Consider the following 57160-nt stretch of genomic DNA (forward strand, 5'->3'; position numbering starts at 1 on the left):
GCGGCAATCGTTGCCCTGCGTCCCAAGCTGCGCTAAGCGCTGCCCCTAGCCAACCGCGCCGAGAGCACAGATGATACCGAAACTCATACTCGCTTCCTCCAGTCCCTTCCGTCGCATGCTGATGGAAAATGCCGGCCTGTCCTTCGAGGCTCATCCGGCGAAGGTCGATGAGCGGGCGATCGAAGCACCGCTCGAACGAGATGGCGCAACGCCTGATGCGATCGCGCTGGTCCTCGCCAAGGCCAAAGCCAGGGAGGTGAGCGATCGCTCGCCGGGCGCAATCGTGATCGGTTCAGATCAAACCATGTCGCTGGGGCAGCGCACATTTCATAAGCCGAAGAGCATGGAAGATGCGGCCGCCCATCTTGCCGCGCTGTCCGCGCAGACCCATCGGCTGAACAGCGCGGTCGCGCTCGCCTATAACGGCGACATCATCTGGGAGCATGTCTCGCGCGCCGAGCTGACGATGCGTCTACTGACTAAAGATTTCATCGAACGGCACCTGAAGCGGGTCGGCGAGCGCGCCTTGAGCAGCGTAGGCGCCTATCAGCTCGAAGGGGAGGGACTGCAGCTCTTCTCGAAAATCGATGGCGACTACTTCACCATTTTGGGGCTGCCGATGCTGCCGCTCCTGGAAAAACTGAGAGAATTGGGTGCCATCGATGGATGATTCACGTGAAACAATCGGCCCGCGCGCCTTCGTCACCGGCTTTCCCGTCAAGCACTCGCGCTCGCCGATCATCCATGGATATTGGCTGAAGTCGCTGTCCCTCGACGGAAGCTACCGTACCCATGAAGTCGCGCCGGACGATTTTCCAGCTTTCATCCAATCCTTGAAATCAGCCGCCTCTGGTTTTGTCGGCGGCAACGTCACGATCCCTCACAAGGAGATGGCATTCAAGCTGGCTGATGAGCCGGATGATCTCTCGCGCGAACTTGGTGCGTCCAACACGCTCTGGCTCGAGGACGGCAAGCTGAAGGCCACGAACACCGACGGCCGTGGCTTCACCGCAAATCTGGATGAGCGCCATCCCCGCTGGGACAAGGTGCGATCGGCAGTCATCCTGGGCGCCGGTGGCGCCAGCCGTGCCGTCATCCAGGCCGTTCGCGATCGCGGCATCAAGGAGATCCACCTCGTCAACCGTACCGTCGCCCGCGCGGTCGAGCTCGCGGATCGCTTTGGAGCAGCCGTGCACCCGAATCCGATGACGGCTCTTTCCGAAGTGATGAAAGGCGCAGGCCTCTTTATCAATACAACGTCGCTCGGCATGGAAGGGGAGATCGCACCCAATATCGATTTCTCTTCGTTGCAGTCCGACGCCGTTGTCACCGACATCGTCTACGTACCGCTGAAGACGCCCATTCTCGCGCAGGCTGAGGAGCAGGGTTTCGCGACGGTCGATGGTCTGGGTATGTTGCTTCACCAGGCGGTACCCGGTTTCGAGAAATGGTTCGGCAAGCGGCCCATCGTCGATGAGACGCTTCGCGCCTTGATCATCGCGGATATGGAAAAGCATTGATGCTGAAAATCGGACTGACCGGCTCGATCGGGATGGGCAAGTCGACCACGGCAAAGCTGTTTGCCGATGCCGGTCTGCCGGTCAATGATGCCGACGCCGTCGTCCATGATCTTTATGCGGGTGCCGCGGCGCCCCTGATCGAGGCGACTTTTCCAGGCTCGGTGAAAAATGGAACGGTCGATCGCCAGGAGTTGGGCCGGCAGCTTGCGTTGCGCCCCGAAGGTTTCAAGCAGCTGGAGCAGATCGTTCATCCTCTTGTCCGCGAGCGCGAGGCGATGTTCCTCGAAGAGCAACGCGAGCAGGGCACACCGATGGTCCTTCTCGACATACCGCTGCTTTTCGAGAGCGGCGGTGCGGATCGCGTCGATGTCGTCGTCGTTGTCAGCTGTGATCCACAGATTCAGCGTGAGCGGGTACTTGCGCGTCCGAACATGACGGAAGAGAAATTCAATATGATTCTCTCGCGCCAGACCCCCGATGCGGAAAAGCGCCGGCGCGCAGATTACGTGGTCGATACCGGTCACGGCATCGATCAGGCGAGGGAGCAGGTCGGTGTTATTATCGCGGACCTGAAACAGCGGATAGCGAACGGAGATTTCCCGAATGCGTGAAATCATTTTCGATACGGAAACCACCGGGCTTGATAACCGCACCGATCGCATCATCGAAATTGGCGGCATCGAACTCTTCAATCACTTCCCGACGGGAAAGACGCTGCACATCTACATCAATCCCGGTGACCAGAAGGTCCATCCGGACGCGCTTGCCGTTCACGGGATCACCGACGAGTTCCTGAAGGACAAGCAGCCCTTTGCGGCGGTGGCGCAGGAGATTCTCGATTTCTTCGGCGAAGGCAAGTGGATCGCCCACAACGCCACCTTCGACATGGGCTTCATCAATGCCGAGTTGGCGCGGCTTGCCTTGCCGCCGATCTCTCCCGAAAATGTGATCGATACATTGTCGATGGCCCGGCGCAAGAATCCGATGGGCCCGAACTCGCTCGATGCGCTCTGCCGTCGCTACGGGATTGATAATTCTCATCGCGCCAAGCACGGCGCCTTGCTCGACTCCGAACTGCTTGCCGAAGTCTATATCGAGATGATCGGCGGTCGCCAGACAGCACTTGGGCTCGGTGTCGCGCAAAACAACGGCGCCTCGGAACGCAACGACAGCGATGACGATATTGTCCTGGTCGCGCTGGAGCGACCGCGACCGCTGGCACCGCGCCTCAGCGAAACCGAAGCCGAGCACCATGATGCGCTGATTGCCAAGCTCGGCCAGAAGGGCATCTGGGCCAAATACGATCGCCCAAACTAAAATGCCCGGGCACTGTCCCGGGCATCTCGGCGATCATTTGATCAGCAATTAGTTCGCCTGAACCTTTGCGCGGGCCTGCTCTTCGGCAACGCGCTGGGCAAACATCTGCGAGAAATCGATCGGGTCGATCATCAGCGGCGGGAAGCCACCGTTGCGGGTCACGTCCGCGATGATCTGGCGCGCGAACGGGAAGAGCATGCGCGGGCACTCGATGAAGAGAACCGGCAGCATGTGTTCCTGCGGGAAGCCAGCGATCCGGAAAACGCCGCCATAGACGAGCTCCGTGTGGAATACCGTCTTGTCGCCTTCCTTGGCTTCGGCGTTCAACGAGAGAACGACGTCGAAGTCCGTGTCGGAAAGCGGGTTGGCGTTGACGTTGACATTGATGTTGATGGCAGGTGCCTTGTCGCGGGCCTGCAGCGAACGCGGTGCACCAGGATTCTCGAAGGAAAGGTCCTTGGTGTACTGTGCTAGAATGGTAAGGCTCGGGCTCGTTGCGCCGTTATTGCTGTTTTCGCTGTCCATTGGCTTTTCCTCGAGGGCATTGGATTTCGCCGCATCTATCATTTCGACGATGTCGTTACAACCCTAGGCCAGCCGGCGCTTCTGTAGCAAGGGCCTCATTCGCCTAGGCTTTTGCCGGACCATGGCGACTTGCCGTTCGGGTCGCGCTGATAATCGTCCGCGTCGAGATCGACGACGGTTGCATTGTTATCCCGATAAGGGGAGTGCGCCGATGTGCGGGACGGTCCGGAAGCACCCACCACCACGAAACGGCGGCTCACATAATTCCACGCGAGATCCCGAACGGCGGGGATGAAGATGAGCAGCGCGACGATATCGCTGATGAAGCCGGGAATGATCAGGAGCAGCGCGGCGATGACGAACATTGCCGGGCGCAGCAGCTCGCGGCCCGGCACGGCGCCGGCGCGACCTTCCATCGACATGCGTTGCAGGATGCCGATACCCTGGCGGCGCAACAACATCATGCCGGCCACGAAACTCAGCATAACCAGTCCGAGCGTCGCCCAAAGACCGACCGCCTTGCCGACAATCACGAAGCCCGCGATCTCGACCAAAGGCATGAGCAGCAGAAAACCAGGCAGCATTGTAAGGCGCATTATTTCTCTCCGGCTCTCACCGGTCTCCATTGAAATCGGCCCAACGTACCGGACCCATTTGAATCATCTGTATATGCAGACTATATGGGTATACAAATTCTAGATGTTAACAGATTGCGGCGGGATATGGGTTCAAACGACTTCATCACTTTGTTTTTTCTCGTGGCGGCGGTGCTGATATTTTTGCAGCTGCGCAATGTCCTTGGTCGACGCACGGGAAATGAGAAGCCGCCACGCGATCTCTACACGCCGCGCGATGCTGCCGGCCCCGAGACGCCGGATGCCGGAAAGGTCGTAACCTTGCCGCGCCGCGATGCGGCAGGCGAGGAAGAGGACCGCTTCGCGGTAATCGACGCCTTCGCCCCGGCCGGCACGCCGCTCAATGAATCGCTGCGGGAGATGAACAAGGCCGATCCTTCCTTCAACCCGAAGGAATTCGTCAACGGCGCCCGCATGGCTTATGAAATGATCGTGATGGCCTTTGCCGATGGCGATCGCAAGACGCTTAAGAATCTGCTGTCCAAGGAAGTCTACGAAGGCTTCGACGCAGCAATCGCCGATCGCGAAAGCAAGGGCGAGAAGGTCAAGTCCACCTTCGTCGGCATCGATAAGGCCGAAATCAAGAATGTCGAGGTCAATGGCAGCGAAGCGCAGATCACCTTGCGCATCATCAGCCAGATGATTTCTGCGACCTACGACAAGGCCGATGTCCTTGTTGACGGTGACGCGGAAACCGTTGCCGAGATCAACGATCTCTGGACATTCGCACGCGACACCCGCTCGCGTGATCCGAACTGGAAACTCGTGGCCACCGAATCGGAACATGAGTGATGATGAGCGAGGCTTTGCCCTCGAGGCGATAGGCTTTGACGATCTGGAAGGCTGGCGGGATGATGATCCCTCCAGCCTTTTCGAGGCTATGGAAGCCTGTCGTCAACATATCGAACAGACCAAGCCCTACCGCACCGGATCGCTGGGCCTGACCAGCGCCGATCTTCTGGACCTGCTGCAGGCCGCGCGCGATGCCAGACCGACATCGGCAAGCGAGGCAAGAGCCTTGTTTGAAGCGCACTGTCGACCTTTCCTGATCAAGCGGACAGACGGCCAACCCGGTTTCGTAACTGCCTTCTACGAGCCCGAGATAGCCGTCTCGGCCAAGCCCGACGACGAATACCGCTTCCCATTCTACCGCCGCCCTGACGATCTGATCGACCTCGACGATCAGAACCGCCCAGCCGCGATGGATCCAAGCTACATGTTCGGCCGCCTGCATGAGGGATCGATCGAGCCATATCTCGACCGCGCCGCCATCGACAAAGGCGCGCTGGAAGGGCAGGGGCTGGAAATTTGCTGGGCAAAATCCAAGGTCGAGGTCTTCTTCGTGCATGTCCAGGGCGCCGCACGCCTGCGCTATCCAGATGGGCGCACGGGGCGCATCACCTATGCGGCAAAGGCCGGCCATCCGTTCTCGGCGATCGGCAAACTGCTGATCGATCTCGACGAGATCGACCGATCAAACATCTCCATGCAATCGATCCGGCATTGGCTGGCCATCAACCCCGACCGTGTCGATGACATCCTCGCGCACAATCGCTCCTACATTTTCTTTCGCGAGGTCGAGATCGACAACGAGCATGCCGGCCCGATCGCGGCTGCCAAGGTGCCGTTGATTGCAGGACGGTCGCTTGCCGTCGATCGTCTGATCCACACCTTCGGCTTTCCGTTTTACATCCACTCGCAAGGTCTGCTTCATCTGCAGGGTGGAAAGCCTTTTCAGCGCCTGATGTTGGCGCTCGACACCGGCTCGGCCATCGTTGGCCCGGCGCGAGGCGATATCTTTACGGGCTCCGGCGACGCGGCCGGCGAGCTTGCCGGCACCGTGCGCCATGGCGCCGATTTCGCGATCCTGATCCCGAACAAAGCCGCCGCGAGGTTTGCGTGATGGCGAAGGATCGCAAGCTCAGCGCCGATGAACGCATTTTGTGGGGCAAGGTTGCCCGCAGCACGCGCCCCATGCCGGGCAACGCCGGGGCAATGAACGAGCTCGATGCTTTCCTGGTGGAGGCCGAAAAGGAAGCGGATGTCGCCAACCTGAAAGCCGCCGCCGCACCAAAATCGGTCGCAGGCGCTAGCGGGCAACCTGAACCGTCAGCGGCACCGAAGCCTGCGGGTGGCATCCACCACCCACTGGAGCGCCCGGTGAAGCGCAAGATCGCCAAGGGCCGCCTCGCGCTCGAGGCGCGCATCGATCTCCATGGCCTCGTTCAAAGCGAAGCCCACATCATGCTGCTCGAATTCCTGATGCGGGCCCATGATCGCGGCATGCGCCATGTCCTCGTCATCACCGGCAAGGGCAGTTCGCTCGGCAGCGATGGCGCGTTGAAGCGTGCCGTGCCGATGTGGTTTTCCAAGCCCGAATTTCGCTATCTCATCTCGTCTTACGAGGCCGCGGCGCAGCACCATGGCGGCGAGGGCGCACTCTACATCCGCCTCTCTCGTCGTGTGGGCGATCGGCTATGACGCCATTCGGGGAAGCGATCCGCAAGCTGAGGGAGCGCAAGGGGGTGTCGCAGAAGCAGATGGCCGAAGCGTTGAACGTCTCTCCGGCCTATCTCTCGGCACTTGAGCATGGAAAGCGCGGCGTCCCGACGTTCGATCTTCTGCAGCGGATCGCCGGCTACTTCAACATCATCTGGGACGAAGCCGACGATCTGTTCCTGATCGCGCGCTTTTCCGATCCGCGAATTGTCATCGATACCTCGGGTTTGGCGGCCGAATACACGACCTTCGCCAACCGTTTGGCGGGGTCTATTCGCCATCTGGATGAGGCGACCCTGGCAAAACTGTCGGAGGTTCTCGAAAATGCGGAAAACGCTGACGGAAAACGGTCATAATCCCCTGTTTTATGCGCTCTTGGCGACCGCTGGCATTGGGAACTTCATGCAAAAACCCTATATTCAACGTGATTAAGGCCGGTGATTCGCCCGCGTGTCACCACGGCATCGACAACAGGGAATTCTCGACAATATGACCGATACACCCGCGACGGAAAACGGCGTTAGCACCGAGTATGGCGCAGACTCGATCAAGGTCCTGAAAGGTCTTGACGCCGTGCGCAAGCGCCCCGGCATGTATATCGGTGATACCGATGACGGCTCCGGTCTGCATCACATGGTCTACGAAGTCGTCGACAACGCCATCGACGAAGCCCTGGCCGGTCATGCCGACATCGTCACCGTAACGCTCAATGCCGATGGTTCGGTCACCGTCACCGACAATGGTCGCGGCATCCCGACGGACATTCACAGCGGCGAAGGCATTTCGGCTGCCGAAGTGATCATGACCCAGCTGCATGCCGGCGGTAAGTTCGACCAGAATTCCTACAAGGTCTCCGGCGGTCTGCACGGCGTCGGCGTTTCCGTCGTCAACGCGCTGTCGGTTTGGCTGAAGCTTAAGATCCGCCGCCAGGGCAAGATCCACGAGATGAGCTTCACGCATGGCGTATCGGATGCCCCGCTCAAGGAAACCGGCGATTCCGGTGGCCTGACCGGCACCGAAGTCAGCTTCATGCCGAGCTCCGAAACCTTCACGATGATCGAGTTCGATTTCAACACGCTCGAACATCGCCTGCGCGAACTTGCCTTCCTCAATTCCGGCGTCCGCATTCTTCTGACCGACAAGCGCCATTCCGACGTGCGCCAGGAAGAGCTGCTTTATGATGGCGGTCTCGAAGCCTTCGTGTCCTACCTCGATCGCGCCAAGAAGCCGCTGGTCGAGCGCCCGGTCGCTATTCGTGGTGACAAGGATGGGATCACCGTCGAAGTCGCGATGTGGTGGAACGATAGCTACCACGAGAACGTGCTCTGCTTCACCAACAACATCCCGCAGCGTGACGGCGGCACCCATATGGCCGGCTTCCGCGCCGCGCTGACCCGCCAGATCACCTCCTATGCCGATACCTCGGGCATCACCAAGAAGGAGAAGGTTTCTCTGACGGGTGACGATTGCCGCGAAGGCCTGACGGCTGTTCTGTCGGTCAAGGTGCCGGATCCCAAGTTCTCGTCGCAGACCAAGGATAAGCTCGTTTCATCCGAAGTTCGTCCGGTCGTTGAAAATCTCGTCAGCGAGGCGCTGAGCACCTGGCTGGAAGAACATCCGGCTGACGCCAAGATCCTCGTCGGCAAGGTGGTTGAAGCCGCTGCCGCTCGCGAAGCCGCCCGCAAGGCGCGCGAACTGACGCGTCGCAAGGGTGCGCTCGACATCGCCTCGCTTCCCGGCAAGCTCGCCGATTGCTCCGAGCGCGATCCGTCCAAGTCCGAAGTCTTCCTCGTCGAGGGTGACTCCGCGGGCGGTTCGGCCAAGCAGGGTCGCTCGCGCGAAAACCAGGCCATCCTGCCGCTGCGCGGTAAGATCTTGAACGTCGAGCGTGCGCGCTTCGACAAGATGCTGTCGAGCCAGGAAATTGGCACGCTGATCACGGCGCTTGGCGCCGGTATTGGCAAGGACGAGTTCAATCCAGACAAGCTGCGCTACCACAAGATCATCATCATGACGGACGCCGACGTCGACGGCGCCCACATCAGAACGCTGCTCTTGACTTTCTTCTTCCGCCAGATGCCGGAATTGATCGAGCGCGGCCACATCTACATCGCCCAGCCGCCGCTCTATAAGGTGTCGCGCGGCAAGTCGATCCAGTATCTGAAGGACGAAAAGGCGCTTGAGGAATATCTCATCGCCCAGGGTCTGGATGACGCTGCCCTGGCGCTCGGCAGCGGCGAAGTTCGCGTCGGACAGGATCTGCGCGAAGTCATCGTCGATGCGCTGCGCCTGCGCGCGCTGCTCGACAATCTGCATTCGCGCTACAATCGAGCGGTCGTCGAACAGGCAGCTATTGCCGGCGCGCTGAACGCGGAAGCAATCAGCGATGGCGCCCGCGCCCAGGAACTGGTGGCCGAAGTGGCACGTCGCCTCGACGTTATCGCCGAGGAAACTGAGCGTGGCTGGGAAGGCGGCCTGACGAGTGAGGGCGGCCTGCGTCTCGAGCGAATGGTTCGCGGCGTCAAGGAAGTCGTGGTTCTCGACATGGCGCTCATCGGTTCGCAGGATGCCCGCCTGATCGACCAGATGTCGGCTCGCCTGAAGGAGATCTACCAGACGCCGCCGAAGCTGACGCGTCGCGACGGTAACCTGGAACTGTCAGGTGCGCGCGAACTGCTGGAAGCCGTTTTCGCAAGCGGCCGCAAGGGCTTGACCATGCAGCGATACAAGGGCCTTGGTGAGATGAACGCCGAGCAGCTCTGGGAAACCACGCTCGATCCGAACGTCCGCTCGCTGCTGCAGGTGCGCGTCAGCGACGCCACGGATGCCGACGGTCTTTTCGCCCGCCTCATGGGCGACGAGGTCGAGCCGCGCCGCGAATTTATCCAGGAAAACGCGCTCAACGTCGCCAATCTCGACATCTGATCGCTGGCATTTATCGAAATAACGGCCCTGCAGCTCCAGCTGCGGGGCCGTTTTTTATTGCACCATTATCCGGCTACGAATTTACCCTTGAAGGCGACTTCGGCGAGCGGCTTGCGCTGGCTGGGGAATTCGCGTTCCTGGTTGCGCTCCGAAAGCACGCTCTTGTCGGCAAGGCGCCCGAAGGCGATGCCCGCCTCCACGCGGTAGCCTTCCGGAATGGCGAATGTATCGCGGATCTCATCATGCTTGATGCCACCCATCCCATGGGCATAGAAGCCGGAAAGCTTGGCTTGCAGCGCAAGATAGCCCCAGGCGGTGCCGGCATCGAAGGAGTGCGTGTAGCTCTTGCGCCCCTCGGAAAAGTCGCCGCTAAAGCCCTTCGACACGACGAAGATCAGTGCGGACGCATTCTTCGCCCATTCCTGATTTGACTCGACCAGCAGCGATACGAATTTGTCCCAGTCGTCGGAGCCCTTCAACGTGTAGATGAAGCGCCACGGCTGCTGGTTGGCCGAGGAGGGTGCCCAATGCGCGGCGTCCAGCACGGTCAGCAGCTCGGCTTCGTCGATGATCTCGCCGGTAAAGGCGCGGGGCGACCAGCGGTCGAGAAAGATCGGCTCGATCGGGTATTGGGATTCGCGGCTGTTGCTCTTTGTCATGATCTTTCCGATGGTTGGTGGCGCGGTGCCGGGGTCTCCTCGGCAAACGCAGTCTTGTCACTCTTATGCGTCCGTCAAGATATTTGGGCACCACGCGCCGGAAAGACAGTGGCCCGTTGCCCGGATTCTCGCTGGACTTTTGAACGAGCGTACCGCTCGCACGAAAAGCCGTAATGACACCGGTGAATAATTCGTTCATAGGTGATGGAAACATGGCTCACGCTGAGGAGGATATTCGATGAAGCTCATGCGCGTTGGAGAGATCGGCCAGGAAAAGCCGGCAATGCTGGATGCGGACGGCAAGATCAGGGATCTGTCCGGTCATGTATCCGATATCGCGGGCGCGTCGATCTCGCCTGAGGGCTTGGCCAAGCTGGCGGCGATCGACCCGAAAACCCTTCCCGAGCTTCAGCCAGGTCGCATCGGCGCCTGCGTTGCTGGCACCGGCAAGTTCATCTGCATCGGCCTCAACTTCTCCGACCACGCCGCCGAGACCGGCGCCGCTGTGCCGCCCGAGCCCGTCATCTTCATGAAGGCTACCTCGGCCATCATCGGCCCGAACGACAACGTTCTCATCCCGCGCGGCTCCGAGAAGACCGATTGGGAAGTCGAGCTTGGCGTCGTCATCGGCAAGACCGCGAAATATGTCAGCGAAGCCGACGCGCTCGATTACGTGGCGGGCTACTGCGTCTCGCACGACGTCTCCGAGCGCGCCTTCCAGACGGAGCGGGCCGGACAGTGGACCAAGGGCAAGTCCTGCGACACCTTCGGTCCGATCGGCCCATGGCTGGTGACCAAGGACGAGATCGCCGATCCGCAGAACCTCGGCATGTGGCTGAAGGTCAACGGCGAAACCATGCAGAACGGCTCGTCGAAGACCATGGTCTATGGCGTTGCCTTCGTCGTTTCCTATCTCAGCCAGTTCATGTCGCTGCATCCGGGCGACGTCATCTCGACCGGCACCCCTCCTGGCGTCGGCATGGGCATGAAGCCACCGCGTTTCCTGCGCGCCGGCGACGTTGTCCAGCTCGGCATCGAAGGTCTCGGCACGCAGAAGCAGACGTTTCAGGCCGATTTCTAGGCGTTTGACGAGTATTAAGCATTTGAGCGCAGCATCATGCCGGGGAGAGAATCCCCGGCATTTCTTTATTGCGGTGCGGATCGCTCATGTTGCTGTGCAACAAAAACCTGTTACTGTGCGTTGAGATGCCAGCACATCGTTGGAAAGAGTCCGATGCCTTTCAGCAGGCGTCATCTTCCAGATGAAAGAAAGGTGATGCATCTCATGTTTTACCAGCTTTATGAATTGAATCATGCCGCGATGGCGCCTTACCGCGCCGTGGCCGATATCATGCGGCTTGCCTATGCCAACCCGCTCAATCCGTTGTCCCAAACCCCCTGGGGCCGGACGATGGCCGCGGCACTCGAAATGTTCGAGCGCACGACGCGCCGCTACGGCAAGCCGTCCTTCGATCTGCCCGAGACCGTCATCGGCGACAAGAAGGTCGCGGTTCGAGAAGAGGTTGTCTGGGCACGACCCTTCTGCAATCTGCTGCATTTCTCGCGCAACCTGCCGGCTGCCCACGCTCCCGACCCGCGCATCCTGATCGTCGCCCCCATGTCCGGGCACTATGCGACGCTTCTGCGCGGCACGGTCGAGGCACTGCTGCCGAGCGCGGATATCTACATCACCGATTGGATCGACGCCCGCATGGTGCCGATGACCGACGGGACCTTCGATTTCAATGATTATGTCGATTACGTCATCGAGATGCTGCACTTCCTCGGGCCGGACACCCACGTGATCGCGGTCTGTCAGCCCTCCGTGCCGGTGCTTGCTGCCGCAGCCGTCATGGAAGAAGCCAACGATCCGCTGGCGCCGGCGTCGATGACGCTGATGGGTGGCCCGATCGATACCCGCATCAATCCGACCGCCGTCAACCAGCTGGCCAAGGACAAGCCGCTGGAATGGTTCGCCGAAAACGTGATCATGAACGTTCCCTGGCCGCAGCCAGGCTTCATGCGGCCGGTCTATCCTGGCTTCCTGCAGCTCTCCGGCTTCATGTCGATGAACCTCGACCGGCATCTTGTCGCCCACAAGGAGTTCTTCATGCATCTGGTGAAGAACGATGGCGAGCCGGCCGAAAAGCATCGCGACTTCTACGACGAATATCTCGCCGTCATGGATCTCACCGCCGAGTTCTACCTGCAGACCGTCGATCAGGTCTTCATCAGACACGCGCTTCCGAAGGGTGAACTCGAGCATCGCGGCAAGCTGGTCGACCCCACGGCGATCCGCAACGTGGCGCTTTTGACCGTCGAGGGCGAGAACGACGACATCTCCGGCGTCGGCCAGACCAAGGCCGCCCAGACCATTTGTACCAACATCCCCGACCACATGCGAATGCATTACCTGCAACCGGATGTCGGCCACTACGGCGTCTTCAACGGCTCGCGTTTCCGCCGCGAGATCGCGCCACGCATTATCAACTTCGTCCGCGAGCATGGCCGCGCCGGAAAACCGGCGGTCAAGCGCGTGATCAAGGGCGGCAAATCAACCTGATTTAGCATCGTCTGAATTAGCATTGCGCTTTCAAGGCCTTGTCCGATTTGAGTGGAGATCATCTTGAAGCGGTGTCAAACGGTAACCACATCGATTTCCAGCGTTCGGCATTTCGCCGGGCGCGAAAATGCGAGGATACCGCACGATGAACCAGTCAGCATTGCTTCGCCCGGATTGGACTCCGGCTACCATTGCCCTGATGATCCTCGGCTTCGTGGTTTTCTGGCCTCTGGGTCTCGCCATGCTCGCCTACATCATCTTCGGGGAGCGTCTGCGCGGCTTCAAGCGCGACGCCAATAGTGCCGCCGATGGATTCTTCGCCGGCTGCCGACGTTCGCATGGCCGCTATCGCCCGCAATTCTCAACGGGCAATGTCGCCTTCGACGATTGGCGCAAGGCCGAGCTCGACAGGCTCGAGGAAGAACGCCGCAAGCTCGATGAAATGCGCGAGGACTTCGAAACCTATGTGCGCGAGCTCCGCCGCGCCAAGGATCAGGACGAGTTCGACCGCTATATGCGCGATCGCAAGAACACCAGGCGTGATGATAACGGCCCGGTTGCCGAATATCAGGCGCCGTAACCGCGATCGACATCAAAACATCAGCCGGCACCATTAGGTGCCGGTTTTTCTTTGACCGGAATTGCGACGAATCATATAGAAAATGCCGATGTTCCCGCTCTTGTCCAAGCCACGACGCAGTGTCCGCAAACCGGCTCCGCCGGAGACGCGCACGCTCGACGTTGCCGGACGGCTGATGCCGCTGACGATCAAGCAGCACGAGCGCGCAACCCGCATCACGCTGCGCATCGAGCCCGGTGGCCGCGCCCTCAAGATGACGATCCCGAGCGGCCTGGCGCGACGCGATGTCGACGCCTTCCTCGACCGGCACCAGGGCTGGCTCATGACCAAGCTCGCGAAATTCTCGACCGATACCGGCCTTCACGATGGCGGTACGATCCTGTTTCGCGGCGTGTCCCATCGCATTCAGCACACGGGCAGCCTGCGCGGGCTGACCGAAGTGACGGTCGTCGATGGCAAGCCGGTGCTGCGGGTGAGTGGCATGCCGGAGCATCTCGGCCGCCGCATCGCGACGTTTCTCAAGAAGGAAGCGCGGGCCGATCTCGAGCGGCTCGCAAAATTCCATGCGCATTCGATCCGGGCGCCGATCAAGTCGATCTCGATGAAGGATACGCGCAGCCGCTGGGGCTCCTGTTCAGCCGAGGGAAATCTCAGCTTCTCCTGGCGCATCATCATGGCGCCGCCCGCAGTCGTCGATTATCTCGCCGCCCACGAAGTCGCCCATCTCAAGGAGATGAACCACGGTCCCCACTTCTGGGCGCTGTGCAAGAAGCTGTGCCCTGGGATGGAAGATGCAAAATCCTGGCTGAAGCGGCACGGCAGCCTGCTGCATGCGATCGACTTCGACTGATCAGCCCCCGCCAATAAACCATCGTCCAAAATATCGCAGCACTCGGAATTGGCTCGACTCACGGCCTTTTTCGTGTCACTTCGCTGCCATGAAACCGGATATCAAAATCTGCGGCCTGAAAACGGCCGAAGCGATCGATCGCGCGGTGACGCGCGGCGCGACCCATATCGGCTTCATCTTCTTCGAAAAGAGCCCGCGCTACATCGAGCCCGATGATGCCGCCAAACTGGCTGACCGGGTGCGCGGCCGCGCCAAGATCGTTGCCGTGGTGGTCAATCCGACCAATGATGATCTCGACGAGATTGTCGCCACGTTAAGGCCGGATATTCTCCAGCTTCATGGCGACGAAAGCCCCGAGCGCGTTTTGACCATAAAGGCCGTTTACGCTTTGCCGGTTATGAAGGCGTTTTCGATCCGCACCGCCGATGATCTGAAGCGCGTCGAGGCCTATATTGGTATCGCCGATCGTTTCCTCTTCGACGCCAAGCCGCCGAAGGGATCGGAATTGCCCGGCGGCAATGGCGTGTCCTTCGACTGGACGCTGCTCAGCTGGCTTGACGGCACCGTGGATTACATGCTTTCCGGTGGCCTGAACAAGGACAACATCGCCGAAGCCCTTGCCATTACCAAGGCCCCGGGGCTCGATGCGTCCTCGGGTCTGGAAAGCGCGCCCGGCGTGAAAAGCGTCGCACTGATTGATGAGTTTTTCGATGCGGTCGAGCAGGCTTGCCGGCCTGAAATGGCCTCAGGGAGTTGATAGTGAACGAGACCCCAAAACCCAATTCATTCCGCTCCGGTCCCGATGAGGATGGCCGTTTCGGCATTTACGGCGGCCGCTTTGTCGCCGAAACGCTGATGCCGTTGATCCTGGAACTGCAGGACGAGTGGGACAAGGCCAAGACCGACCCGGAATTCCAGGCGGAGTTGAAGCATCTCGGCGCGCATTATATCGGCCGCCCGAGCCCGCTCTATTTCGCCGAGCGCCTGACCGCCGAACTCGGTGGCGCCAAGATCTACTTCAAGCGCGAAGAGCTCAATCACACCGGTTCGCACAAGATCAACAACTGCATCGGCCAGATCCTGCTGGCCAAGCGGATGGGCAAGACCCGCATCATCGCCGAAACCGGTGCCGGCCAGCACGGCGTTGCCTCGGCAACCGTTGCCGCCCGTTTCGGTCTTCCCTGCGTCGTCTACATGGGCGCGACCGATGTCGAGCGCCAGGCGCCGAACGTGTTCCGCATGAAGCTCCTGGGCGCCGAAGTGAAGCCGGTCACCGCCGGCCATGGCACGCTCAAGGACGCCATGAACGAGGCGCTGCGCGACTGGGTCACCAATGTCGACGACACCTATTATCTGATCGGCACGGCCGCTGGCCCGCATCCCTATCCCGAAATGGTCCGCGATTTCCAGGCCGTGATCGGCGCCGAAGCCAAGGAGCAGATGCTCGAAGCTGAAGGCCGTCTGCCGGATCTCGTGGTCGCGGCCGTCGGTGGCGGCTCGAATGCGATCGGTATCTTCCATTCGTTCCTGGATGACGCCAGCGTCAAGATCGTCGGCGTCGAAGCCGGCGGCAAGGGCCTGCAGGGCGACGAGCATTGCGCTTCGATCACCGCGGGCTCGCCCGGCGTTCTCCATGGCAACCGCACCTATCTGCTGCAGGATGGCGACGGCCAGATCAAGGAAGGTCACTCGATTTCGGCCGGTCTCGATTATCCCGGCATCGGCCCTGAGCACTCCTATTTGAACGATATCGGCCGCGTCGAATACGTGCCGATCATGGACCACGAAGCGCTCGAAGCCTTCCAGACGCTGACGCGCCTCGAGGGCATCATCCCGGCGCTCGAGCCCTCGCACGCGCTGGCTGAAGTCATCAAGCGCGCGCCGAAGATGGGCAAGGACGAGATCATCCTGATGAACCTGTCCGGTCGCGGCGACAAGGACATCTTCACCGTCGGCAAGATTCTGGGAATGGGTGCATAAGTCATGACCGCACGTATGGACAAACGCTTTGCCGCTCTGAAGGCAGAAGGCCGCCCGGCGCTGGTCACCTATTTCATGGGCGGTGATCCCGATTACGACACGTCGCTCGGCATCATGAAGGCGCTGCCGGAAGCGGGCTCTGATATCATCGAGCTCGGCATGCCCTTCTCCGATCCGATGGCCGATGGCCCGGCGATCCAGATGGCCGGCCAGCGTGCGCTGAAGGCCGGCCAGACGCTGAAGAAGACGCTGCAGCTCGCAGCCGACTTCCGCAAGACCGACAACGACACGCCGATCGTTCTGATGGGCTACTACAACCCGATCTACGTCCACGGCGTCGAGCAGTTTCTCGACGATGCACTGGAAGCGGGCATCGATGGCCTGATCGTCGTCGACCTGCCGCCGGAGATGGATGACGAGCTCTGCATCCCGGCACTGCGCAAGGGTATCAACTTCATTCGGCTCGCCACCCCGACCACCGATGAAAAGCGCCTGCCGGTCGTTCTGAAGAACACCTCCGGCTTCGTCTATTATGTCTCGATGAACGGCATCACCGGCTCGGCGCTGCCGGATCCGACGCTGGTCGCCGGCGCCGTCAAGCGCATCAAGAACCACACCGATCTGCCTGTCTGCGTCGGCTTCGGCGTCAAGACGGCCGACCATGCGAAGGTCATCGGCGCCTCCGCCGATGGCGTCGTCGTCGGCACGGCAATCGTCAATCAGGTAGCCCTCAGCCTGACCAAGGACGGCAAGGCGACAGCCGATACCGTACAGGCTGTCGCAACGCTCGTTCGCGGGCTGTCATCGGGAACACGTTCGGCGCGCCTTGTTGCTGCCGAATAGTTTTCCCACATTGGCAAGAGTTAATCAGGAGTTTTCGACTTGAACTGGATCACCAACTACGTTCGCCCCCGCATCAATTCCATGCTGGGCCGCCGCGAAGTGCCGGAGAACCTCTGGATCAAGTGCCCGGAAACGGGCGAAATGGTCTTCCATAAGGATCTCGAAGACAACAAGTGGGTCATCCCTGCTTCCGGCTATCACATGAAGATGCCGGCCAAGGCTCGTCTCACCGATCTCTTCGACGACGGCGCCTATGAAGCGCTGATCCAGCCGAAGGTCGCCCAGGATCCGCTGAAGTTCCGCGATTCCAAGAAGTACACGGACCGCCTGCGCGATAGCCGCATCAAGACCGACCAGGAAGACACGATCGTTGCCGGCGTCGGCAAGGTTCGCGGCCTGAAGCTCGTCGCCGTCGTGCACGAGTTCAACTTCATGGGTGGCTCGCTCGGCATCGCCGCCGGCGAAGCGATCGTCAAGGCCTTCGAGCGTGCCATCGCCGAGAAGTGCCCGCTCGTCATGTTCCCGGCATCGGGCGGCGCCCGCATGCAGGAAGGCATTCTGTCGCTGATGCAGCTGCCGCGCACCACCGTTGCCGTTGACATGCTGAAGGAAGCCGGCCAGCCATACATCGTCGTGCTGACAAACCCGACGACCGGCGGCGTCACCGCCTCCTACGCCATGCTCGGCGATATCCACATGGCTGAGCCCGGCGCCGAAATCTGCTTTGCAGGCAAGCGCGTCATCGAGCAGACCATTCGCGAAAAGCTGCCGGAAGGCTTCCAGACGTCGGAATACCTGCTCGAGCACGGCATGGTCGACATGGTCGTCAAGCGCCATGACATTCCCGATACGCTCGCGCGTGTCCTGAAGATCCTGACGAAGAAGCCGGCTGCCGTTGCCAACGAAAACACCGGCACGCTTGCGATCGCCGCAAGCGCCTGACCGCAAACATCACAGGCGGGTTGAGCGATGATACCCAGAGGTCAGACCGCGGTGAGCGAAGCAGCACAGGAAATCGACAAGCTCATGGGGTTGCACCCCAAGGGCTTCGATCTGTCACTGGATCGCATTACCCGCCTGCTTGCCGTTCTCGGCGATCCGCAAAAGAAGCTGCCGCCGGTCATCCATGTGGCGGGCACCAACGGCAAGGGCTCCGTCACCGCCTTCTGCCGCGCGCTTCTGGAAGCGGGCGGCTATAGCGCCCACGTCCACACCTCGCCGCATCTCGTCAATTGGCACGAGCGCTACCGCATCGGCGTCGAAGGCGGCCGCGGAAAGCTCGTCGATGACGCGGTCTTTGCCGATGCGCTGCGCCGTGTCGCTGCCGCCAATGCGGGCCAGAAGATCACCGTCTTCGAAATCCTGACGGCGGTCACCTTCATCCTGTTCTCCGAGCATCCGGCCGACGCGGCCATCATCGAGGTCGGCCTTGGCGGCCGTTTCGATGCCACCAACGTCATTTCCGATCCCGCCGTCTCGGTCATCATGCCGATCTCGCTCGATCATCAGCCCTATCTTGGCGACAGCGTCGAACTGATCGCCGCCGAAAAGGCCGGCATCATGAAGCGCAAGCGCCCAGTCGTTATCGGCAAGCAGGAATATGATGCGGCACTCGACGTGCTGATCTCCACCGCCGAGCGTCTCGGTTGCCCGACCGCAGCATTTGGCCAGGATTTCATGGCGCATGAGGAATACGGCCGGCTTGTCTATCAGGACGAATTCGGCCTCGCCGACCTGCCGCTGCCCCGGCTCCCCGGCCGCCACCAATATGCCAACGCTGCCGCAGCCATCCGCGCCGTCAAGGCCGCGGGCTTCACTGTCACCGAAGCGATGATGGAGAAGGCGATGGCCACGGTCGAATGGCCCGGCCGCCTGCAGAAGCTCAGCGATGGCAATCTGATGGCAAGCGCCCCCTCGGGTGCCGAAATCTGGGTCGATGGCGGCCATAATCCCGGTGCCGGCGAAGTCATCGCCGAAGCCATGGCCAATTTCGAGGAAAAGCAGCCGCGTCCGCTCTTCCTCATCATCGGCATGATCAACACCAAGGACCCGATCGGCTATTTCAATGCCTTCAAGGGTCTTGCGGAAAAGGTCTATTGTGTGCCCATTCGCGGCAGCGACGCGATGATCGACCCCGTCATCCTCGCCAACGCCGCCTATGACGCCGGTCTCGTCGCCGAGCCGATGTCCACGGTCGGCGAAGCGCTAGAAGCGATCCGCGACACCGCCTTCGAGCGCGAACAGCCACCACGCATCCTGATCGGCGGATCGCTCTATCTGGTCGGCGACGTGCTTGCTGACAACGGCACCCCCCCCAAATAAAAAAGCCCGGCATCGACCGGGCTTTTTTCATTCTATTGTCCTGAAAAATCAGGCCGCGCTGGAGATCCAGCTCGAAAGAGCGGTCTTCGGAGCAGCGCCAACCTTGATGTCGGCCACTTCGCCGGCCTTGAACATGGCAAGCGTCGGGATCGAGCGCACGCCGAACTGGGCGGCCAGCTCAGGATTTTCGTCGATGTTGAGCTTGGCGACCTTCACCTTGCCCTGGAACTCGACTGCGAGTTCTTCGAGGCTCGGAGCAATCATCTTGCACGGGCCGCACCATTCAGCCCAGAAATCGACAACGACGGGTTCTGCGGATTCCAGAACTTCAGCCTGGAAATTATTGATATCGACTTTCACGGTAGCCATAAGGCCGCTCCTTTAAAGGATTCCTGTTGAAGCACATGTGATGGTGCGCCGGCGGGATTTCAATGACCGGTATTTCACTTTGTTTTGAGCTGTGCAAGCGCCAATGCCATGGCCTCGGGCGTCAGCGTGTGCACGGAGCCGTTCTCGGTATAGACGAGCACGCAGTCGATCCGCTTGCCGGGATAGAGCGGCGCCATGATCGTCTGGTAGATGGCAAGCTGCGCCCGATGCGCGAAGGGAATGGCCGCAGCCGTCTCCGGCGGGACGCGATTGGTCTTGTAATCGAGGATGACCACACGGTCGTCGAGCACCGCCAACCGGTCGACACGCCCCGAGACAGCGTAATCGCGCCCGTCGAGCGTGAGCGTCCCCATGATCGAGACTTCGGCCTGAGCGTGGGCCTCGAATACCGGCTGCAGATCCGGCACGTCCAATAGTTTCAGAACCGAATCGATCAGCCTGTCGCGCTCGTCCTGCGGCCAGAAGCGGGCGGCGCGCTCGGCATAGCGCCTGGCCGCGTCCGCGCGCTCCGCCAGCGGTATCTCGGGCAAGGTCTGCAGCATCCGGTGCAGAAGCCGGCCTTTTTGCAGCGCCCGGTCGGATTTCGGCTTGTCGGTAAACAGCGGCGAGGCCACCAGAAGATTGTCGGCCTCCTCGTCGATGATCGTTCCGGCCCCGGAAGGGCTGAGGGGTCGAGGGAGCTTCTTCTGCGGCGGCAGCGGACGATTGAGGTCGAACGGTAGGGCGTCGCGGGCGGCGGTCTGCTCGACGTGGTCGGCGCGCTCGAACATCCGCTCCATCGTCGGCACGCGCCATTCAACGCCCTGCCAGTCGCCATCCGGCCCGGAGAAAGTGGCGGCTTCGACATGCGGATGGCTGTCGTCCATCGCAGCCGTTATCATCGCATGCCAGGTGTCGGTGTTGAGCCGAGCGCCCCTGTAGCCGCAGACGATCAGCTGGTCGGCCGCGCGCGTCATCGCCACATAGAGAAGCCGGCGATATTCCTCTTCCGCCAGCACCTGAATGCGCGCGGCGTCGGCCTGCGTCAGCGAATTGCTGAGATCGCCGAGCGGTACCCAGACCGGCAGCGGCGGCCGCTCGCCGCTCTGCTCCAGCAGCCGCAGCTTCGGCATGTGAGAATGGGTAAACGCCTTGGAGCCGCCATCGACCAGAAACACGATCGGCGCCTCAAGCCCCTTCGAGGCGTGCACGGTCATGATCCGGACTTCGTTGCGGCCCTTGTCCTGCTCGCGCTTGACGACGGGCGCCTCAAGCTCAAGCGTCGAGATGAAGGATTGCAGGCCGGGCAGGGCGGCCGTCTCGTGGTCGAGCGTGAAAGTCAGAAACTCGTCCAGAATGTCGCTCGCCTCGGTGCCCAGCCGCGCGAGGAATTGCCGTCTCCCGCCATGAACACCAAGCACCCGGGCGTAAAAGTCGTGAACCGGAAGGCTCTTCGATTCCTCAAGAAACAGCTGGAGCCGAGTAACGACAGCGCCAAGACGCTCATTGCTATCCGCCGCGTAGGCCTGCAGATGCGCCCATACGCTTTGGCCATCGCCACGGAGTGCCGCCACCGCGAAGATGTCGTCTTCGCCGAGATCAAAGAGCGGGCTCTTCATCAGGGCCGCCAGCGAAAGGTCGTCTTCCGGCAGAAGCAGGAAGCGGCCGAGCGCGACTAGGTCCTGGATCGCGATATGGCTGGTGAGCCGCAACCGGTCGGCACCGGCAACCGGAATATTGCCGCGCCGCTTCAAAGCGCGCGTGAGTGCATTGACGAAGGCATCGCGCTTGCGCACGAGGACAAGAATGTCGCCGGCCTCGATCAGCCGCTCCTTGCCCTTCTCGATGATCGTCTTCTTGCCGACCATCATGTCGATCGTGTGCGCCATGCGTCGCGCCAGAATGGCGGCGGGGGCGCTTTCCGGCGTCGCATCGAACGGTGCCGTCCAATCCTCGTCCTTGATCGCGACCTCAGGCGCGATGATCTCCCAGAGGTCGACGGCGCCGGGATGGCCGATACGGTTGGAGCGATGCACAACCGGCTCGCCACCGGCGCTCAGTCCGCGCGCATTGTCTGGCGGCGTGAAGATGTGGTCGACGGCAGCAAGCACGTCGGAGGTCGATCGGAAAGAGAGCGGCAGTCGAACCGAGGAGAAATCCCGGCCGCTCTGCGACACACGTTGCCGCGTACGTCGGCTTTCTTCCGAGAAACGTTCGGGCCGCGCACCCTGAAACGAATAGATCGACTGCTTCTCGTCGCCCACCGCAAACAGCGTGCGCACCACATCGCGCGCGCTTTCGCCGGAGAAGAAATCCTCCGCCAGCGATTGGATCACGCTCCACTGGATCGGGCTGGTATCTTGCGCCTCGTCGACGAGAATATGGTCGATACCCTGATCCAGCTTGTAGTGGATCCACGGCCCGACATCGCTCTTGTTCAGAAGATCGGCGGTGCGGGTGATCAGATCCTCGAAGTCGAGCTGGCTTCGCTGCTTCTTGAGATCGTCGTAGTCTCGATTGAGCCTGTCGGCGAGCACAAGGGCGGCGCGCGTGGCATCGAACATCCGCACGATCTTCAGCCGGTCCCGGCACGAGACCACATGCGCACGCGCCGCGGCAATGGCATCAGCAAGCTCCGGCGCCTGTGCGAGCATCGCCTTCACGGTGAACTGCCCATCCGCTTTCGGTTCGCCCTTGGCGGTGAGAAAGATCTTTTCCAGCGTCGGAATCCGGCGAAGGATATCCGTTTCCCGCACCACGCTCTTCAGCGCGGAAGCCACGTCCTGCGCCTTTGCACCGCCCTTGCTATCCGCGAGCTCCAGATAAAGACTGAGCGTGCCGCCGGCCAAACGGGGCAGCGGCCAGTATTGCCCGGCAATCGCAAGCTCGGTGTCACCTTCGGAAAGGCCGAGCTCCGCTCGCAAGACATTGTCGAGGCCGCCATTCTGATCAGCGGCCTGGGTGAAAGCCTTGATCGCATTACGGTTGGCAACGATCTCGCCAAGCAGCGTTTCCAGCCCGGATTCGTCGCCAAGGTTGAGGACATAGGAGAAAGCATCCGCCAGCGCCTTGTCTTCCTCGGGCGTCGTCGCCGTCAGCAGCGAGCGCCGCGCGTCGGCAAGCAGCGTCGCGGCTGCCCGGTCGTCGAGCACCGAAAAGTGCCCTGCCACGTTTGCCTCCAGCGGAAACTGATGCAGCAGCGCTTCGCAGAAGGCGTGGATGGTCTGGATCTTCAACCCGCCGGGCGTCTCCAGCGCCTTGGCGAAAAGCCTGCGTGCCTCCGCGAGCTTCAGAAAATCAGGTGGCGTTCCCTCGATCTGGGCAATGCGCTTGCGGAGCTCCTCGTCCGAGAGCACAGCCCATTCGGCCAGCCGATCGAACACACGGTTCGACATTTCGGAGGCAGCCGCCTTCGTATAGGTCAGGCACAGGATGGCCGAGGGCCGGGCGCCTGACAGCAGCAGCCGGATGACGCGCTGCGTCAGAACGTGCGTCTTGCCCGATCCGGCATTGGCCGAAACCCAGGCCGATCGGCGCGGGTCGGATGCGATCGACTGCTGCACCGTCGTCCAGCTGGTCCAGTCGTGCGGGTCGTCGCCCTCGGGCAGTGCCGTTTCGTCACTCATCATTGCTGGCCTCATCGCTTTCGGCCGTCGACCACTCCGAGACGCGGGCAAGGTGATCGTAATCGCCGCCGAACTCGAATTGCTGGGCGGGAATAAGCCGCGAGGTGAAACCCTTCTCGCCGGATTGCAGCAGCGCCACGAATTTCACCAGCTGATCGATCGAATCGCCCGCAAGCTCGATCGCCGATTTCGCCTTGTCGCTGCGCGCCGAGAATTCGTTATTGACGGTGTCGACCTGGAACCGGCTCCCCGGCCGCAGCCTGACATAGAGTAGGTCCTGCGGTACCAGCTTGCCGGCATCCGTGAACCCGCCGGCTTTCAGCACTTCGGCCTCCAGCGCCAGCTGCGGATCAAGCAACGCGCGCGCCTGCGCAGGCGAGGGGTTATAGCCCGTCTTGTAGTCGATCAGATCGGCGGAGTGCGGCCCGGTAATATCGATCCTGTCGGCAACGCCGCTAAGCCGGATATCGACCTGCTCGAGCTGCATGGCGCCGCGCACTTCGGTGAGCGTCCGCTGAAGCCCCGGCCGCCGCTCTGCTTCCCAGGTGAGGAACGAGCGCGCCACCTCGCGGAAACGCGGTCGCCAGACGGCATCGATATGCGCCGGCAGCTGCTCCATGTCGAACAGCTCGGTAAGGATGCGCTCCATCGCTGCCGTTCCATCCGGCGTGCCTGCGATGTTGCCCTCGCGGATGAACCGGTCGATGATCTTGTGATAGAGCGTCCCGCGCTCCGCAGCCCCGGGGTCGCGGTTGAAGGCATCGACGGCGTCGAGCTTCAAAACACGGCGCGCATAGATCGCATAGGGATCGCGCCGCAGCCGGCCGACCTCGCTGAACGAGTAGGATTTCGGCTGCACCTCGCGCGGCGGCGTCGGGCTCGGTCGTTGCGCCGGCGCTTGCCGCTGGCCCTCGTCGAGCAGGCTGGCCCAATGCACGAACTGCTCACCCCGATCCTTCAGCGTGGCTTCGAAATTCTTTCCGCAAAAGGCCATCAGCCGCTGCAGCCAGCGGGAGGCGACTGTGGGCGTCGAGCCCTTGCGCAGTGCGCGCGTATAGACGAGATGCCGCGTCCCGTTGGCCATCTCGAAGTCGTGCGCCAGCTGGCCGATACGGCGCTCCGGCGGCTCGAGGCCGATCTCTGTCTTCATCGATCGCGAGATGAAGGGATTGTTGGCCGTCTGGCCCGGCCATGATCCCTCGTTCAAGCCACCGAGGATCAGCGTATCGACGCTCTGCAGGCGCGCTTCCAGCGTACCGAAGATGAACAGCCGCGGATGGCTGAGCGCTTGCGGCTTCACCGCCTGTCCGGCCGAGAGCGCCGCCATGATATCGATCCACTGCGCCCCGTCCGCCTCGATCTGGCCCTCGGTGCCAATCACCTCGCCAAGCAAGGTTGCCAGCGTGTCGCCCGCCTCGCCGGACCACAGCCCGGAGAGATCGCCCTTCTCGTCACGCGCGACTGCCTCGATGGCGCGTCCGGTGCGATCGGCCCAGTCGGAGAGCGTGAAGCGTGTGGTCAGGCCACGACCAGCGGTTTCGTGGCGCACGAGAGCAGAAGCGAGCGGTTCTGTTGCCTCGCCGACCCGGCGGGCGAGATCGCGCGCCAGATCGATCGCGTGAACGGGAAGCGCCTTGCGCCAATGTGGCGCATGCCGGTCGAGCGCCTGCTCTGAAAGCTGGTGTTCGAGCAGCGGCCCAAGCGCGCTGATATCGACCTCCGCCACACCGCCGCGCAAGGCCAGCAATTCGAGCGCAGCCACCGCCTCTGAAAGCGCGCCGCGCTCCAGCCCGAAGCGCGCCAGAGGGTGCTTCAGAAGGCTGACGATCGCCACCGGATCGCCCGGTCGCAGCGCTGCTTCGAGCAACAGCTGCAGCAAGGTCCCCTGCGGCATCGCTGCAAGCGGCGTACCGGCCGAATCGTCGGCAACGATGCCGAAGCGCGACAGCTCCGCCATCACGCGGCGGGCGAGGTTGCGGTCCGGCGTAATCAGCGCCGCACGGCTTTCGCCGTCCTTGCCCGGTTGCTCCAATGCCAGCCGAAGCGCGATGGCTATCGCCGTCGCCTCTTCGCGCTCATTGCCCGCTTCGATCAGCGAGACGTCGGCAAAGGCGGCCGCAATATCGCTCTCCGGAAGCGCCGTCTTCCACCGGCTCCAGTCGCTGGTCGCCTCCGATGGAGACAGTGCATGCGAGAGGATTTGTGCGCGGACGGCAAGCGCGTCGGGCGCGCTCGCAAGTGTCGAAACATCGTCGCGCGTCAGGCGCAGGCGCTTCAGCAGCTGCGCCAAGCCATATTGCGAATGGCTGCGTCGCGCGGCATCGGCCATATCGGGGGCGACCATCTGCCAGTGCGCGTCCGGCATGCCGACATCGAGGCCGGGCAGCACGATGACGCCTTCACGCCGCGCTGCCACGGCCGCGATCAGATCGGCCGTTGCCGGCACCGAACCGGTCGAGCCGGCGATGATGATCGGGCCGCTTTCCGGCATCGTCGCGATACGGTTGGCTTCAGCTCTCAGGATTGCGTTGCGGTGCCGCGCCGGCGAGGATTTGCCAAGCTCGTTCAGGCGTTCCGGCCAGAAGGCGCTGGCGATCTGCAGAAACTCCGCCGTCAGCTGCCACCACAGCGCATGATCCCTCGCGCTCAGCGTCGCAAGTTCGCTCCAGTCGCGATCCTCGGTCTCGATGGAATCGATCAGCTCCGCCAGGTTTCTCGCAAGCCAGATCGCGTCCGCCGGGCTAGCGGGTGCGACGAGCGGCGAATCCGAGTGGATGCTGCGCACGATGTCAGGCAGCCTGTTGCGCCACGCAAGAATTAGCCGGGCCAGTTCCAGGAGGCGTGCGGTGTTGGAAAGTGGTTGCGCAAGATCGAGCGTTGCCGGCAGCGCTTCGTCGAAATAGCCGCTGTCATCGTCCGTCTCGCCAAGCGGCCTGATGATCGGCAGGATCGCGGAGCGTCCGCCGAGCAGATCGACGAACTCCGAGCGCAGCACGCGCACCGCGCGCCGCGTTGGCAGATAGATGGTCACCTTGGAGAGCGACAACGGATCGGCGGGGTCATGGCGAAACAGCGGCGTCAGCCGTCCGTCGCAGAGCGTCTCGGCCAGGGTCGCGAGAAAGGGCAGCCCCGCCGGTATTGTCAGAACCCTGGGCTGGTGCCGCTCGCTCATGGCCTATGCCAACGCCCGGTAACGCCGGATCGTGTCTTCCGCGTCGCCGATCGCCTCGGGCGTGCCGACGGTCAGCCAATGACCCTCGAGCATCATGCCGTAAAGTCGGCCGCGCGCGATCGCCTTGTCGAAATAGATGTTGAGATTGAAGGCGTCGACAGGCGCGTCGTCGAGAAACGCGGTCTGCATGGCAATCGCCCCGGCATAGACCACCGGGTCGGGACCATCGGCGCGAACGCGGCTCAGTCGGCCGGCCTCATCCCGGTTGAAGTCGTTCTTGCCGTTATGCCCGGTCGTGTCTTCGAGATTGACGCACAGCATCGCCATGTCCATCCGGTCCGCATCGAAGAATCCGGCTAAGCGCTTCAGATTGCTCGGCCGGTCCGGCCGCTCGCCGATCCAGAAGAGATCGGCATTGGTGACGAATACAGGACCGCGATCGAGCAGCTTCAGGCCCTTCGCCAGGCCGCCACCATTGTTCATCAAGCCGGCGCGCTCGTCGGAGATGATGATCTCAAGCGCCTTGTAGCGGCTGAGATGGTCGAGCATCTGGTCGGCGTGATGGTGCACATTGACCACCGCCTTCTCGACGCCCGCTTCGGCCAGCGAATCCAGCGCATAGTCGATCATCGCCTTGCCGTCGATTTTCACCAGCGGCTTGGGGATCGTATCGGTAATCGGGCGCATGCGGGTGCCGAGACCGGCAGCCAGCACCATGGCTTGTTTAATGGTCATATCGTCCGAAACTTATGATTCGCTGGTGACTATTCCAGTCCTTACGCACCACTCGCGCAAGGGGGCAAGCGTTTCATGCTGAAGCGCCACGCTCAAGTAGGAGAGCGTGCGCGGCATGTGCTTCATGTAGCCAGGTTTCCCGTCGCGCCGCATCAACCGAACCCATAGCCCGGCCAGCTTGCAATTGCGCTGCGCCGACATGATCGCCCAGCTTTTCAGGAAGCCTGCCTCGTCGAATCCACCCTGCGCGCGGCGCAGCGATAGATAGTGCTCCATCAGCCGGTCGAAGAGATCGGGCTCGATCGTCACGCGCGCATCCTGGGCGATCGAGGCGAGATCGTAGGCCGTCGGCCCGATCATCGCGTCTTGAAAATCGATCAGGCCGACCCGTTTTACGCCGGTCTCGGCTTCCCGCCAGATGATATTGGGTGAATGAAAATCGCGTAGCAGCAGGTTTTTCTCGGTCGCATCAAGCTGGTCGATCAGCGCGTCCCAGATCGCCAGGTATTCGTCGCGCTCCGCATCGGTCACCGGCGCCCCATCGCGTTTCCACGGCAGATGCCAGTCGAGCACCAGACGCACTTCCATCTTCATGGCGGTACGGTCGAAATCCGGAATGTGGTGCACGTGGCCGTCGGTGACGCGGATATCCTGCGGGATCGCCTGCGCATGCAGGGCCGCAAGGCACGCGACGCTCTCGAGGTAGCGCTCTGCGATCGGCTGGCCGTTCTCGTCGAGAACCCCATCGCTGCCGAGATCTTCGATCAGCAGGATTCCCTGCTCGTAGTCGACGTCATGGATCAGCGGCGTCGCGAAGCCGCGCTCGCGCAACACGTCCGCGATGGCGACAAAGGGATAAGCGTTCTCGGCAATATGCGCCACCTTCGGATAGGGCTTGCCATCAAGCACCGGCGGCCCTTCCGGCAGCGGCGGCCAGTCCATCAGGATGCGGCGCACACCATCGTCGGGATAGATCGCCTCGTAGGCCCGGAGCGATGCATCGCCAGTGAGAAACCGGCGCTTGGCAAGCGGGTAACCGGCCTCTGCCAGAAAGGCGCGAATGGCGAGCACGCGATTGATCCGCGCGGCGTGCTTCTCCGGCGCGGCGATCGTCGCCCGGCGTCCCGCGCCCTCATGCGTCAGCGTCACCACGATCCGGTCATCCGGCAGCTCGCTCTCGGCCATCTCCGGCCATTCGACCAGACAGATCCCACTCTGCAGCGCCTCGTCAAAGCCGAGCTCGGTCAGTTCCGCGGCATCGCCGAGCCGGTAGAGATCGAAATGCGCGACGGGAATGCGCAGATCGTAGGATTGCACGAGCGTGAAGGTTGGGCTCGGCACTTCGAGCTCCGCGTCGTCGGCAATCGCGCGGATCAGCGCTCGCGACAGCGAGGACTTGCCAGCGCCGAGATCACCCGATAGCGCTAGGCAATCGCCCGGCTTCAGCGCCAGCGCCAGATCCTCGCCGAGACGGTCGGTCGCTGCCTCGTCTTCCAGGAAAAGCGAGATGACAGGCGCGCTTGTCGTCATTCGGCGGCGGCGTAGGAGGGGAGGTTGGCCGAAGGAATCCGGCAAATGACCGTCGTGCCCTTGCCCGGCTGGCTATCGATGACGACCTGGCCGTTGTGAAGGTTGACGAAGCTGTCGACGATCGAAAGGCCGAGGCCTGCACCACCGCGCTTGCCGCTTTTTGCGCCCGTCGCGAAGCGGTCGAAGACAGTCGAGATCATCTCTTGCGAGATGCCCGGGCCTTGATCGGTCACGCTGAAGACGAAGTCCGTTCCCTCGCGCTGGCAGGCCAGCGATATCGAAGCGCCCTCCGGCGAGAAATTCGCGGCGTTGGAGAGAAGCTTGACCAGAATCTGCTTCAGGCGCTGCGGATCGGCGATGATCGATCCGAGCCGCGCCGGCGCCGTGATCTCCAGCGTCACGCCGCTTTCCTGCAGGCGGTCGGCAATCTGGATCGAGACGTCGTCGAGCAGGTCGCCGAGGTCGATCTCCGAATAGTTCAGCCGCATGATGCCGGCATCGACGGTCGCAAGATCAAGAATGTCGTTCACCAGTGTCAGCAGGACCGACGAGGAGGTGGAGATATGGTCGATATACTCCGCCTGCCGCTCATTCAGATCGCCAAGCCCCGGCGTGCGCAACAGGTCGGTGAAGCCGATGATGTTGGTCAGCGGCGAGCGCAGCTCGTAGGAGACGTGCTGGACGAAGTCGTTCTTCAGCTCGTCTGCCTTGCGCAGCGCGTCGTTCTTTTCCGTCAGTGCCCGTTCGGCGCGAACGCTATCCGTCATGTTGACGAAGGTCAGCATCGTCTGCGCGTTCGGCAGCGGTATGACCGCGTAGTCGAGCACCAGACCGGAGAACAGCTCCAGCGTTCCCTGGCTCGAGCGACGCTCGTCGTCGAAGCTGGTAATCAACTCGGCGAAGGTCTTCCAGCCGTCGGGCTTGTCGTAGGAGGGCGCGCAGGCATCGCCCAGCGCACGGATATGCGTAGCCGGCTTTGCTTCCGCTTCGGTAATGCCCCAGAGCGCCCGGAATGCGGGGTTCGACAGCTGAATACGCCCATCGGGGCCGAACACGGCCACGCCTTCGGACAGATGGTCGATCGTCTCGCCCTGAACCTTCACCAGCGTGTTGTAACGCGTCTCCAGATCGACCTGTTCGGTCAGGTTCTCGAACACCCAGGTGGCGCCGCCCTGCGGATGCGCGGTCGCAAAGACGCGCAGCGTCTGGCCGTTCGGCAGGTGCCAGAGGTCGGATTGCGTATCGAGCGCCCGGTAGACCGAAAGTGCGGTCTCTTTCCAGGTCTTCCAGTTCAGCTGGTCCGGCAGCTTCTTGGCGGCGCGCAGGCGCTCCAGAAGCTCGGCATTGTCAGGCTTGCTCTCGAGGAATGCGATATCGAGCTGCCACAGCGTGACAAAAGCCTGGTTATAGAACTGCAGGCGCTGGTCGCCGTCGAAGATCGCGACCGGTGTCGCCAGATGGTCGAGCGTCTCGGCGTGGCTCTTCAGCGTCCGCTCCAGCTCGGCACGAACGGTCTCGACGCCGGAGACATCGACCGCGATGCCGGCCGAACCGCTCGGAACCTTCACATCGACAACGTCGAGGAAGGTGCGGTTGCCGTGAATGACGGTCGAAATCTTGTCGTGGAACGGCGATTCCGGCGTGGCGACGGCGCGGATGCGCTCGCGCGCGATGGTCGTCAGGATCTCACGGCCCTCGGAGATCGCCTCGTCGGGTGATGCGGCGTCGACGGCCGCACCATAGGCGTGGTTCACCCAGGTCAGTCGGCCCTCGGTGTCGCGCTGCCAGGCCGGCAGGTCGATGGAGTCAAGCAGGCCCTGAAACGCCGAGATCGACGACATCAGCCGGTCGCGCTCGATCTTCAGTTCGGCAAGCTCGGCGCGCAGATTGTTCAGCGCCACGAAGCGAACGAAGGCGCGGCCGCCGGAAACCCGGCCCTGCGCCTCCAGAACCTCTTCGCGGTGGGTCTCGACGACGATGTCGAAGCTCTTTGCGGATTGCCGCAAGCCGTCGATGGCGCGGTCGAGTTCCGATGCCGAGCGCGGCTTCAGCCAGAGCCCGAAGGCCAGAAATTCATTGTCCTGCGGTGCACCGGTCTCGGCCGGCAGCTGTCCCAACAGTTCGGGGCGCTCATCGCCGTCCCAGATCACGATGCGCCGGTTCTTGTCGGCGATCAGCGCCTGGTATTGCGAAATGCGCTGCTGCGCGTCCGATAACGCGGAGCGGATCTCGCGGCCTTCGCTCTCGAGATTGCCGCGCTGGCGCACGACCCAGAGCGTCGAAAGAAGGGCTGCCGAGATGACGCCGATCACGACGGAGAAGCCGACGACCTGCGTGGATGTGAAAAGATGCGGAGACGCGGCAGCCTCTGCCGCCGCCTGTGCGAAAACCGGCTGGGCGATCGACGCCATTGCAGTCCCCGCGGCAAAGATCCTTGCCACCTGAGCCAACAAGCCTGATCCCTGCGTCGAAGCCTTTGGGGCATCGACCGGTTTTCCATTGCCCGGGTGACCAGTGCAGCAAGACGGGTAAACGCCGTCTTCTGCCTGTTTGACCAGGCGGTGCATCATTTCCGACATGCGCGGTATGTCTCCGTCCTTTTGTGCCGCATTACGACAAGACATCCCATTTTCGAAGCAAACGGACGCGTCCGTCTCCACGAATCGAGTGTTAAAACAATACTTCGGATAGGATTCGTCGGGAAGATGTGTGCCAAAAAATAAGGGTGCGGCATTTGTCAATGCCGCACCCTCTAGATGTTGTGGATATCAGATCCGCTGTTAGTATCTGTAGTGGTCAGCCTTGAACGGACCCTGCGGCGTGACGCCGATGTAGGATGCCTGTTCTTCCGAAAGCTGCGTCAGCTTGACGCCGAGCTTGGCGAGATGCAGGCGCGCGACCTTCTCGTCGAGGTGCTTCGGCAGGATGTAGACCTGGTTCTGGTACTGGCCGGGCTTGGTGAAGAGCTCGATCTGCGCCAGCGTCTGGTTCGTGAACGAAGCCGACATGACGAAGGACGGATGGCCCGTCGCGTTGCCGAGGTTCAGCAGGCGGCCTTCCGAGAGCAGGATGATGCGGTTGCCCTTCGGGAATTCGATCAGGTCGACCTGCGGCTTGATATTGGTCCACTTCAGGTTACGCAGCGCGGCAACTTCGATTTCGTTGTCGAAGTGGCCGATGTTGCCGACGATCGCCATGTCCTTCATCGCGCGCATGTGGTCGATGCGGATGACGTCCTTGTTGCCGGTTGTGGTGATGAAGATGTCGGCGGTGGAGACGACGTCTTCGAGCGTGACGACTTCGAAGCCGTCCATGGCGGCCTGGAGCGCGCAGATCGGGTCGACTTCCGTGACCTTGACGCGTGCGCCGGCGCCGAGCAGCGAAGCAGCCGAACCCTTGCCGACGTCGCCGTAACCGCAGACGACGGCAACCTTGCCGGCCATCATCACGTCGGTGCCGCGGCGGATGCCGTCAACCAGCGATTCCTTGCAGCCATACTTGTTGTCGAACTTCGACTTGGTGACGCTATCGTTGACGTTGATGGCAGGGAAGGGCAGCAGGCCCTTCTGGGAGAGCTGGTACAGGCGGTTGACACCCGTGGTGGTTTCTTCGGTCACACCCTTGATCGCGTCCCGCTGCTTGGTGAACCAGCCAGGCGAAGCGGCGAGGCGCTTCTTGATCTGTGCGAAGAGGATCTCTTCTTCTTCAGAATGCGGGCTCGACAGCACGTCTTCGCCGGCTTCGGCGCGGGCGCCGAGCAGGATGTACATGGTGGCGTCGCCGCCGTCATCGAGGATCATGTTGGAGAGGCCGCCGTCAGCCCACTGGAAGATCTGGTCGGTGTAGACCCAGTAGTCATGCAGGGATTCGCCCTTGACGGCGAAGACGGGAACGCCCGAAGCGGCGATCGCGGCAGCGGCGTGGTCCTGCGTCGAGAAGATGTTGCACGATGCCCAACGCACTTCGGCGCCGAGAGCGACCAGCGTCTCGATGAGCACGGCCGTCTGGATCGTCATGTGCAGCGAGCCGGTGATGCGCGCGCCCTTGAGCGGCTTCGATGCGCCGAACTCTTCGCGGCAGGACATCAGGCCCGGCATTTCGGTTTCAGCGATCGTGATTTCCTTGCGGCCGAAGTCTGCGAGGCCGATATCGGCGACGACGTAATCTTTTTCAGTGCTCATTGGGTTCTCCATGCTGAAAGCGTCTCAGATGCGAAGGCGCGAAACGAGGTCGCGCGACGAAAAGCTCCGCGCAGGCGCGGTCATGCCAGCCGTTTAGCAGGCTTCTATGACGAAGGCAATAATGATATAAAGAAGTCTTTATATGTTTATATGGACCGGCGGACCGTTACATATCTTCGCCGAACTTGTTCTGGATTAGCTGGTCCAGCGCGTCGAGCGCCTGTTCGGCCTGGTTGCCGCTGGCAGAGACCAAGACGCTTGAGCCCGGGCTTGCGGCCAGCATCATCAATCCCATGATCGAGTTGCCGCCAACGGTCATCCCATCCTTCGAAACGGTGATCGAAGCGTCGAAGGTTTCGACCGTCTGCACGAATTTCGCCGAAGCGCGCGCATGCAGGCCACGCTTGTTGATGATGAGAATTTCGCGGGAGAGCTGGACGGTCATCTGGGGCTCTTTACTTGCCGCTCAAGACGCGGCTGGCGACATTGATGTACTTGCGGCCGGCTTCGGATGCCTCGGCGAGCGCCTTTTCCATATTGTCTTCGCCGCGCACGCCGGCAAGCTTGATCAGCATTGGAAGGTTCATGCCGGCAATCACTTCGGTATGTCCGCTGCTCATCACGGAGATCGCCAGATTGGAAGGGGTACCACCGAACATGTCGGTCAGGATGACCACGCCATGGCCGTCATCGGCGTTTGCAACAGCGCCCAGAATATCCTGGCGTCGCTGATCCATGTCGTCTTCGGGGCCGATACAGACCGTCTCGATGAATTTCTGAGGACCGACAACATGTTCGACCGCATGACGAAACTCTTCAGCCAGCTTGCCGTGAGTGACAAGCACAAGTCCGATCATGATACTACTGCTCCCAATGGCGTATGCAAACGGTAGGCCCAATATCGCAATGCAGCAATCGCGTCCACCGTGGGGGCACATCTTGGCTATGAAAAGCCGAATGGCAAGACAAAAATGCACGGTTTCGCGCGCCAGCTGCCGGTTTCGTGGGCATTAGCGCCCTATTTCGGGTGCTTTGGCCATCAATACCGCCAGTGGAAGCGGCACATTAGCCAGCAACCGAATGACGGGCAGTGTGATACCTGTTGAAACCGCGGTCGTCTCGCCCTCCGGCGGCACCCGGTCTTCCCCCGTAACGTGCCCGGGAAGAACCGCATAATGCATGGGCGCTTCCTGGATAAAGGAGAGGCGGACGATGCCGGTTCCGCGCAGCTCGATCATCCCTTGTATGGAGGACGGGCAGGCCGCGATGACCGCGTTATCCCGAGCCGAGATCATCACCTGATCGTCTGCGACCAGCGCGGCATCGACCCCGATCCGCTGGGCCTCGGTAAGACACGCAAAGGCGAGCATCGACTTGCCCCAGCCCGATGGCCCCATGAAGAGAAGCCCGGTCTTACCGACGACGATCGCCGTCGCGTGAATATTGACCGGGGCCGTGGTCATGCGTTGGGATCTGCTGGAAGCGCAAGCGTGAAGCGGGCGCCGACCACTTCTTCAGTCTCGGCGTCGATGATGTTTTCGGCCCGCAGCGAGCCGCCATGCGCTTCGGCGATCTGGCGGCTGATCGACAGGCCGAGGCCGGAATTCTGCCCAAAACCTTCGGATTCCGGCCGGTCGGTATAGAAGCGTTCGAAGATGCGGTCGATATTCTCCGCCTGAATGCCGGGGCCGTTATCCTCGATATAGACGATGCAGCGCGAACGCGTGCGCACCAGACGAACGGTGATTTTCCCGTCTTGGTCGGAGACGAAGGAGCGCGCGTTCTCGATCAGGTTGGTGACGATCTGGCCGATGCGCAGGTCGTGCCCATTGACGAGGAAGCGGGTCTTCACGCCGGGCTTGCGCTCGATCGCGAATTCGATCTGCACTTCCTTCTTGCGGTTGCGGATCTGCCGCGAGATTTCCACGAGGTCACGAAGCAGAACTTCGAGATCCACCGATCCGGCATCGACGCGCGCAAGCTCGGCATCGAGGCGTGAAGCATCGGAGATATCGCTGATCAGGCGGTCGAGGCGGCGCACGTCGTGTTGAATGACATCCATCAGCCGCTTCTTGGAATCGTCCGATTTCGCCAGCGGCAGCGTCTCGACGGCGCTACGCAGCGAGGTCAGCGGGTTTTTCAACTCGTGGCTGACGTCGGCCGCGAAACTCTCGATCGCATCGATCCGGTCGTAGAGCGCGGTCGTCATGTCGCGCAACGCGATCGACAGGTTGCCGATCTCGTCCTGGCGAACCGAGAAGTCGGGGATTTCCTCGCGCTCCTTGGAGCCGCGACGCACGCGGATCGCCGCAGCCGAAAGGCGGCGCAGCGGATTGGCGATCGTCGACGAAAGCACCAGCGACAGGAGCACGTTGACCAGTGTCGCGACGCCGAAGACGCGCATGATGCCGAGACGCTCGGCATGAACGATGTTGTCGATATCGCCGGCCTGCGTCGATAGCAGCAACACGCCGAGCACGGCACGAAAACGCTGGATCGGTACGGCGACGGAGACGATCAGTTCGCCCTTCTCCGTGGTGCGCACCACAGCGCCGCGCACACCGGTCAGCGCGTTCATGACTTCAGGATAGATCGAGCCGTCGCCACCCGGCGCTTCCTTGTAAAGCGGCAGGTTGCCCGGCTGCAAAACCTTGTTGAAGATCGTCGTGAACCACTCGCCCCAGGTCTGCTCCTCATCGGCAACCGGCGGCAGGTCGAAGCGCAGCACCTGGCCACGCGAGTAGAGATGGCGCGAATCGAGCAACAGGTTCGCATCGGCATCGAAGATGCGGGCGCGCGTGCGGGTCGGAGAGATCAGGCGGCGCAGTACCGGGGCGACCTTTTCCGGATCGATCGGGAATTCCAGGTCCTCGTCATTCGGAACCGGGGTGATGCTCTGGCCAGCCTGCAGCTCAAGCAACTTTTCGGGATCGATGGTGATCGAGTTGGTATCGACCGAGGCCGAAGCCGAGACGGCGCCGGCGATGATCTCGCCCTGCGTCAAAAGGCTCTCGACGCGGGCGTCGATCAGCCCCTCGCGAAACTGGTTGAGATAGAGAATGCCGCCGACGAGAACGACGAGTGCCGCGAGATTGAAGAAGAGGATGCGGCGCGTCAGGCTGGAAAAGACGGCGTTGCCGAAGATACGGCGAATGATCGTGAAGGGATGCGACCAGCGTCGTCCCCTGACGCGTCGGCCTACGCCGTCTGCGTCATCCAGATCCTTCTCCTGCACCAACTGTGCCAACGACAGCCCTTTCGAAGAGCGGGCCGCGTCCGCGGCGCCGGCTCTCATATACTCTTATCCGCCGCGCCCTTAGGCGTCAGGCTGCTTCGCGGAAGCGGTATCCCACTCCGTAGAGCGTTTCAATCATATCAAAGTCGTTGTCGACCATCTTGAATTTCTTGCGCAGCCGCTTGATGTGGCTGTCGATGGTGCGGTCGTCGACATAGACCTGCTCGTCATAGGCCGCATCCATCAGCGCGTCACGGCTTTTCACGACGCCGGGGCGCTGCGCCAGCGAATGCAGAATCAGGAATTCGGTCACCGTCAGCGTCACCGGCTCGCTCTTCCAGGTGCAGGTGTGGCGTTCCTGGTCCATGACAAGCTGGCCACGCTCGAGCGAACGCGCAAGCTGTGCGGCACCGGGCTTTGGTGCTGCACCGGTCGCGGCCGCTGCCGCGGCTTCGCGTCCGGCGGCGCGGCGCAGGACGGCGCGCACGCGTTCCACCAGCAGTCGCTGCGAGAACGGCTTGGTGATGAAGTCGTCGGCGCCCATCTTCAGGCCGAAGAGTTCGTCGATCTCTTCATCCTTGGAGGTGAGGAAAATCACCGGCATGTCGGATTTCTGGCGCAGACGGCGCAGCAGTTCCATTCCGTCCATGCGCGGCATCTTGATATCGAAGATCGCCAGATGCGGCGGGCGGGCGAGAAGACCGTCAAGGGCCGAGGCGCCATCCGTATAGGTCTCGACCTTGTATCCTTCGGCCTCAAGCGCGATCGACACCGAGGTCAGGATGTTACGGTCGTCATCAACGAGCGCGATTGTCGGCATTGTATTCGTCTCCGTCATCTAATGCGCGTCTCCAGGTTTTTTGAAGGTCCCCAGGCGGCCATATGAACCGGATGCGCTTATGGGGATAAAGGTGGAACAAATTGTGGCAAAGATAAAGGGTGGGGCGATCGGTAATTTTTGAAGACAACCGAAAGTCGTGCGGTGAAATCGACTACGCCAAGTCAGTTCAAACGATTTAAAATAAACGTCAGAAATTTAAATCGATTAAATAACTGATATCATTAAATAATATCGATTTATGCCACTTGCGCTTTAAAAATCCTGTCCGTAGGTTCGCGCCTAGTTCTTAACGGCGTTGAGCCCCAAGGGAAGGAAATGACCATGGAGCAGTTCGGTACACACAACCCAGCGATAGAGCTGGCGACGGCAGGTTTTGCAGGCGCGAAGAGCGTCCGTTATAACTTCACCGCCGCCTCCCTCTATGAAGAGTCGATTCGCCGGGGAGAAGCCGAACTCACCGCTCACGGCGCCTTGCGGGCATTGACCGGCCAGCACACTGGCCGCTCGCCCAAGGACAAGTTCGTCGTCCGCGACGCGAATACCGATGGCCAGATCTGGTGGGACAATAACAAGCCCATGTCGCCGGAGCATTTCGCGCTGTTGAAGCAGGACATGCTGGCGCATGCCGCCGGCAAGGAGCTCTTCGTGCAGGACCTGATCGGCGGTGCCGATGAGGCGAATGCGCTGCCGACCCGCGTCGTTACCGAGCTTGCCTGGCACTCGCTGTTCATCCGCAACCTGCTGATCCGGCCGGAGCGTTCCACGCTGGAAAGCTTTGGGCCGAAGCTCACGATCATCGACCTGCCGACCTTCAAGGCCGATCCGGAGCGCTACGGCTGCCGCACCGAAACCGTCATCGCCTGCGACCTGACCAACGGCGAAATCCTGATCGCCGGCACCTTCTACGCCGGTGAAATGAAGAAGTCGGTCTTCACCGCGCTGAACTATCTGCTGCCGGCCAAGGGCGTCATGCCCATGCACTGCTCGGCCAATGTCGGCCCAGATGGCGATGCCGCGGTCTTCTTCGGCCTGTCGGGCACCGGCAAGACGACGCTTTCGGCCGATCCGGCCCGCACGCTGATCGGCGACGACGAGCACGGCTGGGGCGAGGACGGCATCTTCAATTTCGAGGGTGGCTGCTACGCCAAGACCATCCGCCTCTCGGCCGAAGCCGAGCCGGAAATCTACGCCACGACGCAGCGTTTCGGCACCGTGCTTGAAAACGTCGTGCTCGATGAAAACCGCATTCCTGACTTCAACGATGGTTCGCTCACGGAAAACACCCGCTGCGCCTATCCGCTTGATTTCATCCCGAACGCCTCGGAAACCGGCCGCGCCGGCCATCCGAAGACGATCATCATGCTGACGGCCGATGCTTTCGGTGTCATGCCGCCGATCGCCAAGCTGACGCCGGATCAGGCCATGTACCACTTCCTGTCCGGCTACACCGCCAAGGTGGCCGGCACGGAACGCGGCGTGACCGAGCCGGAAGCCACCTTCTCGACCTGCTTCGGCGCCCCGTTCATGCCCCGTCACCCGTCGGAATACGGCAATCTGCTGAAGGAGCTGATCGGCCGCCACGGCGTCGAATGCTGGCTCGTCAACACCGGCTGGACCGGCGGCGCTTATGGCACCGGTAAGCGCATGCCGATCAAGGCGACGCGCGCGCTGCTCGCAGCCGCCCTCTCGGGCGAACTCAGCAAGGCCGATTTCCGCGCCGATCCGAACTTCGGCTTCGCCGTTCCGGTTGCGGTTGCGGGCGTTGAAAGCGGCATTCTCGATCCGCGCTCGACCTGGGCCGACGCTGCCGCCTATGACGCGCAGGCGAACAAGCTGGTGACGATGTTCATCGACAATTTCGCCAAGTTCGAAGGTCACGTCGACGGCGGAGTGCGCGATGCGGCCCCGGGTTTTCGGGTGGCCGCTGAGTAAATCAGCGACAACTGATTGATGATTCACGTGAAACCCGGCCCGGAAAGGTCGGGTTTTGCGCGTTTTGAAGCGCCTTTCCAAGCGGGAGACGATGTGAGATAGACATCACATGGCCAGCGACCCGCTCTATATCAACGACAGGATCACCATCGCGGGATGGGAACTGACGGAACAGTTCGTTCTGGCGGGCGGTCCCGGCGGGCAGAACGTCAACAAGGTCTCGACATCAGTCCAGCTGTTCTTCAACATCCAGAATTCCCCGGCGCTGAACGAGCGGGTCAAGATCAACGCCGTGAAACTGGCGGGCCGTCGCATGTCCAAGGAAGGCGTGCTGATGATCGAGGCGAGCCGTTTCCGCAGCCAGGAACGCAACCGCGAGGATGCGCGCGAGCGGTTGAAAGAACTGATCCTCGAGGCCGCCAAGCCACCGCCGCCGCCGCGCAAGAAGACCAAGCCGACCAAGGGCTCCGTCGAACGCCGGCTGAAGGCCAAATCCGGCCGCTCCGACGTCAAGAAGATGCGCAGCCGCCCGAGCGGCGAGTAGTCAGGGGAGGGCATTGATGCTGCAGCTGCCGAACGGCATTCGCCACAGCCCTGATTATCTGAGTCGCCCCCGCCAGGAAGCGCTGGTTGAGATCATTCGCAGCATCGTCACGCAGGCGCCGCTCTACACACCAGTGATGCCCGGCACCGGCAAGCCCATGTCTGTGCGCATGACCAATTGCGGCGCGCTCGGCTGGGTCACCGATAAGGAACGCGGCTACCGCTACCAGCCGACCCATCCGGCCACGGGAAAACTCTGGCCGGCAATTCCCGGCGAATTGCTTGATATCTGGAATGATGTCTCGGGCTACGACAAGCCGCCGGAAGCCTGCCTCATCAATTTCTATTCGGATGACGCCAAGATGGGCCTGCATCAGGACAAGGACGAGCAGGACTTCTCGGCACCCGTCGTGTCGATCTCGCTCGGCAACACCTGCCTCTTTCGCGTCGGCGGGCTCGAGCGAACGGACAAGACCATGTCCTTCAAGCTCTCAAGCGGCGACGTTGTCATTCTCGGCGGGCAGGGGCGTCTGTGCTTCCACGGCGTTGACCGAATCTATCCGTCAACGTCCACGCTTTTGAAAAATGGCGGCCGCATCAATCTGACGCTTCGGCGCGTGAACCCTTAAAGCTTGCGCAGCGCCACCTGCTCGATCAGGTGATTCTGCCCCTTGCGCAGGATCAGATCGGCGCGCGGGCGCGTCGGCAGGATGTTTTCGCGCAGGTTCTTCAGGTTGATGTTCTGCCAAAGCCCCTCGGCGATCGAAAGCGCTTTCTCCTCGCTGATCGAGGCATAGCGGTGGAAGAAGGAGTTCGGATCGCGGAACGCCGTCTCACGCAGACCCATGAAGCGGGTCACGTACCAGTCGTGAATCCGGCTTTCGTCCGCGTCGATATAGATCGAGAAGTCGAAGAAGTCCGAGACCATCGGCACGATCTTGCCGCCCGCCGGCAGGTCGCGCGATTGCAGCACGTTGATCCCTTCGAAGATCAGGATGTCGGGCCGGTCGATGATCTTGTATTCGTTCGGCAGCACGTCATAGACGAGGTGCGAGTAGGACGGCGCCTTGACGTCCGGCTGCCCGGCCTTGATCGCCGCCAGAAACCGCAGGATCGCACCCGTGTCGTAACTCTCGGGGAAACCCTTGCGCTGCATCAGGTTTTCCCGCTGCAGAACGGCGTTGGGATAGAGAAAGCCGTCCGTGGTGACCAGATCCACCTTCGGGCTCGACGGCCAGCGGCGCAGAAGCTCTTTCAGAATACGCGCGGTCGTCGATTTCCCCACCGCCACCGAGCCGGCGATCCCTATCACGAAGGGTGTCTTCGCCACGTTCGACAGGCTCAGGAACCGGTTGCGCTGCTTGAACAGGAGCAGCGACGATTCCACATGCGCCGAAAGCAGGCGCGACACCGAGAGATAGATGCGCCGGACTTCGTCGAGGTCGATCGGGTCGCCCATCGAGCGCAGCCGCTTGACCTCGTCCGAGGTCAGCGTCATCGGCGTATCCGCCCTGAACTTCGCCCATTCCTCGGATGAAAAGAAGTGATAGGGCGAATAAGCATTCGCCTGGAAATGATCGTGCGCCTCGGGCGCACCGGTGATCTGTCTTGCGATACCCATCAGCTTTGCCGACTGGCCTTCTCCCTGAGGCCGGATTGAGCGGTGCGGCGCTCAAGTTCCGCCATGACATCTTGTAGCGGAATACCGGCGATCTTCAATACGACCAAGAGATGATAGAGCACGTCGGCCGCCTCGTAGGTGAGGTTTTCGCGGTCGTCGGTGACGGCGGCCATCACGGCTTCGATCGCTTCCTCGCCAAGCTTCTTCGCCGCCTTGGGCTGGCCGGCCGCAACGAGCTTCGCCGTCCAAGATTCCTCGGGCGAAGCTTTTGACCGCGCGTCGACGATCTTTTCGAGGTCGCTGAGTGTGAATTCGCTCATCATATCGCTTTCAGTCTCAGTCGAGACGCATGTCGATGCCGCACGAAGACATATAGCGCTTCGCTTCGCCGACGGAATAGGTACCGAAGTGGAAGATCGAGGCGGCGAGGACTGCCGTCGCATGGCCTTCCTTCACGCCGGCCACGAGATCGTCGAGGTCGCCCACACCGCCGGATGCGATGACGGGAACGCGCACGGCGTCCGCAATCGCCCGCGTCAGCGCCAGATCGTAGCCGGCTTTCGTTCCGTCGCGGTCCATCGAAGTCACCAGCAATTCGCCGGCCCCGCGCTCGACCATCCGGCGCCCGAAATCCACCGCATCGATGCCCGTCGCGTTGCGGCCGCCATGCGTGTAGATCTCCCAGGCGCTGGCCTCGCCGCCGGCAGGCGTCAGCCGCCGCTTGGCGTCGATCGAGACGACGATGCACTGGTCGCCGAACTTGTCGGCTGCTTCCGCAACGAAGTCGGGATTGCTGACGGCGGCCGAATTGATCGACACCTTGTCGGCACCGCAAAGAAGCAGCTTGCGAATGTCTGCGATCGTGCGAACGCCGCCACCGACGGTAACAGGCATGAAGCACTGGTCGGCCGTGCGCGACACCACATCGAAGATCGTTTCGCGGTTGTCGGAAGAGGCGGTGATGTCGAGGAAGCAGAGCTCGTCGGCGCCGGCCGCGTCATAGGCCTTGGCGGCCTCGACGGGATCGCCGGCATCGACGAGGTTGAGGAAGTTGACGCCCTTGACGACACGGCCGTCCTTGACGTCGAGGCAGGGAATGACGCGAGCCTTCAGGGTCATTGCGCGGTCTCCTTCGCGCGCGACGCCGCAATCAGCGCCAGCGCTTCCTTGGGATCGATACGGCCGTCATAGAGCGCCCGGCCGGAAATTGCGCCTTCGAGCTTCGCGGCGTCAGGCTTCAGCATCCGCTTGATGTCGTCGATCGAGGCCAGTCCGCCCGATGCGATGACGGGGATCGAGACGGCGTCCGCCAGTTCCAGCGTCGAATCCCAGTTGATCCCGGTCAGGATGCCGTCGCGGTCGATGTCGGTATAGATGATCGCCGCCACACCGGCGCCCTCGAATTTTTTAGCCAGCTCGATGATGCCGAGCTCGGAGGCCTCGGCCCAGCCCTCGACAGCCACCTTGCCGCCCTTGGCGTCGATGCCGACGGCCACATGGCCGGGAAAATTCTTGCAGGCTTCGATCACCAGCGCAGGATCGCGCACGGCAACAGTGCCCAGGATCACCCGCGACAGCCCGCGGGAAAGCCAGCTTTCGATATGATCGAGCGTGCGGATACCGCCGCCGAGCTGCACCGGGTTCTTCGTGGCCTTCAGGATCGCATCGACGGCAGCGCCATTGACGCTCTCGCCGGCAAAGGCACCGTTGAGATCAACCACGTGCAGCCATTCGAAACCCTGGTCCTCGAAAGCCTTGGCCTGCGCGCCGGGGTCGGGATTGTAGACGGTTGCCTGTTCCATATCGCCCAGCTTGAGGCGAACGCACTGGCCGTCCTTGAGGTCGATGGCGGGAAAGAGGATCATTCTGTCAGTCCTTCAAAGGCGCGAGCTCAGGGCTTCCAGCGCAGGAAATTGGCAATCAGGGCGAGGCCGAGCTTCTGGCTCTTCTCCGGATGGAACTGCGCGCCCGCCACGTTGTCGCGGCCGACAAAGGCCGTCAGCGGTCCGCCGTAGCCGGTGGTCGCGATTACATCCTCGGGGTTCTGGGCGGCCAGATGGTAGGAATGCACGAAATAGGCATGCAGCCCCTCGGCACCGGTCACAATACCCTCGAACAGCGGGTGAGGGCGCTTCAGGTCCAGCGTGTTCCAGCCGATCTGCGGTATCTTCAGATTGGGATCATCAGGCGTCATTTCAACGACGTCACCGGGAATCCAGCCGAGACCCTCGGTCGTGGTCTTCTCCAGCCCGCGCGAGGACATCAGCTGCATGCCGACGCAGATGCCGAGGAAGGGCCGCGCCTTCTTCTCGACCACGTCGATCAGCGCCTCGGTCATCCCCGGCACGGCATCCAATCCGCGGCGACAATCGGCATAAGCGCCGACACCCGGCAGCACGACGCGATCGGCGGCGGCAACGACGTCAGCCTTGTCGGTGAGGTCGATCACTGCGTCAACGCCGGCCTCGCGAGCAGCCCGCTCAAAGGCCTTCGTCGCCGAACGCAGATTGCCGGAACCGTAGTCGATAATTGCGACGCGCATCAGCGTCCTCCATAAAAGCCAAAGAGACCGAGGGATGTTGCGGTGCCGCGATCCGTGCGGCTGCCGCCATCCCACTGCGGCGACGGCATACGCGTGTCGTCACGGAGATCGGTCTGAATTTCAGAAAAGTAGATTTCCTCGGCGACATCGAGCCGATCGGCCGAGATCAGCGCTTCGTCCTGCCAGCCCTTTGCGGCAAGGTTGCGAACCCGCAGGTTCTGCCCTTCGAGCCCGACAAGAAGGCTGGTGCCGAACGTCACGGCAAAGCCGACCAGCCACATTCCCGGTTGATCCATCAGCGCGCCGCCGATGCTCTGCAGCAGAAAGGCGGCAACGGCGTAGAGCCACAGCCGGTGAACGGCGAGCCAGATCCAGGGAAACAGGAAGCCTAGCACGGTAAAGCCGTCGCGAATGAAGCGCGTCTTCTCGTGCTTGATATCGGTGCCGCCAGGGGCGGTCAGAACCAGATAGCTGGAACTCATGTCGTCAAGCTCCCTCAAGGGGCTTAGACGAGCGTGCCCTTCGTCGAGGGTACACGGCCCGCCTGCCTAGGATCGATCTCTGTCGCCGTGCGCAGCGCGCGGGCGACGGCCTTGAAGCATGTCTCGGCAATATGGTGGTTGTTGGCACCATAGTGGTTCAGGATATGCAAGGTGATCCCGGCGTTCTGGGCAAGAGCCTGGAAGAATTCGCGGACGAGTTCGGTGTCGAACGTGCCGATCTTCGGCGCGCTGAATGACACGTTCCAGACGAGGAAGGGGCGGCCGGAGAGATCGACGGCAGCCTTGGTCATCGTCTCGTCCATGGCAAGATCGATCGAGGCGTAGCGGGTGATGCCGCGACGGTCGCCGAGCGCCTTGGCGATGGCCTGGCCGATGGCGATGCCCGTGTCTTCCACCGCATGGTGGTCGTCGACGTGCAGATCGCCCTTGGTCTCGATCTCCATGTCGATCAGCGAATGTCGTGACAGTTGGTCGAGCATATGGTCGAAGAAGCCGACGCCGGTCGAAATCGTCGATTTCCCGGTGCCGTCGAGATTGACGGAAACGGAAACCGAGGTCTCGTTGGTCTTGCGGGATACGGATCCCGTACGGCTTGCTGCGGTCTCGGCCATATGGCGCTCCCTCCGGAAATACGCGGGTTCCTTATCAGGCGTGCCGGGAAATATCCAGAAGCGCGGGTCGAGAAATCGAAGCCAATTGCAATCGGCATTCGCCAACTTACATAGGGCTCAACAGGGCCGATGTGCGGCCCGAGGTAAGGGCCCGCCTGACGGGCTAGGGTATATTCGATGACAACCATTATTACAGTTCGAAAGGGCGGCAAGGTCATCATGGCGGGCGACGGACAGGTCAGCCTCGGCCAGACCGTCATGAAGGGCAATGCCCGCAAGGTGCGCCGCATCGGCAAGGGCGACGTCATTGCCGGTTTCGCCGGCGCCACCGCGGATGCCTTCACGCTCTTGGAGCGGCTTGAAAAGAAGCTCGAGCAATATCCCGGCCAGCTGATGCGCGCTGCCGTCGAGCTCGCCAAGGATTGGCGCACCGACAAGTATCTGCGCAATCTCGAAGCCATGATGCTGGTCGCCGACAAGTCGGTGACGCTGGCGATCACCGGCAACGGCGACGTGCTCGAGCCCGAACATGGCGCCATCGCCATCGGCTCTGGCGGCAACTACGCCTTCGCCGCCGCCCGCGCCCTGATGGACAGCGACAAGTCGGCCGAAGAAGTGGCCCGCCGGGCGCTCGATATCGCCGCCGATATCTGCGTCTACACCAACCACAATCTCGTGGTCGAAACGCTCGACGCCGAATAACGGCAATCGTTCACAATGGGTCCTGTGGGCCGGGCCGCGAACGGCCGGCCGGAGCAGGAAAGCCAAGAGGATATCATGACCAACTTTTCTCCCCGGGAAATCGTCTCCGAGCTGGACCGCCACATCATCGGCCAGCATGACGCCAAGCGCGCCGTCGCCATCGCGCTGCGCAACCGCTGGCGCCGCCAGCAGCTCGATGAGAGCCTGCGCGACGAAGTGATGCCCAAGAACATCCTGATGATCGGCCCGACCGGCGTCGGCAAGACGGAAATCTCCCGCCGCCTCGCCAAGCTCGCCGGCGCCCCCTTCATCAAGGTCGAAGCCACCAAGTTCACCGAAGTCGGCTATGTTGGCCGCGACGTCGAGCAGATCGTCCGCGATCTGGTCGAGGTCGGTATCGGCCTTGCGCGCGAAAAGAAGCGCGCCGAGGTCGAGGCCAAGGCTCATATGAGCGCTGAGGAACGCGTGCTCGACGCGCTCGTCGGATCGACGGCCTCGCCGGCCACGCGCGACAGTTTCCGCAAGAAGCTGCGCGCCGGTGAACTCGACGACAAGGAAATCGATATCGAAGTGGCCGACACCAGCACCGGCATGGGCGGCTTCGACATCCCCGGCATGCCCGGCGGCGGCAATATCGGCATGATCAACCTGTCGGAAATGTTCGGCAAGGCCATGGGCGGCCGCACCAAGAAGGTGCGCACCACCGTCAAGGCCTCCTACACCGACCTGATCCGCGACGAATCCGACAAGCTGATCGACAATGAAGTCATCCAGCGCGAGGCCGTGCGCTCCGTCGAAAACGACGGCATCGTCTTCCTCGACGAAATCGACAAGATCGCCGCCCGCGATGGCGGCATGGGGGCGGGCGTCTCTCGCGAAGGCGTGCAGCGCGACCTGCTGCCGCTGGTCGAAGGCACGACCGTGTCGACCAAGTACGGGCCGGTGAAGACCGACCACGTCTTGTTCATTGCATCGGGCGCCTTCCACGTCTCCAAGCCGTCGGACCTGCTGCCGGAATTGCAGGGCCGCCTGCCGATCCGCGTCGAACTGCGCCCGCTGACCAAGGAAGACTTCCGCCGCATCCTGACGGAAACCGAAGCCAGCCTCATCCGCCAGTACAAAGCGCTGATGGAAACCGAAGGCCTGACGCTGGAATTCACCGATGACGGCATCGATGCGCTGGCCGACGTGGCCGTTCACCTGAACGCCTCGGTCGAAAACATCGGCGCCCGCCGCCTGCAGACGGTGATGGAGCGCGTGCTGGACGAAATCTCCTTCAACGCACCGGATCGCGGCGGCACCGCCGTGACCATCGACGCCGAATATGTGCGCAAGCATGTCGGTGATCTCGCTCAGAACACCGATCTCTCGCGCTTCATTCTGTGATGCGCAAACACCGGTCTCGGCCTTTACTGGCGTGATACCGCAACTTTGACCGACTGAACTCTCGACAACGGGCCTTTTACTTTTTAGTGAAAGGCCCGTTTTGTTGTTGGCGCCAGCATTATTCGGCCAAGATTTTGGTACAGTCAGCGCGCCAGCCAAGCTGGAAATGCCGACCGATACCGGAAATGCCTCTATTGGAAATGATGGGAAAGCTGATCGTGCGACGCCTTCTGACGAGCCTTGTAATCGCCGCCACGGTCTTGACCGCCGCGCCCGCTTTTTCCATGCAGCTCGTGCCTCCGGGCAATCGCAACGTCGAGCAGCCGAATGTTCCCGGCGCATCGGTCCGCCGCACCAAGGGCACCAAGACCACTTTCGATCGCAAGTACGACAAGGTCCACGAACTCCTGGCGACGGATCGCGAGCTGATGGGCAAGATCAAGAAGGTCTCGGCCGCCTATGGCATCGACCCGATCCACGTCATCGGCGCCATCGTCGGCGAGCACACCTATAATGTCGACGCCTACGACCGTTTGCAGTCTTATTACGTCAAGGCCGCGTCCTACGCCGGCCAGAGCTTCCGCTTCGCCTATGACGGCGAGGATGTGGACGACTTCGTTAAGCGCCCGCAATTTGCCGAGTGCAACGGCAAGAGCGATTCCTACACGCTGTGGAGCTGCCGCGAGGATGTCTGGGAAAGCGATTTCCGTGGCAAGACGGTCGGTGGCAAGAGCTTCCCGAACAACCGCTTCAGCGCCGTCTTCTTCCAGCCCTTCTACGCCGGCCAGACTTTTGGCCTCGGCCAGATCAACCCGTTGACCGCCCTGATGCTCTCCGACCTCGTCAGCCGGGTCTCCGATATCAACAAGCTCAACGAGAAGGATGCTGGCAGCGTCTACAAGGCGATCATGGACCCGGATATCTCGTTGGCCTTCGTGGCCGCCGCCGTGCGCCGCTCGATCGACGATTACAAGCAGATCGCCGGCATGGATATCTCCAAGAACCCGGGCCTGACGGCAACGCTCTACAATCTCGGCAATTCCCGCCAGCGCGCCGCGGCGCTCGCCGCCAAGAACCGCGCGTCGGGCGAAACGGTCTGGCCGGAAGAAAACTATTACGGATGGTTGATCAACGACAAGCTGGACGAGCTGGAGCGCCTGCTCTAGTTTTTTAGCCTTGCCGGGGAGGGCAATCTTCCGCGAAAGGCCAGTATCCGATGGACATGCGTCCAAATCCGTTCGTTCCGCCAGCGCCCATCCCGCGCACCGTGCCGCCGAGCCGGCTTGAGATCATCCGCACCATCCTGCGCAATCCGCTGGAGCTGTGGGGCGAGCCCTCTTACACGCTGCCCTTCATCAAGACGAAGTTCTTCCGCGAAAGCACGATCATCGTCAACGATCCCGGCCTGATCAAGCATGTGCTGGTCGATAACGCCGCCAATTACCGCATGTCGGATATCCGCCAGCTGATCCTGCGGCCCATCCTGCGTGATGGTCTGCTGACAGCGGAAGGCGAGGTCTGGAAGCGCTCGCGCAAGGCCGTCGCCCCTGTCTTCACGCCGCGCCACGCCAATGGCTTCGCCGGCCAGATGCTGCGCCAGTCGGAAGAATACATCAGTAAGTACGAAGAAGCCGGCAGCGACGGAAAGACCTTCGAGATCGCCAGCGACATGGCCGAACTCACCTTCGCCATCCTCGCCGACACCTTGTTTTCCGGCGAGATCGTCACCTCCTCCGACAGCTTCGCCGACGACGTCAACGCGCTCCTGCATCGCATGGGCCGCGTCGATCCGATGGACCTGTTGCGCGCCCCCACCTGGGTCCCTCGCGTCACCCGCATCGGCGGCCAGAAGGTGCTGGAGAAATTCCGCACCATCGTCCGCGAAACCATGGATGCCCGCTTGGCCCGCATGGAAGCGGACCGCGACACGACGCCCGAGGATTTCCTGACGCTGTTGCTCGACCAGGCAAAGTCGGGCGGGCTCACCAATGCCGAGATCGAGGACAATATCCTCACCTTCATCGGCGCCGGCCACGAAACCACGGCCCGGGCGCTGGCCTGGACGCTCTATTGCGTCGCCAACACGCCGCATATCCGCGACGCGATGGAGGAAGAGATCGACCGCGTGCTGGCGACGGGCGCCGAGCCGGTGAAGTGGCTCGATCTCATGCCCTATACCCGCGCCGCCTTCGAAGAGGCTTTGCGCCTCTATCCGCCGGCCCCGTCGATCAACCGCGCCGCGATATCGGATGATCGCTGGACGAATGCCAAGGGCGAGACCGTTGAGATCGAGGCCGGCGTCACTGTGCTGATCATGCCCTGGACGCTGCATCGCCACGAACTCTATTGGGACAAGCCCCGCGCCTACATGCCGGAGCGCTTCCTGCCCGAAAACCGCGCCAAGATCAGCCGCTTCCAGTTCCTCCCCTTCGGCGCAGGCCCGCGCGTCTGCATCGGCGCCACCTTCGCGCTGCAGGAGGCGGTGATCGCGCTTGCTGTCATGATGCACCGCTTCCGCTTCGACATGACCGATGAGACCAATCCTTGGCCGGTGCAGAAACTCACCACCCAGCCGCAGAACGGCCTGCCGATGCGCGTCACGCCGAGAGTTCTTGCCTGAAAAGGCATAAATCTTTCAAACTATTGCCTGATTGACTATGAATGAAAGCCGGTCAAAGTGGCAGCATGCGAAAAACGCGCCGCCCGAGGAGATAGTCTATGAGCCGCATCGAAAAACACGGTCTTGCGATTGAAGCCGTCCTTCATGATTTCCTGATCAAGGAGGCGCTTCCCGGTCTTGGGCTCGATGCGGACAAGTTCTTTGCCGACTTCTCGGCCATCGTCCACGATCTGGCGCCGAAAAACCGCGAACTTCTTGCCAAGCGCGACGCCCTGCAACTGCGCATCGATGATTGGTATCGCCAGCACGGTGCGCCGACCGATATGGACGCCTATCAGGCCTTCCTGCGCGAGATCGGCTATCTCCTTCCCGAGGGCTCCGATTTCCAGGTCACCACGACCAATGTCGATCCGGAGATCGCCTCCATCGCCGGCCCGCAGCTGGTCGTTCCGGTCATGAACGCCCGCTACGCGCTGAACGCCGCCAACGCCCGCTGGGGCTCGCTCTACGACGCGCTCTACGGCACCGACGCGATTTCCGAGGCCGATGGCGCCGAAAAGGGCAAGGGCTACAATCCGAAGCGCGGCGAAAAGGTCATCGCCTGGGTGCGCGATTTTCTCGATAACGCCGTTCCGCTTGTCGATTGGAGCTGGAAGGACGTCGCCGGTCTCGTGATCAAGGATGGCGCGCTCGCCATCTCCTCAACCGACGGCGAGCATGTCGCGCTGAAGGATGCCTCGCATTTCGCCGGCTACCGAGGCGATGCAGCGGCTCCGAGCAACATCCTCCTGAAGAACAACGGCATCCATATCGACATCGTCATCAATGCCTCGACAGAGATCGGCAAGAGCGACGCCGCCCACATTTCGGATGTCTGGCTCGAATCCGCGATCACCACGATCATGGACTGCGAGGATTCCATTGCCGCCGTCGATGCCGAGGACAAGACCGAGGTCTATCGCAACTGGCTCGGCCTGATGAAGGGCGATCTGCAGGAAGAGGTCGTGAAGAACGGCAAGAGCTTCATCCGCAAGCTCAATCCCGATCTCGATTATACCGGCCCTGGTGGAGCCAGCTTCGAGGTTCATCGCCGATCTCTGATGCTGATCCGAAACGTCGGCCACCTCATGACGAATCCGGCTATCCTTGATCGCGATGGCAATGAGGTGCCCGAGGGCATCATGGACGCGATGATCACAGCCGCCATCGCGCTCTACGATATCGGCCCGAATGGTCGCCGCAAGAATTCGCGCACCGGCTCCATGTATGTCGTCAAGCCGAAGATGCACGGCCCCGAGGAAGTCGCCTTCGCCGTCGAGATCTTCGGCCGCGTCGAGGATGCGCTCGGCATGGCGAAAAACACCATGAAGATGGGCATCATGGATGAGGAGCGCCGCACCACCGTCAACCTCAAGGAATGCATTCGCGCAGCCCGCGAGCGCGTCGTCTTCATCAACACCGGCTTCCTTGATCGCACCGGCGACGAGATGCACACCTCGATGGAAGCGGGGCCGATGATCCGCAAGGGCGACATGAAGCAGGCCGCCTGGATCGCGGCTTACGAGAACTGGAACGTCGATATCGGTCTCGAATGCGGCCTTTCCGGCCATGCGCAGATCGGCAAGGGCATGTGGGCCATGCCGGATCTGATGGCGGCCATGCTGGAACAGAAGATCGCCCATCCGAAGGCCGGCGCCAACACAGCCTGGGTCCCGTCGCCGACGGCCGCGACGCTGCACGCCACGCATTATCACCGCGTCAACGTCGCCAATGTCCAGCGCGGCCTGAAGGATCGCCCGCGCGCCAAGCTGAGCGATATCCTGTCCGTGCCCGTCGCCGTCCGTCCGAACTGGACGCCCGAGGAAATCCAGCGCGAACTCGACAACAACGCGCAGGGGATTCTGGGGTACGTCGTGCGCTGGGTCGATCAGGGCGTCGGCTGCTCCAAGGTTCCGGACATCAACAATGTCGGCCTGATGGAAGACCGCGCGACGTTGCGCATCTCGGCGCAGCACATGGCGAACTGGCTGCACCACAAGGTCGTCACCGAAGCGCAGATCGTCGAAACGATGAAGCGCATGGCCGCCGTGGTCGATGGCCAGAACGCCGGTGACGCGGCCTATCACCCGATGGCCAAAGATTTCGACCGTTCGATCGCCTTCCAGGCCGCTCTCGAACTGGTGTTGAAGGGCAGGGCGCAGCCGAACGGCTATACCGAGCCGGTCCTGCACCGCCGTCGCCTGGAGTTGAAGGCCGCGCAAGCGGCCTGATCCCCACACAGCAGATACAAAAAGGCCGCCGGAGCGAATGTCCCGGCGGCCTTTTTTATAACGAATTTCAGGTCCAGCTTACTGGATGACGATGACCTTGGAGGTCGTCTTGCCCGGACGGACGCGGCTGTAGAGGTCGATGACGTCCTGGTTGATCAAACGAATGCAGCCCGAAGAAGCGGCAGTGCCGATCGAAGCCCATTCCGGCGTGCCGTGCAGGCGGAACAGCGTGTCCTTGCCTTCTTCGTTGAAGAGGTACATGGCGCGCGCGCCGAGCGGGTTGGAAAGGCCAGGGCCCATGCCGTCTTCGACGTACTTGGCGATCTCGGGACGGCGAACGGCCATTTCCTTCGGGGGATGCCAGTTCGGCCATTCCTGCTTCCAGGCGACGTATGCGGTGCCGGCCCATGCGAAGCCCTGCTTGCCGACGCCGATGCCGTAGCGCATCGCCTTGCCGCCGGGCATGATGTAGTAGAGGAAGCGTTCGCGGGTATTGACGATGATCGTGCCCGGACGTTCTGTGGTTTCGTAGGAGACAACCTGCCTGTGGAACTGCGGCTTGACCTTCTGGATCGGGATCGCCGGCAGCGAATATCCGGCATCCGTGGTGACGCCGTAAGCGTCGTCGAAGATCTGCGCGGTCTGGACGGTCGGACCCGGCATGGCAGCCTTGTTTTCGACAGAGGCGCTCTCGGAAGTCGTGGAGCAACCGGCCAGAGCGAGCGTCGCCATCAGGCCGAATACAGGAAGTGCATTGCGGATGCGCATGGATGTCTCTTAAGAATGGGGCAAGGGAGGATCGTTCTTTCGAACCATCTTAGATTATGGTTTATTTTCGATTAACTTCGCCTTGGCAAGCTGTTGCAGTGCGGCGGAGCAATTACGCAATGGCAAACTAGAACCGCATGGTTTTTTTGCAACAACGCGGGCGCTGGACCCCAACTTATCCATGACGATTTTGAGTGTTTACAATAACAATCCGTTAATCGATGGCCGACAATCGGACAGGGCCATGCTCGTGCGTCGCGGGACTCAGATTCTACTTCACGAGATGCGTCATGCCGTCCTGCCGGAACTGCCACTCGCAAGCGGCCGGCGCGCCGATCTGATCACCGTCTCGGACAAGGGCGAGATCTGGATCATCGAGATCAAGACCTCGATCGAAGACTTCAGGGTGGATCGCAAATGGCCGGAATATCGCCTGCATTGCGACCGGCTGTTCTTCGCCACACACAAGGATGTGCCGCTCGATATCTTCCCGGAGGATTGCGGCCTGTTTCTTTCGGATGGATATGGCGCCCACATGATCCGCGAGGCGCCCGAACATAGACTGGCTCCCGCCACCCGCAAATCCGTCACGCTGAACTTTTCGCGCGCGGCCGCCCAGCGACTGCTGATGGCCGAATGGGCCACCGGCAAGCCGCTCGGCGTCGACGATATCTAGAGCCTTTCCTGGTTAGCTTGAAGCATTCTGCCGGAGCAGGTTTTCTTCAGGGCAAAGGCGATTGGCGAAGGGCATACCCCAGGTACGGTCGAGCCGATCGCCTTTGATCCTGGCGGAAAGATGCCCGGCCCTTCGGGTTGCCTGAAACGGGCCGCCTGATCGTCCGGCCGGCTTGGCCGTATGCGTGGGCTACGACGCGCGCCGGCCGGACGACCATCCGACTCCGTTTGAGGCAACAGAATGCTTCAATCTAACCAGGAAAGGCTCTAGCTTGAATTTACTTCGGCGCCCGCTTGGCGAGAATGCGCTGCAATGTGCGGCGGTGCATGTTGAGCCGGCGCGCCGTCTCCGAAACATTGCGTTCGCAGATCTCGTAGACACGCTGGATATGCTCCCAGCGCACCCGGTCGGCTGACATCGGGTTCTCAGGCAGTTCGACCTTCTCGCCGCTGCGCTGCGTCAGCGCCGCATAGACATCGTCGGCATCCGCCGGCTTGGCAAGATAGTCGACAGCGCCGAGCTTCACCGCGGTGACCGCTGTCGCGATATTGCCGTAACCGGTGAGGACAACGATACGGGTATCGTCGCGCTTCTGGCGGATCGCCTCGATGACGTCGAGGCCATTACCATCGCCGAGCCGCAGGTCGAGCACCGCGTATTTCGGCGGATTGGCGTGGGACTTGGCCACACCCTCCGCCACCGATTCCGCAGTCTCCACCTGAAAGCCGCGCGTCTCCATGGCGCGCGCCAACCGGCGCAGGAACGGTCCGTCGTCATCGACGATCAGGAGGCTCGCATCGGGGCCGATATAGTCGTCGCTGGCGGGGGAGGGGTTGGTAATCTGCTCGCTCATCTATTCAATCCTGGCGCTGTCAGCCTGATATAGGCCTATTGCATTGCGTTTTCTTTAGCCCCATCGGCTCATTTTGTCGAATGCGTATCGATCAGCACGCGCGGCCATTCGACGCGAACGCGCGCGCCGACATAGTCAGGACCTCGATTTTCGAAGGTCAGCACCGCGCCAGAGCGTTCCAGCAGAGTCTTGGCGATGAACAGCCCGAGCCCCAGTCCGCCGGCCCGGTCCTCCTTCTGCCGCTTGGTCACATAGGGCTCGCCGATCCTGAGCAGGATATCGGGCGAATAGCCTTCGCCGTCGTCTTCGATCGTGATGCGCACGCGCTCCTGGTCGTGCTCCACCGTGACAGTCACCTCCTGGCGGGCATAATCGACGGCGTTCTCAACCAGATTGCCAAGCCCGTACATCATCCCGGCATTGCGCTCCGTCACCGGCTCGCCCTTGCGCGGCGCTTTTTCCACGAGGTTGAGCTTGATGCCGAATTCGCGATGCGGCGCCACGATCTCTTCCATCATCGAGGAAAGCGGCAGCCGCCTCAGATGCGCATCGCCTTCGGCCGAGAGTGTCGTCAGCCGGCGCAGGATATCGCGGCAGCGCTCGCTCTGGCTGCGCAGCAGCTGCACATCCTCGCGAAAGCGATCGTCATCCTTCAGCTCTCGCTCCATCTCCTTGGCAACGACGCTGATGGTGGCGAGCGGCGTTCCCAGCTCGTGTGCTGCCGCAGCGGCCAGGCCATCGAGCTGCGACAGATGCTTCTCGCGCTGCAGCACCAGCTCCGTCGCTGCCAGAGCTTCGGCCAGCTGCCGTCCTTCCATGGAGACTCGATAAGCATAAAAGGCAGCAAACGTCATGGTCGATGCGATCGCGCACCACACCCCGAACTGCATGAAGCTCGGAATGTCGATCTCCGCCCCGTCGAACCAGGGAAGCGGGAAGGGCGTGAACGGCAGGATGGTGATGCAGGCCAACGCCACCACGATCAGCGGCATGCTGTAGCGGATCGGCTGCGACGCGAAGGCGATGATAACGGGAACGCAGACCAGCACCGCGAACGGATTGACCAGCCCGCCGGTGATGAAGAGCAGCGCGCAGAGCTGCAGGAGATCGAAGCCGAGCAACGCCAGCGCCGCCACCGGGTCGATGCGGTGCGTCGCAGGATAGCGGATCATCAGATAGAAGTTCACGATCGCCAGCGCCGTGATCAGCGCGATGCACGCCTGCACCGGCAGTGGAAATTGCAGCCACAGCGCAACGATCAGCACCGTGGCAGTCTGCCCGCAGACGGCAAGCCATCGCAAACGCACCAGCGTCTCCAGCCTCAGCCGACGGCTGCTCTGCCGGTCTTCCTCGGGCATGCTTTCGACCTTGTCGGCCATTTCTTTATTCTTGCTCGGCATTGCGGCTCATGTTCCTCGTGGTTTTGCCCGGGTCGTCGGTAGCGCTTCCTCCGGCCGCTCCGGCCATGGATGCCGGGGATAGCGCCCGCGCATGTCGGCGCGTACATCCTTCCAGCTCCCGGCCCAGAACCCCGGAAGATCGCGCGTCGTCTGGATCGGTCGATGCGCCGGCGATGTCAGCTCGAGCAGCAGCGAAAGCCGCCCCCCGGCAATGGCAGGATGCGCCTTTAGCCCGAACAGCTCCTGGACCCGGATGGTCAGCGTCGGCTCTTCCCCGTCATATTGTATCGGATGCCGCTGCCCGGTCGGCGCCTCGAAATGAGTCGGGGCCAGCCGCGAAAGGTCGCGCTGCAGCTCGTGCGGCACCAGCGCCATCAATCCGTTCGAAAGCCCGCCCGCCGAAATGTCGGAAAGCCCGCGCGCATCCGCCTGATAAGGAATGAACCAGTCGTCCATGCGGGAGAGCAGCGCCGCCTCGCTCATGTCGGGCCATGGCGCGCCGATGCTTCTATAAAGAAAGCCGATCCGCTCGCGCAGCTGCATCGCTTCCTTGGAAAACGGCAGCTGCTCCAGCCCCATCTCCCTGATCCCCTCGGCCAGCGCCCGCGTGACGGCCTCGCCGGATGGCCGAGGCAGCGGCGTCTCGTCGAAAACGATGGCGCCAAGCCGCGTCGCCCGTCTTGCGCGCACCTGTTTGCTTTGCCGGTCGAAGAAAGTCTGGTCGTCGGTGCGGATCGCGCCCGGCAGCTCCGCCTCGACATCGCCGCGCGTCACCTCGGCCGCTGCGAGAATCCGCGCCTGCGCCGCCCGGCCGGTCAGGTCGGCGATCACAAGCATCGGGCTGCTCGCCAGCCGTTCGGTCTCGGCAATCTCGGCGCCACGCCCATTGGCCATCACGAAGCGCCCGCGCCCGCCGCGCTGCAGCGCGATGCGATCGGGAAAGGCGTGAATAAGCAACCGGCCGGCAAGTCCCGGCTCCTGCGCCACCACTTTGTCGCGCCCCTTCGCCAGCCGTCCCGCCAGCTGCCGCGCCGCCTCGGCCCGCTCGCCGCGCTCGGATTTGAACCGGCGCAACCGGTCCTCGAGATCGATGCTCGTCCCGCCCAGCCCCTGTTCCGTCAGAAGCACGGCCATCATCGCCGCCTCCCTGGCGTGGCCGGTCTCTCCCGAAGAGAGCACCATCGCCGCCAGCCGCGGCGGAAGCGCCATGTCGCGCATCTCCCGCCCGCGCGCCGTCAGCCCGCCATCCCGGTCGAGCGCGCCGAGTTCGCGCAGCAGCGCGCGCGCCTCCAGCAGCGTCGTCTCCGGCGGCTGGTCCATGAAGCCGAGCGCCCGCGTGTCCTGCACGCCCCAGTGAGCGAGATCGAGCACGAGGCCGGAAAGATCGGTCGAGAGGATCTGCGGCGGCGTGAAGGCAGGCATCGCCGCCGTCTGCCCCTGGTGCCAGAGCCGGATGGCAATCCCGGGCTCGGTTCGCCCGGCGCGTCCGGCCCGCTGGTCGGCCGAGGCCCGCGATACCCTCACAGTCTCCAGCCGGGTGATCCCTGTCGATGCCTCGAACACCGGCAGACGCTGCAAGCCGCTGTCGATCACGATCCGGACGCCATCGATGGTGATCGAGGTCTCGGCGATCGAGGTCGCCAGCACGATCTTGCGGGTCCCCGCCGGCGCCGGCCGGATCGCCGCGTCCTGTTCCTTCTGGCTGAGATTGCCATAAAGCGGCGCGATCACGGTGGTCGCGTCGAACCGCTCCCGCAGCCGCTCGGCCGTCCTGGTGATTTCGGCCTGTCCGGGCAAAAAGGCGAGGATCGATCCGCTCTCCGTCT

Annotated in this window: 54 protein-coding genes (2 of these 54 only partly in view); 28 read left to right on the forward strand and 26 right to left on the reverse strand. The window is 62.0% G+C overall.

Annotated elements, in window-relative coordinates:
- The 5 genes in view from J5286_RS00215 to dnaQ are tightly spaced (at most 34 nt apart) and all read left to right on the forward strand, a layout consistent with a single transcriptional unit that may run on beyond the window.
- Nucleotides 1-36, forward strand: partial view of a pyruvate, water dikinase regulatory protein gene (locus tag J5286_RS00215; protein ID WP_047509125.1) — the 3' end only. The gene continues 786 nt to the left of window position 1, outside the view; the window shows 36 of its 822 coding nt (coding positions 787-822); the start codon falls outside the window, past its left edge; its stop codon occupies nucleotides 34-36.
- Nucleotides 37-70: 34 nt separating this feature from the next.
- The gene (locus J5286_RS00220; protein WP_209188606.1) at nucleotides 71-670 is read left to right on the forward strand and encodes a Maf-like protein; all 600 of its coding nucleotides are present in this window, start codon (nucleotides 71-73) and stop codon (nucleotides 668-670) included.
- Nucleotides 663-1520: a shikimate dehydrogenase gene (locus J5286_RS00225; protein WP_209188607.1), complete on the forward strand. Its 858-nt coding sequence runs from the start codon at nucleotides 663-665 to the stop codon at nucleotides 1518-1520. The genes J5286_RS00220 and J5286_RS00225 overlap by 8 nt, the downstream gene beginning before the upstream one ends.
- A complete protein-coding gene (gene coaE / locus J5286_RS00230; RefSeq protein WP_209188608.1) occupies nucleotides 1520-2131 on the forward strand; it encodes a dephospho-CoA kinase in 612 nt (203 codons plus the stop codon). Before J5286_RS00225 ends, coaE begins: the two co-directional genes overlap by 1 nt.
- Nucleotides 2124-2837 (forward strand): DNA polymerase III subunit epsilon, encoded by a 714-nt coding sequence (dnaQ, locus tag J5286_RS00235; protein ID WP_209188609.1) that lies wholly within the window; start codon nucleotides 2124-2126, stop codon nucleotides 2835-2837. Before coaE ends, dnaQ begins: the two co-directional genes overlap by 8 nt.
- 48 nt (nucleotides 2838-2885) lie before the next feature.
- Here the strand turns inward: dnaQ and secB are convergent, their stop codons facing one another.
- Entirely contained in the window at nucleotides 2886-3362 is a 477-nt protein-coding gene (gene secB / locus J5286_RS00240) for a protein-export chaperone SecB (RefSeq protein WP_018901123.1), read from the reverse strand.
- A 95-nt stretch (nucleotides 3363-3457) separates the two neighbouring features.
- A complete protein-coding gene (locus J5286_RS00245) occupies nucleotides 3458-3958 on the reverse strand; it encodes an FxsA family protein (RefSeq protein ID WP_209188637.1) in 501 nt (166 codons plus the stop codon).
- Nucleotides 3959-4084: 126 nt separating this feature from the next.
- Here J5286_RS00245 and J5286_RS00250 point away from each other — a divergent pair, with 126 nt between their 5' ends.
- The 5 genes from J5286_RS00250 to gyrB all read left to right on the forward strand — a co-directional run bounded on the left by J5286_RS00250 (nucleotide 4085) and on the right by gyrB (nucleotide 9421).
- Nucleotides 4085-4789, forward strand: a complete 705-nt coding sequence (locus J5286_RS00250) for a Tim44/TimA family putative adaptor protein (RefSeq protein WP_209188610.1) — start codon at nucleotides 4085-4087, stop codon at nucleotides 4787-4789.
- A complete protein-coding gene (gene mltA / locus J5286_RS00255) occupies nucleotides 4782-5900 on the forward strand; it encodes a murein transglycosylase A (RefSeq protein WP_209188611.1) in 1119 nt (372 codons plus the stop codon). The genes J5286_RS00250 and mltA overlap by 8 nt, the downstream gene beginning before the upstream one ends.
- On the forward strand, nucleotides 5900-6478 hold the full coding sequence (locus tag J5286_RS00260; RefSeq protein WP_209188612.1) for a Smr/MutS family protein: 579 nt from the start codon (nucleotides 5900-5902) through the stop codon (nucleotides 6476-6478). The genes mltA and J5286_RS00260 overlap by 1 nt, the downstream gene beginning before the upstream one ends.
- Nucleotides 6475-6852, forward strand: coding sequence for a helix-turn-helix domain-containing protein (locus J5286_RS00265; RefSeq protein WP_018901128.1), 378 nt, complete (start codon nucleotides 6475-6477; stop codon nucleotides 6850-6852). Before J5286_RS00260 ends, J5286_RS00265 begins: the two co-directional genes overlap by 4 nt.
- 133 nt (nucleotides 6853-6985) lie before the next feature.
- A complete protein-coding gene (gyrB, locus tag J5286_RS00270) occupies nucleotides 6986-9421 on the forward strand; it encodes a DNA topoisomerase (ATP-hydrolyzing) subunit B (protein ID WP_209188613.1) in 2436 nt (811 codons plus the stop codon).
- Between the two features lie 65 nt (nucleotides 9422-9486).
- Here the strand turns inward: gyrB and J5286_RS00275 are convergent, their stop codons facing one another.
- The gene (locus J5286_RS00275) at nucleotides 9487-10080 is read right to left on the reverse strand and encodes a nitroreductase family protein (RefSeq protein ID WP_209188614.1); all 594 of its coding nucleotides are present in this window, start codon (nucleotides 10078-10080) and stop codon (nucleotides 9487-9489) included.
- Nucleotides 10081-10318: 238 nt separating this feature from the next.
- Between J5286_RS00275 and J5286_RS00280 the strand changes: the two genes are divergently transcribed.
- From J5286_RS00280 to J5286_RS00320, 9 genes are all read left to right on the forward strand, one after another.
- Nucleotides 10319-11161: a fumarylacetoacetate hydrolase family protein gene (locus J5286_RS00280; RefSeq protein WP_209188615.1), complete on the forward strand. Its 843-nt coding sequence runs from the start codon at nucleotides 10319-10321 to the stop codon at nucleotides 11159-11161.
- 204 nt (nucleotides 11162-11365) lie between these two features.
- Nucleotides 11366-12643, forward strand: coding sequence for a polyhydroxyalkanoate depolymerase (locus J5286_RS00285; RefSeq protein ID WP_209188638.1), 1278 nt, complete (start codon nucleotides 11366-11368; stop codon nucleotides 12641-12643).
- 145 nt (nucleotides 12644-12788) lie between these two features.
- The gene (locus J5286_RS00290) at nucleotides 12789-13223 is read left to right on the forward strand and encodes a DUF2852 domain-containing protein (RefSeq protein ID WP_113011904.1); all 435 of its coding nucleotides are present in this window, start codon (nucleotides 12789-12791) and stop codon (nucleotides 13221-13223) included.
- A gap of 88 nt (nucleotides 13224-13311) precedes the next feature.
- Entirely contained in the window at nucleotides 13312-14073 is a 762-nt protein-coding gene (locus J5286_RS00295; RefSeq protein ID WP_209188616.1) for a M48 family metallopeptidase, read from the forward strand.
- A gap of 88 nt (nucleotides 14074-14161) precedes the next feature.
- Complete coding sequence (locus J5286_RS00300; protein WP_018901135.1) at nucleotides 14162-14830, forward strand: phosphoribosylanthranilate isomerase; 669 nt, start codon at nucleotides 14162-14164, stop codon at nucleotides 14828-14830.
- Nucleotides 14831-14832: 2 nt separating this feature from the next.
- Complete coding sequence (gene trpB, locus J5286_RS00305) at nucleotides 14833-16053, forward strand: tryptophan synthase subunit beta (RefSeq protein WP_018901136.1); 1221 nt, start codon at nucleotides 14833-14835, stop codon at nucleotides 16051-16053.
- A gap of 3 nt (nucleotides 16054-16056) precedes the next feature.
- The gene (trpA, locus tag J5286_RS00310; protein ID WP_047509147.1) at nucleotides 16057-16896 is read left to right on the forward strand and encodes a tryptophan synthase subunit alpha; all 840 of its coding nucleotides are present in this window, start codon (nucleotides 16057-16059) and stop codon (nucleotides 16894-16896) included.
- A gap of 39 nt (nucleotides 16897-16935) precedes the next feature.
- A complete protein-coding gene (accD, locus tag J5286_RS00315; protein WP_047509149.1) occupies nucleotides 16936-17838 on the forward strand; it encodes an acetyl-CoA carboxylase, carboxyltransferase subunit beta in 903 nt (300 codons plus the stop codon).
- Nucleotides 17839-17865: 27 nt separating this feature from the next.
- Nucleotides 17866-19218 carry a bifunctional folylpolyglutamate synthase/dihydrofolate synthase gene (locus J5286_RS00320; protein WP_113199365.1) on the forward strand — a complete coding sequence of 451 codons (1353 nt, stop codon included), beginning with the start codon at nucleotides 17866-17868 and terminating at the stop codon, nucleotides 19216-19218.
- A 48-nt stretch (nucleotides 19219-19266) separates the two neighbouring features.
- On the opposite strand, the gene trxA is transcribed toward J5286_RS00320, so the two are convergent.
- The 12 genes from trxA to J5286_RS00380 form a co-directional block, all read right to left on the reverse strand.
- A complete protein-coding gene (gene trxA, locus J5286_RS00325; RefSeq protein WP_018901140.1) occupies nucleotides 19267-19587 on the reverse strand; it encodes a thioredoxin in 321 nt (106 codons plus the stop codon).
- A gap of 74 nt (nucleotides 19588-19661) precedes the next feature.
- On the reverse strand, nucleotides 19662-23213 hold the full coding sequence (gene addA / locus J5286_RS00330; protein ID WP_209188639.1) for a double-strand break repair helicase AddA: 3552 nt from the start codon (nucleotides 23211-23213) through the stop codon (nucleotides 19662-19664).
- Complete coding sequence (addB, locus tag J5286_RS00335) at nucleotides 23206-26385, reverse strand: double-strand break repair protein AddB (RefSeq protein WP_209188617.1); 3180 nt, start codon at nucleotides 26383-26385, stop codon at nucleotides 23206-23208. Before addB ends, addA begins: the two co-directional genes overlap by 8 nt.
- Nucleotides 26386-26388: 3 nt before the next feature.
- The gene (locus J5286_RS00340) at nucleotides 26389-27120 is read right to left on the reverse strand and encodes a nucleotidyltransferase family protein (protein ID WP_209188618.1); all 732 of its coding nucleotides are present in this window, start codon (nucleotides 27118-27120) and stop codon (nucleotides 26389-26391) included.
- A gap of 12 nt (nucleotides 27121-27132) precedes the next feature.
- On the reverse strand, nucleotides 27133-28650 hold the full coding sequence (tsaE, locus tag J5286_RS00345; protein WP_209188619.1) for a tRNA (adenosine(37)-N6)-threonylcarbamoyltransferase complex ATPase subunit type 1 TsaE: 1518 nt from the start codon (nucleotides 28648-28650) through the stop codon (nucleotides 27133-27135).
- The gene (locus J5286_RS00350; protein ID WP_449090047.1) at nucleotides 28647-31061 is read right to left on the reverse strand and encodes a PAS domain-containing sensor histidine kinase; all 2415 of its coding nucleotides are present in this window, start codon (nucleotides 31059-31061) and stop codon (nucleotides 28647-28649) included. Before J5286_RS00350 ends, tsaE begins: the two co-directional genes overlap by 4 nt.
- Before the next feature lie 369 nt (nucleotides 31062-31430).
- A complete protein-coding gene (ahcY, locus tag J5286_RS00355; RefSeq protein ID WP_209188621.1) occupies nucleotides 31431-32831 on the reverse strand; it encodes an adenosylhomocysteinase in 1401 nt (466 codons plus the stop codon).
- Nucleotides 32832-32997: 166 nt separating this feature from the next.
- The gene (locus tag J5286_RS00360) at nucleotides 32998-33276 is read right to left on the reverse strand and encodes an HPr family phosphocarrier protein (RefSeq protein ID WP_018901147.1); all 279 of its coding nucleotides are present in this window, start codon (nucleotides 33274-33276) and stop codon (nucleotides 32998-33000) included.
- Nucleotides 33277-33286: 10 nt separating this feature from the next.
- A complete protein-coding gene (locus J5286_RS00365) occupies nucleotides 33287-33688 on the reverse strand; it encodes a PTS sugar transporter subunit IIA (RefSeq protein WP_018901148.1) in 402 nt (133 codons plus the stop codon).
- A 153-nt stretch (nucleotides 33689-33841) separates the two neighbouring features.
- Entirely contained in the window at nucleotides 33842-34294 is a 453-nt protein-coding gene (locus tag J5286_RS00370; RefSeq protein ID WP_209188622.1) for an HPr kinase/phosphorylase, read from the reverse strand.
- Nucleotides 34291-36078 (reverse strand): sensor histidine kinase, encoded by a 1788-nt coding sequence (locus J5286_RS00375; RefSeq protein WP_026283476.1) that lies wholly within the window; start codon nucleotides 36076-36078, stop codon nucleotides 34291-34293. Before J5286_RS00375 ends, J5286_RS00370 begins: the two co-directional genes overlap by 4 nt.
- Before the next feature lie 76 nt (nucleotides 36079-36154).
- Nucleotides 36155-36886, reverse strand: coding sequence for a response regulator transcription factor (locus J5286_RS00380; protein WP_196809369.1), 732 nt, complete (start codon nucleotides 36884-36886; stop codon nucleotides 36155-36157).
- A 342-nt stretch (nucleotides 36887-37228) separates the two neighbouring features.
- Here J5286_RS00380 and J5286_RS00385 point away from each other — a divergent pair, with 342 nt between their 5' ends.
- From J5286_RS00385 to J5286_RS00395, 3 genes are all read left to right on the forward strand, one after another.
- Complete coding sequence (locus J5286_RS00385; protein ID WP_209188623.1) at nucleotides 37229-38839, forward strand: phosphoenolpyruvate carboxykinase; 1611 nt, start codon at nucleotides 37229-37231, stop codon at nucleotides 38837-38839.
- A gap of 109 nt (nucleotides 38840-38948) precedes the next feature.
- A complete protein-coding gene (gene arfB / locus J5286_RS00390; RefSeq protein WP_111562753.1) occupies nucleotides 38949-39383 on the forward strand; it encodes an alternative ribosome rescue aminoacyl-tRNA hydrolase ArfB in 435 nt (144 codons plus the stop codon).
- A 16-nt stretch (nucleotides 39384-39399) separates the two neighbouring features.
- A complete protein-coding gene (locus tag J5286_RS00395) occupies nucleotides 39400-40011 on the forward strand; it encodes an alpha-ketoglutarate-dependent dioxygenase AlkB family protein (RefSeq protein WP_209188624.1) in 612 nt (203 codons plus the stop codon).
- Here the strand turns inward: J5286_RS00395 and coaA are convergent.
- From coaA to hisB, 7 genes are read right to left on the reverse strand one after another with little or no spacing between them, the layout of a single operon-like run.
- Nucleotides 40008-41003, reverse strand: coding sequence for a type I pantothenate kinase (coaA, locus tag J5286_RS00400; protein ID WP_209188625.1), 996 nt, complete (start codon nucleotides 41001-41003; stop codon nucleotides 40008-40010). The two genes, J5286_RS00395 and coaA, sit on opposite strands and share 4 nt — an antisense overlap.
- Complete coding sequence (locus J5286_RS00405; protein ID WP_112980349.1) at nucleotides 41003-41323, reverse strand: phosphoribosyl-ATP diphosphatase; 321 nt, start codon at nucleotides 41321-41323, stop codon at nucleotides 41003-41005. Before J5286_RS00405 ends, coaA begins: the two co-directional genes overlap by 1 nt.
- 16 nt (nucleotides 41324-41339) lie before the next feature.
- A complete protein-coding gene (hisF, locus tag J5286_RS00410; protein WP_209188626.1) occupies nucleotides 41340-42122 on the reverse strand; it encodes an imidazole glycerol phosphate synthase subunit HisF in 783 nt (260 codons plus the stop codon).
- Nucleotides 42119-42868, reverse strand: coding sequence for a 1-(5-phosphoribosyl)-5-[(5-phosphoribosylamino)methylideneamino]imidazole-4-carboxamide isomerase (hisA, locus tag J5286_RS00415; RefSeq protein WP_209188627.1), 750 nt, complete (start codon nucleotides 42866-42868; stop codon nucleotides 42119-42121). Before hisA ends, hisF begins: the two co-directional genes overlap by 4 nt.
- 26 nt (nucleotides 42869-42894) lie before the next feature.
- Nucleotides 42895-43545 (reverse strand): imidazole glycerol phosphate synthase subunit HisH, encoded by a 651-nt coding sequence (gene hisH, locus J5286_RS00420; RefSeq protein ID WP_209188628.1) that lies wholly within the window; start codon nucleotides 43543-43545, stop codon nucleotides 42895-42897.
- Nucleotides 43545-44027 (reverse strand): DUF2628 domain-containing protein, encoded by a 483-nt coding sequence (locus J5286_RS00425; protein ID WP_209188629.1) that lies wholly within the window; start codon nucleotides 44025-44027, stop codon nucleotides 43545-43547. The genes hisH and J5286_RS00425 overlap by 1 nt, the downstream gene beginning before the upstream one ends.
- Nucleotides 44028-44050: 23 nt before the next feature.
- Entirely contained in the window at nucleotides 44051-44659 is a 609-nt protein-coding gene (gene hisB / locus J5286_RS00430) for an imidazoleglycerol-phosphate dehydratase HisB (RefSeq protein WP_018901161.1), read from the reverse strand.
- Nucleotides 44660-44836: 177 nt separating this feature from the next.
- Between hisB and hslV the strand changes: the two genes are divergently transcribed.
- The 5 genes from hslV to J5286_RS00455 all read left to right on the forward strand — a co-directional run bounded on the left by hslV (nucleotide 44837) and on the right by J5286_RS00455 (nucleotide 51637).
- On the forward strand, nucleotides 44837-45361 hold the full coding sequence (gene hslV / locus J5286_RS00435) for an ATP-dependent protease subunit HslV (RefSeq protein WP_018901162.1): 525 nt from the start codon (nucleotides 44837-44839) through the stop codon (nucleotides 45359-45361).
- 75 nt (nucleotides 45362-45436) lie between these two features.
- Entirely contained in the window at nucleotides 45437-46747 is a 1311-nt protein-coding gene (gene hslU / locus J5286_RS00440; protein WP_047509255.1) for an ATP-dependent protease ATPase subunit HslU, read from the forward strand.
- A gap of 218 nt (nucleotides 46748-46965) precedes the next feature.
- Nucleotides 46966-47913: a DUF1402 family protein gene (locus tag J5286_RS00445; protein WP_209188630.1), complete on the forward strand. Its 948-nt coding sequence runs from the start codon at nucleotides 46966-46968 to the stop codon at nucleotides 47911-47913.
- 50 nt (nucleotides 47914-47963) lie between these two features.
- Nucleotides 47964-49367 (forward strand): cytochrome P450, encoded by a 1404-nt coding sequence (locus J5286_RS00450; protein WP_209188631.1) that lies wholly within the window; start codon nucleotides 47964-47966, stop codon nucleotides 49365-49367.
- 98 nt (nucleotides 49368-49465) lie between these two features.
- Nucleotides 49466-51637, forward strand: coding sequence for a malate synthase G (locus J5286_RS00455; protein ID WP_209188632.1), 2172 nt, complete (start codon nucleotides 49466-49468; stop codon nucleotides 51635-51637).
- A gap of 78 nt (nucleotides 51638-51715) precedes the next feature.
- Here the strand turns inward: J5286_RS00455 and J5286_RS00460 are convergent, their stop codons facing one another.
- Nucleotides 51716-52405 carry a L,D-transpeptidase gene (locus J5286_RS00460; RefSeq protein ID WP_018901167.1) on the reverse strand — a complete coding sequence of 230 codons (690 nt, stop codon included), beginning with the start codon at nucleotides 52403-52405 and terminating at the stop codon, nucleotides 51716-51718.
- A gap of 181 nt (nucleotides 52406-52586) precedes the next feature.
- On the opposite strand from J5286_RS00460, the gene J5286_RS00465 reads away from it, so the two are divergent.
- Nucleotides 52587-53081, forward strand: coding sequence for an MmcB family DNA repair protein (locus J5286_RS00465; RefSeq protein WP_047509179.1), 495 nt, complete (start codon nucleotides 52587-52589; stop codon nucleotides 53079-53081).
- Nucleotides 53082-53358: 277 nt separating this feature from the next.
- Here the strand turns inward: J5286_RS00465 and J5286_RS00470 are convergent, their stop codons facing one another.
- The 3 genes from J5286_RS00470 to hrpB all read right to left on the reverse strand — a co-directional run.
- Nucleotides 53359-53934 (reverse strand): ActR/PrrA/RegA family redox response regulator transcription factor, encoded by a 576-nt coding sequence (locus J5286_RS00470; protein WP_209188633.1) that lies wholly within the window; start codon nucleotides 53932-53934, stop codon nucleotides 53359-53361.
- A 68-nt stretch (nucleotides 53935-54002) separates the two neighbouring features.
- On the reverse strand, nucleotides 54003-55313 hold the full coding sequence (locus tag J5286_RS00475) for an ActS/PrrB/RegB family redox-sensitive histidine kinase (RefSeq protein ID WP_113011947.1): 1311 nt from the start codon (nucleotides 55311-55313) through the stop codon (nucleotides 54003-54005).
- Nucleotides 55314-55340: 27 nt separating this feature from the next.
- On the reverse strand, nucleotides 55341-57160 hold the 3' portion of the coding sequence (gene hrpB / locus J5286_RS00480) for an ATP-dependent helicase HrpB (protein WP_209188634.1). It continues 646 nt past the right edge of the window; the window shows 1820 of its 2466 coding nt (coding positions 647-2466); the start codon falls outside the window, past its right edge; it ends in the stop codon at nucleotides 55341-55343.

Origin of the sequence: Rhizobium sp. 16-488-2b (genome assembly GCF_017741815.1) — a bacterium.
Taxonomy (GTDB): Bacteria; Pseudomonadota; Alphaproteobacteria; order Rhizobiales; family Rhizobiaceae; genus Rhizobium.

Bases quoted from the DNA above. Each gene is read 5' to 3' on its own strand.
- J5286_RS00405 (WP_112980349.1), bottom strand. From the start codon at position 41,323: ATGAGCGAATTCACACTCAGCGACCTCGAAAAGATCGTCGACGCGCGG.
- coaE (WP_209188608.1), top strand. From the start codon at position 1,520: ATGCTGAAAATCGGACTGACCGGCTCGATCGGGATGGGCAAGTCGACC.
- J5286_RS00225 (WP_209188607.1), top strand. From the start codon at position 663: ATGGATGATTCACGTGAAACAATCGGCCCGCGCGCCTTCGTCACCGGC.
- J5286_RS00470 (WP_209188633.1), bottom strand. From the start codon at position 53,934: ATGAGCGAGCAGATTACCAACCCCTCCCCCGCCAGCGACGACTATATC.
- addB (WP_209188617.1), bottom strand. From the start codon at position 26,385: ATGAGCGAGCGGCACCAGCCCAGGGTTCTGACAATACCGGCGGGGCTG.
- ahcY (WP_209188621.1), bottom strand. From the start codon at position 32,831: ATGAGCACTGAAAAAGATTACGTCGTCGCCGATATCGGCCTCGCAGAC.
- J5286_RS00280 (WP_209188615.1), top strand. From the start codon at position 10,319: ATGAAGCTCATGCGCGTTGGAGAGATCGGCCAGGAAAAGCCGGCAATG.
- tsaE (WP_209188619.1), bottom strand. From the start codon at position 28,650: ATGACGACAAGCGCGCCTGTCATCTCGCTTTTCCTGGAAGACGAGGCA.
- hisH (WP_209188628.1), bottom strand. From the start codon at position 43,545: ATGCGCGTCGCAATTATCGACTACGGTTCCGGCAATCTGCGTTCGGCG.
- J5286_RS00245 (WP_209188637.1), bottom strand. From the start codon at position 3,958: ATGCGCCTTACAATGCTGCCTGGTTTTCTGCTGCTCATGCCTTTGGTC.
- J5286_RS00450 (WP_209188631.1), top strand. From the start codon at position 47,964: ATGGACATGCGTCCAAATCCGTTCGTTCCGCCAGCGCCCATCCCGCGC.
- dnaQ (WP_209188609.1), top strand. From the start codon at position 2,124: ATGCGTGAAATCATTTTCGATACGGAAACCACCGGGCTTGATAACCGC.
- secB (WP_018901123.1), bottom strand. From the start codon at position 3,362: ATGGACAGCGAAAACAGCAATAACGGCGCAACGAGCCCGAGCCTTACC.
- hslU (WP_047509255.1), top strand. From the start codon at position 45,437: ATGACCAACTTTTCTCCCCGGGAAATCGTCTCCGAGCTGGACCGCCAC.
- hisA (WP_209188627.1), bottom strand. From the start codon at position 42,868: ATGATCCTCTTTCCCGCCATCGACCTCAAGGACGGCCAGTGCGTTCGC.
- mltA (WP_209188611.1), top strand. From the start codon at position 4,782: ATGAGTGATGATGAGCGAGGCTTTGCCCTCGAGGCGATAGGCTTTGAC.
- J5286_RS00275 (WP_209188614.1), bottom strand. From the start codon at position 10,080: ATGACAAAGAGCAACAGCCGCGAATCCCAATACCCGATCGAGCCGATC.
- J5286_RS00475 (WP_113011947.1), bottom strand. From the start codon at position 55,313: ATGGCCGACAAGGTCGAAAGCATGCCCGAGGAAGACCGGCAGAGCAGC.
- J5286_RS00285 (WP_209188638.1), top strand. From the start codon at position 11,366: ATGTTTTACCAGCTTTATGAATTGAATCATGCCGCGATGGCGCCTTAC.
- J5286_RS00380 (WP_196809369.1), bottom strand. From the start codon at position 36,886: ATGCCGACAATCGCGCTCGTTGATGACGACCGTAACATCCTGACCTCG.
- J5286_RS00350 (WP_449090047.1), bottom strand. From the start codon at position 31,061: ATGGCGTCGATCGCCCAGCCGGTTTTCGCACAGGCGGCGGCAGAGGCT.
- addA (WP_209188639.1), bottom strand. From the start codon at position 23,213: ATGAGTGACGAAACGGCACTGCCCGAGGGCGACGACCCGCACGACTGG.
- J5286_RS00250 (WP_209188610.1), top strand. From the start codon at position 4,085: ATGGGTTCAAACGACTTCATCACTTTGTTTTTTCTCGTGGCGGCGGTG.
- J5286_RS00385 (WP_209188623.1), top strand. From the start codon at position 37,229: ATGGAGCAGTTCGGTACACACAACCCAGCGATAGAGCTGGCGACGGCA.
- hisF (WP_209188626.1), bottom strand. From the start codon at position 42,122: ATGACCCTGAAGGCTCGCGTCATTCCCTGCCTCGACGTCAAGGACGGC.
- J5286_RS00455 (WP_209188632.1), top strand. From the start codon at position 49,466: ATGAGCCGCATCGAAAAACACGGTCTTGCGATTGAAGCCGTCCTTCAT.
- J5286_RS00365 (WP_018901148.1), bottom strand. From the start codon at position 33,688: ATGATCGGACTTGTGCTTGTCACTCACGGCAAGCTGGCTGAAGAGTTT.
- arfB (WP_111562753.1), top strand. From the start codon at position 38,949: ATGGCCAGCGACCCGCTCTATATCAACGACAGGATCACCATCGCGGGA.
- J5286_RS00425 (WP_209188629.1), bottom strand. From the start codon at position 44,027: ATGAGTTCCAGCTATCTGGTTCTGACCGCCCCTGGCGGCACCGATATC.
- J5286_RS00290 (WP_113011904.1), top strand. From the start codon at position 12,789: ATGAACCAGTCAGCATTGCTTCGCCCGGATTGGACTCCGGCTACCATT.
- hisB (WP_018901161.1), bottom strand. From the start codon at position 44,659: ATGGCCGAGACCGCAGCAAGCCGTACGGGATCCGTATCCCGCAAGACC.
- J5286_RS00320 (WP_113199365.1), top strand. From the start codon at position 17,866: ATGATACCCAGAGGTCAGACCGCGGTGAGCGAAGCAGCACAGGAAATC.
- J5286_RS00300 (WP_018901135.1), top strand. From the start codon at position 14,162: ATGAAACCGGATATCAAAATCTGCGGCCTGAAAACGGCCGAAGCGATC.
- hslV (WP_018901162.1), top strand. From the start codon at position 44,837: ATGACAACCATTATTACAGTTCGAAAGGGCGGCAAGGTCATCATGGCG.
- J5286_RS00295 (WP_209188616.1), top strand. From the start codon at position 13,312: ATGTTCCCGCTCTTGTCCAAGCCACGACGCAGTGTCCGCAAACCGGCT.
- J5286_RS00220 (WP_209188606.1), top strand. From the start codon at position 71: ATGATACCGAAACTCATACTCGCTTCCTCCAGTCCCTTCCGTCGCATG.
- J5286_RS00265 (WP_018901128.1), top strand. From the start codon at position 6,475: ATGACGCCATTCGGGGAAGCGATCCGCAAGCTGAGGGAGCGCAAGGGG.
- coaA (WP_209188625.1), bottom strand. From the start codon at position 41,003: ATGGGTATCGCAAGACAGATCACCGGTGCGCCCGAGGCGCACGATCAT.
- trpA (WP_047509147.1), top strand. From the start codon at position 16,057: ATGACCGCACGTATGGACAAACGCTTTGCCGCTCTGAAGGCAGAAGGC.
- J5286_RS00360 (WP_018901147.1), bottom strand. From the start codon at position 33,276: ATGACCGTCCAGCTCTCCCGCGAAATTCTCATCATCAACAAGCGTGGC.
- trxA (WP_018901140.1), bottom strand. From the start codon at position 19,587: ATGGCTACCGTGAAAGTCGATATCAATAATTTCCAGGCTGAAGTTCTG.
- J5286_RS00260 (WP_209188612.1), top strand. From the start codon at position 5,900: ATGGCGAAGGATCGCAAGCTCAGCGCCGATGAACGCATTTTGTGGGGC.
- gyrB (WP_209188613.1), top strand. From the start codon at position 6,986: ATGACCGATACACCCGCGACGGAAAACGGCGTTAGCACCGAGTATGGC.
- J5286_RS00340 (WP_209188618.1), bottom strand. From the start codon at position 27,120: ATGACCATTAAACAAGCCATGGTGCTGGCTGCCGGTCTCGGCACCCGC.
- J5286_RS00465 (WP_047509179.1), top strand. From the start codon at position 52,587: ATGACGATTTTGAGTGTTTACAATAACAATCCGTTAATCGATGGCCGA.
- J5286_RS00460 (WP_018901167.1), bottom strand. From the start codon at position 52,405: ATGCGCATCCGCAATGCACTTCCTGTATTCGGCCTGATGGCGACGCTC.
- J5286_RS00370 (WP_209188622.1), bottom strand. From the start codon at position 34,294: ATGACCACGGCCCCGGTCAATATTCACGCGACGGCGATCGTCGTCGGT.
- J5286_RS00395 (WP_209188624.1), top strand. From the start codon at position 39,400: ATGCTGCAGCTGCCGAACGGCATTCGCCACAGCCCTGATTATCTGAGT.